49 protein-coding genes, 1 tRNA gene and 1 pseudogene (2 of these 51 cut by a window edge) are annotated in these 57,671 nt (G+C 47.5%); 20 read left to right on the top strand and 31 right to left on the bottom strand.

From position 1 onward, the window contains the following. The 3 genes from OP864_RS09705 to OP864_RS09695 all read right to left on the bottom strand — a co-directional run. On the bottom strand, window positions 1-35 hold the beginning of the coding sequence (locus tag OP864_RS09705; RefSeq protein WP_270098006.1) for a leucine-rich repeat domain-containing protein. 643 nt of this gene lie to the left of the window's left edge; 35 of the gene's 678 nt are visible here — the first part of the coding sequence; it begins with the start codon at window positions 33-35; its stop codon lies off the left edge, out of view. A 167-nt stretch (window positions 36-202) separates the two neighbouring features. Beyond that, entirely contained in the window at window positions 203-2,284 is a 2,082-nt protein-coding gene (locus OP864_RS09700) for a hypothetical protein (protein ID WP_270098005.1), read from the bottom strand. 272 nt (window positions 2,285-2,556) lie between these two features. Then, entirely contained in the window at window positions 2,557-3,120 is a 564-nt protein-coding gene (locus tag OP864_RS09695) for a hypothetical protein (protein ID WP_270098003.1), read from the bottom strand. 115 nt (window positions 3,121-3,235) lie between these two features. Between OP864_RS09695 and OP864_RS09690 the strand changes: the two genes are divergently transcribed. Continuing rightward, a complete protein-coding gene (locus tag OP864_RS09690; protein ID WP_015692764.1) occupies window positions 3,236-3,409 on the top strand; it encodes a FeoB-associated Cys-rich membrane protein in 174 nt (57 codons plus the stop codon). Between the two features lie 160 nt (window positions 3,410-3,569). Here the strand turns inward: OP864_RS09690 and OP864_RS09685 are convergent, their stop codons facing one another. From OP864_RS09685 to OP864_RS09660, 5 genes are all read right to left on the bottom strand, one after another. After that, window positions 3,570-4,925, bottom strand: a complete 1,356-nt coding sequence (locus tag OP864_RS09685) for a zinc-binding metallopeptidase family protein (RefSeq protein WP_270098001.1) — start codon at window positions 4,923-4,925, stop codon at window positions 3,570-3,572. A 21-nt stretch (window positions 4,926-4,946) separates the two neighbouring features. Next, window positions 4,947-6,608, bottom strand: coding sequence for an ABC transporter permease (locus OP864_RS09680; protein WP_270098000.1), 1,662 nt, complete (start codon window positions 6,606-6,608; stop codon window positions 4,947-4,949). Window positions 6,609-7,700: 1,092 nt separating this feature from the next. After that, on the bottom strand, window positions 7,701-8,018 hold the full coding sequence (locus tag OP864_RS09670; RefSeq protein WP_270097998.1) for an SCP2 sterol-binding domain-containing protein: 318 nt from the start codon (window positions 8,016-8,018) through the stop codon (window positions 7,701-7,703). A gap of 51 nt (window positions 8,019-8,069) precedes the next feature. Then, complete coding sequence (locus OP864_RS09665; protein WP_270097996.1) at window positions 8,070-8,903, bottom strand: alpha/beta hydrolase; 834 nt, start codon at window positions 8,901-8,903, stop codon at window positions 8,070-8,072. A gap of 76 nt (window positions 8,904-8,979) precedes the next feature. Then, window positions 8,980-9,693, bottom strand: coding sequence for a S24 family peptidase (locus OP864_RS09660; RefSeq protein WP_002658211.1), 714 nt, complete (start codon window positions 9,691-9,693; stop codon window positions 8,980-8,982). A gap of 152 nt (window positions 9,694-9,845) precedes the next feature. Between OP864_RS09660 and OP864_RS09655 the strand changes: the two genes are divergently transcribed. The 3 genes from OP864_RS09655 to OP864_RS09645 all read left to right on the top strand — a co-directional run bounded on the left by OP864_RS09655 (window position 9,846) and on the right by OP864_RS09645 (window position 11,281). Further along, complete coding sequence (locus tag OP864_RS09655) at window positions 9,846-10,163, top strand: helix-turn-helix domain-containing protein (RefSeq protein WP_015692757.1); 318 nt, start codon at window positions 9,846-9,848, stop codon at window positions 10,161-10,163. Between the two features lie 37 nt (window positions 10,164-10,200). Continuing rightward, entirely contained in the window at window positions 10,201-10,656 is a 456-nt protein-coding gene (locus OP864_RS09650) for a MarR family winged helix-turn-helix transcriptional regulator (RefSeq protein WP_270097995.1), read from the top strand. A 274-nt stretch (window positions 10,657-10,930) separates the two neighbouring features. Beyond that, entirely contained in the window at window positions 10,931-11,281 is a 351-nt protein-coding gene (locus OP864_RS09645) for a DUF3276 family protein (protein ID WP_270097994.1), read from the top strand. 220 nt (window positions 11,282-11,501) lie between these two features. Here OP864_RS09645 and uvrA read toward each other — a convergent pair. After that, window positions 11,502-14,281, bottom strand: a pseudogene (uvrA, locus tag OP864_RS16975) (excinuclease ABC subunit UvrA). A gap of 386 nt (window positions 14,282-14,667) precedes the next feature. Here uvrA and OP864_RS09630 point away from each other — a divergent pair. Continuing rightward, the gene (locus OP864_RS09630) at window positions 14,668-15,249 is read left to right on the top strand and encodes a sigma-70 family RNA polymerase sigma factor (protein WP_270097992.1); all 582 of its coding nucleotides are present in this window, start codon (window positions 14,668-14,670) and stop codon (window positions 15,247-15,249) included. Window positions 15,250-15,523: 274 nt separating this feature from the next. Here OP864_RS09630 and OP864_RS09625 read toward each other — a convergent pair whose 3' ends face one another. Next, complete coding sequence (locus OP864_RS09625) at window positions 15,524-16,141, bottom strand: Maf family protein (RefSeq protein ID WP_270097991.1); 618 nt, start codon at window positions 16,139-16,141, stop codon at window positions 15,524-15,526. 208 nt (window positions 16,142-16,349) lie between these two features. On the opposite strand from OP864_RS09625, the gene OP864_RS09620 reads away from it, so the two are divergent. The 3 genes from OP864_RS09620 (at window position 16,350) to OP864_RS09610 (ending at window position 18,747) form a co-directional block, all read left to right on the top strand. Continuing rightward, window positions 16,350-16,808 (top strand): SRPBCC family protein, encoded by a 459-nt coding sequence (locus OP864_RS09620; RefSeq protein WP_015692750.1) that lies wholly within the window; start codon window positions 16,350-16,352, stop codon window positions 16,806-16,808. A 90-nt stretch (window positions 16,809-16,898) separates the two neighbouring features. After that, entirely contained in the window at window positions 16,899-17,672 is a 774-nt protein-coding gene (locus OP864_RS09615) for a lipoprotein signal peptidase (RefSeq protein ID WP_270097990.1), read from the top strand. Window positions 17,673-17,901: 229 nt separating this feature from the next. Then, window positions 17,902-18,747, top strand: coding sequence for a carbonic anhydrase (locus OP864_RS09610; protein ID WP_270097989.1), 846 nt, complete (start codon window positions 17,902-17,904; stop codon window positions 18,745-18,747). A 53-nt stretch (window positions 18,748-18,800) separates the two neighbouring features. Here the strand turns inward: OP864_RS09610 and OP864_RS09605 are convergent, their stop codons facing one another. From OP864_RS09605 to OP864_RS09515, 19 genes are all read right to left on the bottom strand, one after another. Continuing rightward, window positions 18,801-19,715 carry a bile acid:sodium symporter family protein gene (locus OP864_RS09605; protein WP_270097988.1) on the bottom strand — a complete coding sequence of 305 codons (915 nt, stop codon included), beginning with the start codon at window positions 19,713-19,715 and terminating at the stop codon, window positions 18,801-18,803. A 3-nt stretch (window positions 19,716-19,718) separates the two neighbouring features. Beyond that, window positions 19,719-20,687, bottom strand: a complete 969-nt coding sequence (ftsY, locus tag OP864_RS09600) for a signal recognition particle-docking protein FtsY (RefSeq protein WP_015692746.1) — start codon at window positions 20,685-20,687, stop codon at window positions 19,719-19,721. A gap of 132 nt (window positions 20,688-20,819) precedes the next feature. Continuing rightward, window positions 20,820-20,996 carry a DUF4295 domain-containing protein gene (locus OP864_RS09595; RefSeq protein WP_002658232.1) on the bottom strand — a complete coding sequence of 59 codons (177 nt, stop codon included), beginning with the start codon at window positions 20,994-20,996 and terminating at the stop codon, window positions 20,820-20,822. 39 nt (window positions 20,997-21,035) lie between these two features. Then, a complete protein-coding gene (rpmG, locus tag OP864_RS09590; RefSeq protein ID WP_015692745.1) occupies window positions 21,036-21,224 on the bottom strand; it encodes a 50S ribosomal protein L33 in 189 nt (62 codons plus the stop codon). A gap of 22 nt (window positions 21,225-21,246) precedes the next feature. After that, a complete protein-coding gene (gene rpmB / locus OP864_RS16970) occupies window positions 21,247-21,645 on the bottom strand; it encodes a 50S ribosomal protein L28 (RefSeq protein ID WP_015692744.1) in 399 nt (132 codons plus the stop codon). Between the two features lie 74 nt (window positions 21,646-21,719). Continuing rightward, window positions 21,720-21,793: transfer RNA gene (locus OP864_RS09580), tRNA-Arg, on the bottom strand. 152 nt (window positions 21,794-21,945) lie between these two features. Further along, window positions 21,946-23,490, bottom strand: a complete 1,545-nt coding sequence (locus OP864_RS09575) for a S8 family serine peptidase (RefSeq protein WP_270097987.1) — start codon at window positions 23,488-23,490, stop codon at window positions 21,946-21,948. An 884-nt stretch (window positions 23,491-24,374) separates the two neighbouring features. Further along, window positions 24,375-25,973 carry a hypothetical protein gene (locus OP864_RS09570; RefSeq protein WP_270097986.1) on the bottom strand — a complete coding sequence of 533 codons (1,599 nt, stop codon included), beginning with the start codon at window positions 25,971-25,973 and terminating at the stop codon, window positions 24,375-24,377. Window positions 25,974-25,992: 19 nt separating this feature from the next. Continuing rightward, a complete protein-coding gene (locus tag OP864_RS09565; RefSeq protein ID WP_270097985.1) occupies window positions 25,993-27,012 on the bottom strand; it encodes a FecR family protein in 1,020 nt (339 codons plus the stop codon). Window positions 27,013-27,063: 51 nt separating this feature from the next. Beyond that, window positions 27,064-27,666, bottom strand: a complete 603-nt coding sequence (locus OP864_RS09560) for an RNA polymerase sigma factor (RefSeq protein ID WP_270097984.1) — start codon at window positions 27,664-27,666, stop codon at window positions 27,064-27,066. Window positions 27,667-27,689: 23 nt separating this feature from the next. Further along, a complete protein-coding gene (gene bcp / locus OP864_RS09555) occupies window positions 27,690-28,163 on the bottom strand; it encodes a thioredoxin-dependent thiol peroxidase (protein ID WP_270097983.1) in 474 nt (157 codons plus the stop codon). 41 nt (window positions 28,164-28,204) lie between these two features. Next, window positions 28,205-28,531 (bottom strand): 2Fe-2S iron-sulfur cluster-binding protein, encoded by a 327-nt coding sequence (locus tag OP864_RS09550; RefSeq protein WP_270097982.1) that lies wholly within the window; start codon window positions 28,529-28,531, stop codon window positions 28,205-28,207. A gap of 199 nt (window positions 28,532-28,730) precedes the next feature. Then, window positions 28,731-29,936, bottom strand: coding sequence for a sterol desaturase family protein (locus OP864_RS09545; protein WP_270097981.1), 1,206 nt, complete (start codon window positions 29,934-29,936; stop codon window positions 28,731-28,733). Between the two features lie 192 nt (window positions 29,937-30,128). Next, window positions 30,129-30,854, bottom strand: a complete 726-nt coding sequence (locus tag OP864_RS09540; RefSeq protein ID WP_270097980.1) for a hypothetical protein — start codon at window positions 30,852-30,854, stop codon at window positions 30,129-30,131. Window positions 30,855-30,943: 89 nt separating this feature from the next. Then, window positions 30,944-31,450, bottom strand: coding sequence for a YceI family protein (locus tag OP864_RS09535; protein WP_270097978.1), 507 nt, complete (start codon window positions 31,448-31,450; stop codon window positions 30,944-30,946). Window positions 31,451-31,479: 29 nt separating this feature from the next. Next, complete coding sequence (locus OP864_RS09530; RefSeq protein ID WP_270097977.1) at window positions 31,480-32,190, bottom strand: hypothetical protein; 711 nt, start codon at window positions 32,188-32,190, stop codon at window positions 31,480-31,482. 143 nt (window positions 32,191-32,333) lie between these two features. Then, window positions 32,334-33,590, bottom strand: a complete 1,257-nt coding sequence (hutI, locus tag OP864_RS09525; protein ID WP_270097976.1) for an imidazolonepropionase — start codon at window positions 33,588-33,590, stop codon at window positions 32,334-32,336. 256 nt (window positions 33,591-33,846) lie between these two features. Then, window positions 33,847-34,731: a thioredoxin fold domain-containing protein gene (locus OP864_RS09520; protein WP_270097975.1), complete on the bottom strand. Its 885-nt coding sequence runs from the start codon at window positions 34,729-34,731 to the stop codon at window positions 33,847-33,849. Window positions 34,732-34,797: 66 nt separating this feature from the next. Continuing rightward, window positions 34,798-35,718: a class I SAM-dependent methyltransferase gene (locus OP864_RS09515; RefSeq protein WP_270097974.1), complete on the bottom strand. Its 921-nt coding sequence runs from the start codon at window positions 35,716-35,718 to the stop codon at window positions 34,798-34,800. A 273-nt stretch (window positions 35,719-35,991) separates the two neighbouring features. On the opposite strand from OP864_RS09515, the gene OP864_RS09510 reads away from it, so the two are divergent. Continuing rightward, window positions 35,992-37,008: a T9SS type A sorting domain-containing protein gene (locus tag OP864_RS09510; RefSeq protein ID WP_270097973.1), complete on the top strand. Its 1,017-nt coding sequence runs from the start codon at window positions 35,992-35,994 to the stop codon at window positions 37,006-37,008. A 237-nt stretch (window positions 37,009-37,245) separates the two neighbouring features. Here OP864_RS09510 and OP864_RS09505 read toward each other — a convergent pair whose 3' ends face one another. Beyond that, entirely contained in the window at window positions 37,246-37,449 is a 204-nt protein-coding gene (locus OP864_RS09505) for a hypothetical protein (protein WP_270097972.1), read from the bottom strand. A gap of 366 nt (window positions 37,450-37,815) precedes the next feature. After that, window positions 37,816-40,455 carry a TonB-dependent receptor gene (locus OP864_RS09500; RefSeq protein ID WP_270097971.1) on the bottom strand — a complete coding sequence of 880 codons (2,640 nt, stop codon included), beginning with the start codon at window positions 40,453-40,455 and terminating at the stop codon, window positions 37,816-37,818. 388 nt (window positions 40,456-40,843) lie between these two features. On the opposite strand from OP864_RS09500, the gene OP864_RS09495 reads away from it, so the two are divergent. From OP864_RS09495 to OP864_RS09440, 11 genes are all read left to right on the top strand, one after another. Beyond that, on the top strand, window positions 40,844-41,866 hold the full coding sequence (locus tag OP864_RS09495) for a T9SS type A sorting domain-containing protein (protein ID WP_270097970.1): 1,023 nt from the start codon (window positions 40,844-40,846) through the stop codon (window positions 41,864-41,866). 252 nt (window positions 41,867-42,118) lie between these two features. Next, window positions 42,119-43,519 (top strand): T9SS type A sorting domain-containing protein, encoded by a 1,401-nt coding sequence (locus OP864_RS09485; RefSeq protein WP_270097968.1) that lies wholly within the window; start codon window positions 42,119-42,121, stop codon window positions 43,517-43,519. A 385-nt stretch (window positions 43,520-43,904) separates the two neighbouring features. Next, window positions 43,905-46,424 carry a hypothetical protein gene (locus OP864_RS09480; protein WP_270097966.1) on the top strand — a complete coding sequence of 840 codons (2,520 nt, stop codon included), beginning with the start codon at window positions 43,905-43,907 and terminating at the stop codon, window positions 46,422-46,424. 136 nt (window positions 46,425-46,560) lie between these two features. Next, entirely contained in the window at window positions 46,561-48,201 is a 1,641-nt protein-coding gene (locus tag OP864_RS09475) for a tetratricopeptide repeat protein (RefSeq protein ID WP_270097965.1), read from the top strand. A gap of 200 nt (window positions 48,202-48,401) precedes the next feature. Continuing rightward, a complete protein-coding gene (locus OP864_RS09470; RefSeq protein ID WP_270097964.1) occupies window positions 48,402-49,520 on the top strand; it encodes a hypothetical protein in 1,119 nt (372 codons plus the stop codon). Window positions 49,521-49,680: 160 nt separating this feature from the next. After that, a complete protein-coding gene (yidC, locus tag OP864_RS09465; RefSeq protein ID WP_270097963.1) occupies window positions 49,681-51,684 on the top strand; it encodes a membrane protein insertase YidC in 2,004 nt (667 codons plus the stop codon). Between the two features lie 283 nt (window positions 51,685-51,967). Next, complete coding sequence (locus OP864_RS09460) at window positions 51,968-53,449, top strand: LptF/LptG family permease (RefSeq protein ID WP_270097961.1); 1,482 nt, start codon at window positions 51,968-51,970, stop codon at window positions 53,447-53,449. A gap of 1 nt (window position 53,450) precedes the next feature. Continuing rightward, a complete protein-coding gene (locus OP864_RS09455) occupies window positions 53,451-54,119 on the top strand; it encodes a phosphatase PAP2 family protein (protein WP_270097960.1) in 669 nt (222 codons plus the stop codon). A 28-nt stretch (window positions 54,120-54,147) separates the two neighbouring features. Next, window positions 54,148-55,605: a pyridoxal phosphate-dependent decarboxylase family protein gene (locus OP864_RS09450; RefSeq protein WP_270097959.1), complete on the top strand. Its 1,458-nt coding sequence runs from the start codon at window positions 54,148-54,150 to the stop codon at window positions 55,603-55,605. Between the two features lie 174 nt (window positions 55,606-55,779). Next, entirely contained in the window at window positions 55,780-56,388 is a 609-nt protein-coding gene (locus tag OP864_RS09445; RefSeq protein ID WP_270097957.1) for a DUF4240 domain-containing protein, read from the top strand. 11 nt (window positions 56,389-56,399) lie between these two features. Beyond that, window positions 56,400-57,671: the 5' portion of a leucine-rich repeat domain-containing protein gene (locus OP864_RS09440; protein ID WP_270097956.1), read on the top strand. It continues 258 nt past the right edge of the window; the window shows 1,272 of its 1,530 coding nt (coding positions 1-1,272); it begins with the start codon at window positions 56,400-56,402; the stop codon falls past the right edge of the window.

The following is a 57,671-nucleotide window of genomic DNA, read 5'->3' as shown; positions in this document are numbered from 1 at the left end:
CTAAATAACTGTAAGAGTTTATCTATTGCTGACATACTTCTTTTTCTGCGTCCTACAGGGCCGAAGGCCCGCAGGCTGAGGGGCTGTAGCAGGGCCGCCGAAGGCGGCAGACCGAGGCGCTTGCGCCGATGGGCCGAGCAAACCTGCGAGCTGCGCAATGGCCCGACCCGCCCGCAGGGCGGGGCAGCCCCAAATCATTTTTCTAATAGCCACCGTGATAGCGACGCAAGAACCACTCTAAGCTCAAAAGGCCGAGGATCAAGAAAAAGATCCATTTGAGGTGGATGAGGCCCTGCGTTTTTAGGCTATCAAATAGGACGGGTTTGGCGAGGCCCTTTTGGTCAATTTCGGCCGCAAGTTGGTCCAACTGATCGCTAAAATAGAGCTTGCCACCCGTTTGCTCACTCATGGCATAAAGCAAGTCATGCCGGGCCTGGGTCTCGAAGCGCTCTAGCTGCAAGGCCTGCACACTAAATTGCCCCTCGGCTGTGAAGGACTCGCCATTGTAGCTAGTCTTGGCCTTGAAGCGGTAGTTGCCCTCGGGAAAAATACCCGCATCTAGGGCATAGGCCTCCTTCTCATTTTTGGCCAAGGTGAAGTTAAATTCCTTGCCCTCCTCATCATAAATATTTAGAAAGGCATCGGGTTCATTGACCCGCTCATAGCTGCTATTATAGAGCTCGGCGGCAAAGCGGATGCGCTCATTTTCGCCATAAACGCTTTGGGTAGCCATGGCCCGAAAACGACGCTTGTCGGCCTTGACGCTGAGATACTGAATCGTTTGACTAATCAGCTCATCAAAGAGATCAAAGTTTTTGTGCTGCACATAATCAAAGATGCGCCACTTCCAGAGGCCTTCGGCGGCCAAAACGCCCTGCCGCAGATTGCCCTCCTCGCCAACGAGCAAGAGCGGATAATCTGTGCTGACACTACCCACTCGTTGCTTGAACAAAATATCGGCATCGCCACGGGCGGTAAATTCGCCAAAGGGGGCCTGCATAGGCGGCAGTTGCGCCCCAATATCGGCCCATTTCTCATTGAGGGTGAACGCCCTAAAGTTGGGCGCTGCAATAGGCGTTACCTCATTGGCTTGTCCATTGCCCAAAGCGCGGATACTGAGTAGGTTCTGGGCCTGATTATAAGCCGCCAGATCGGTTTGTGCCCCCACGACAAAAGCATGGGGAATCTTGTCTTTTTTTAGGGCATTGAGCTGAGCCGTAATAGGATAAACCGCCGAGGGCAACTGATGCAAAAGGACCAAATCATAATCCTTGAGCTGCCCCTTGAAATCCTTGGGATAAGCCAGCTCTAACTCATAGTTTTTATTGCCCTCTACTACCCGACGAAAAGCCCCCAAATCGGGATGCGGAGAATGAGCCAACAATAAGATCTTTTGACGAGCATCCAAGACCTCGATATAAATTTTCTTGCTGTTGTTACTTTTGCTATACTCCCCTTCTACCGGACTCAAACTCAGCTCATAACTTTGTAGGCCCACTTTGTCGGCAGGCAGCTCAAACTCAATGGTCTGGAAAAAGTCTTTTTCCTTAATGTTAATGCTCTCTTGATACAAGACCCTTTGGCCCTGCCGCAATTCTAAACGGCTTAGTTGGCCCGCACAGTTATTGGCCGCCACATCTAGTTGCACACTAAATTTATCGCCCAAATAAGCAATTTGGTTATTATAGACCTCCTTGATGTAAAGGTCTTTTTTAGGCAAACTATCGCCCAAAGCAATGGTATAGATGGGCGTATTGAGTTGGCCCGCAGCATAAATGGGGTTGTTGCCTTGGTTGTAAATTCCATCCGAAGCGAGAATAACCGTGGCCAAATCCTGATTGCCGTAAAGGGCAGAAAGCTCCTGCATCAGGGCCGATAGGTTACTACTGGGGTCCGTAAATTTAAAATCAATACCCGGCCGCACCTCCTGCCCAAAGGCGTAGGTCTCCAGCTCATAATCGGCGCCCAATTTTTCTTGCAAGGCACGGATTTGGGCGGCATATTTTGCCGAATCTACCTCATCGGCCAAAGAGCTAGACTGATCTTGGGCCAATACCACAATGGGTTTCTTTTGCTCTACAACTCGGTTTCGCATGACGGGTTCTAAGAGCAACAAACAGATAATGAAAACGGCCAAAAACCGCAGTCCCATCAAGAGCGGATTGAGCCAGCGAGTCGCCTCTCCAAATCGACGGTCTTTGAGGTACAAGGCCGCAGCATAAGCCGCAGCCGTGAGCAAACAAAATAGGATAAAGTAGGTCGGATATTGAAAAACAATATTCACAGTGTTCTATATTTTAAGTGAAGCTAGGCAAGTAGATACTTTTGTATCTCTTGGGGCCTCCCGCAGCAAGCTGCGGGCGGTTACTCCCAATGGTCGTCGAACTGCGCCCTAAAGGGCTTGTTGTCGTTTCGGGGCTCGCTATTCGCTCGGCCCTGCGCGGGCTTTGCCCGCTGGGTCTGGCCCTTTGGGCCACCCCTTCACATCGGTTACTCCCGATGGTCGTCGAACTGCACCCTAAAGGGCTTGTTGTGGCCGACGGCCCTTCGGGCCTACTATTTAGCCGCTTGATTATAATCGGCAATGAGGCGCTCAAGGTCTCGCTTTTTGTATTCCTTTTGCTGAATTTTGGCCACAATTTCTGGCTGATCGGCCAAATAGGCGGCCAGTTGTTTGCGAAAACGGCGAAAAACCACTTCTTCCATTTCCCCCTTGCGCTCTAAATAGGTTTGGGTGTAGCCAATAGAGCCCTCAGTATTATAATATTCATAGAGCTTTACTTTGACCTTGCCCGGATTGAGACGACGCATAAAGACGGCATAGCCCATATCCAGCTTATGCCGCCCCTTAGGATGATAGACCTTAGACTCAAAGTAGTAGGGAGCCCCTGCGGCATGCCAAGATTTAATATCTTTGGCCTTATAGACTTTAGTTTCGCCAGTTTCGGCTTCTTTAAATTTGACCATGACCGAGCTTTTGCCTGGGGTGAAGCCCCCCATAACTTTGCCGTAGAGGGTGTCATAGCTAGTCGTAATGATAAAGTCTTGGGGAGCATCTTGGGCCCATAGCCCCAAAAAAGGAAGGACCAGAAAGAGCAAACTCAATAGGGATTTCAACATAAAATAGCAGTTTTAGCGTCTACCTTAAACGGTTTTGCGCCCTTTAAGTTAAGAGGATAGACAGGATTTTACAACCCCCTCTCTTTTTTTAAGGGTTCTATAAAAAATTTAGTGTATGGGAATACAAGATTATATTGTTTGGGCCATTGGCCTTTTGGCCTTAGCCTATTTAGTTTGGCATTTTTGGCCCAAACAGAAGGCGCCTGGCTGTGCCGGCGGCTGTAGCGACTGCTCTCAGGTAGATTGGCAGGCCCTGACCGAAAAGGCCGAAAGAGAAATGAAGGCCTAAGCCTTAGCCAAGGCCCTCGGCCCAGCGCTGCGGAGGGGTGGCGCATAGCGCCAGACCAAGGCGGCAAAGCCGCCGCAGGGCCGAGCAGACCTGCGAGCCCCGCAGCATAGCGGCGGCCAAGCTAGGCAAAGCCTAGCTGGCCGCGGGCCCCAAATCCCTATTAAAATAACAGCCTTTCGAGTAGTTGTTCGTAGAATTGTAGGCCCCGCATGAAGTTGTCTAGGCCCAAACGCTCATCTTCTTGCTTAGACAAGCGCAAACGCTCTGCCGCATCAAAGCGCCAAGGCGAAAAATGATAATATTGCTCGCAAAAAGGCTGTAAGCTAGCCCGGTAGCAGCTTGTTTTGGGCAAAACAGTGGGTAAGACTAAGGTCTTGGGAAAAATTTGGCGGACATGCGTCTGTAGTAGCTCATAGGCAAAACCTTGCGTAAGGCTGAGCGTACTATCGCCCCAACTTTTATGCTTAACTGAATCGACATATTGTTCAAGTTCGCTAAAATCAGCAGCCTGATAATGCGGGGCCAAGGGCTGTTGCAGGCGCAAATAACCCGCTTCTTCCTCCTTAATGGAGACCTCATTCTTCCAGGCCGATAATATGGGGCCTTGCCCCAAACTACTGCTGCTCCAATCGCCCAAATAGAAGCGATTGGCCCAAAGGAAACGCTTGACAAAAGGCAACTCTAGCCCTAAATAGGGATAAATAGCCTGATAGGCGGCCTGCTCCTGGCTCCAGTCGTAAGTTTGCCCCTCTAGGTAATGTAAGGCGGCCTTCAATTGACTTTCATCGGCCTGCCAAATCTTGGTTTCTAGGGTTTGTACTTCTCCAATGGCCAAGGCCGCAATAGGAGCCGCAATGCCCAGTTCGTTTTCTGTATAAATATCAGATTCTGGACCTAAAGCCAGCTCAAAACGAAGCCCTTTGCGCTTGAAGTAGCGGGCCGCTCGCTGGGCAGAAGCCCGATCTTTGGGGCCCATAAGCAAGTAAAAGCTGCGTTCGGGCCAGCTGTTTTCGGCTAGCTTCTGCTGAAAGACCTCTAAATAAGCTATGGCGTTGGCCATGCCTCTTTGACTGCCCAATCCCCAAATAAAAGCATCTTGTTGCTCCCCAGAGTAAGGGCCATGGGTCCAAGCCGGCAAGTTATCTAGCTCGGGCTCTTTAAATTGTATATAACTGATCGCCAAAAAGGGCAATAGCCGCAGGTCTCGGCCCTTCCAATGCAAAATTGTAAGGTTTTCGCCCAAAACAATGAGCTCGGTATTGGGGTGCTTAAGCAAACTAGGATAATAGCGGCGCAGAAAAGCCTCCCAGCTTAGACTGTCCAGTTGCTGCTGCTTGGGCGAAGGCCGCTTGATGGCCAAACTCAACCGCTTGGCCGCCTTTTTTAATGAAAAGGCGGCCTTTTCCGGAACGGGAGGAGCGGGCTGCATAGACCGCCAACTTAGGGTATTAAATAATAGAAGGAGGAAAAAGATACTGGCCATAAAAGCCAACAAAAGCAGCAGTAGTTTTCGCATAGGTCGTCTGTTTTTTGGGCGCTACTTAAAGCGGATGGCCTTGAGAGGGGCAATAGTCGCCACCAACCAAGAGGGAATAATCAAGACCAATAAGGTAAGCAACAAGGTCCCTAAATTGAGCAGAAAAATAGGCCAAAATTCTAATTGGACCGGAGCCACCGATACATAATAAAGGTCTTCGGGCAAGCGAATTAGGCCAAAGCTTTGCTGCAAGTAGCAAAGACCAATGCCCAAGAGGTTGCCCCAAAATAAGCCATAGATAATAATTTGGCCAGCCTTGTACAAGAAGAGTTGCCGAATGCTCCAGTTGCTGGCCCCCATAGCCTTGAGCAAACCAATCATGTTGGTCCGCTCCAAAATAAGGATCATCAAGGAGGTGGTCATATTGATGATAGAAACCAAAATCATGAGCAAAATGATAATGCGCTCGTTCATATCGGTCAAATTGAGCCAATCAAATATATTGGGCTCTACTTCCTTAATGGTATTGGCAAACTGATCTTTGCCCATAAGGGTGTTGTAGTTGATATACTCCCCAAAAGCATCAAGGTCGTCTATGTTTTCAACAAAGACCTCAAAGCCAGAAACCTGCTCGCTCAGCAAATAGTTGGGGCCTTGCAGGGCCTGCCAAGGAACAAAAATCGTTTTCTCCCAACGCAAATTGGCCGGGGCCTGATAAATGGCCCCAATGATAAAGCGATAGACGTATTTCTGCTCGCCAAAGTCAAGGTATTTTAAGCCAATGGTATCGCCTAGGGACCAGCCTCTGGCTCCCGCCAAAACCGAGGAGACAATTACAAGCTGGCTACTGCTGTCTGAAAAGTCTGGAATCTGCCCCGCTTTGAGGTAGTTCTGAATGGCGGTTCGGCTTTCTGCAAAGCTAGCATTGGTCACGCCTTTGAGGTAGAGGTTTTCTTCATGCAGCTCTAGATCTGGCCCATAGTTTCGGTAGGGCCGCCAGTTGTTGAGCTTCTGAATTTGACGCAGATCGACCAAGGCAAAACGGCGGTCGTATTCCTCTAAACCCGTCTTAAATATTCCTTTGATTTTATATTTGCGCGCCTGAGAACTTCCATTTTGTACAAAGTAAATCCGAAAATCATCGCCAACTTTGAGGCTAAGCCGCCTAGCGGTCACCTCCGAAATAAGGATGTGGTTGGCATTTCCCTCGCTTTTGGGGTCTAGCAATTCTCCTTCTAAGAGGTAGTTTTTCAGAAAGCTCCAGTCGTAGTCCTCCCCCACCCCACGCAAGATGATTCCCTCAATTTGCTGCTCGGTTTTAATGATGCCTTCTTTTTGGGCAAAGGCCTGTATATGTCGCAGCCCCCCTTGGGTTTGCCGTTCTTCTTCTTGGATCTCCCCCCGCCAATTGCTAGCCTGCTCTATATAATATATAGGTCCCCGCTGCCCCAAATCGGGGTAATAGATTTGGTCTTTGTTCATCGGTTGGGCCTCAAAGGCATAGCTAGAGGGCGAGCTGCTAGTCGTAATATGAATATGCCCCCAAAAGCCAAAGACTTTTTCTGAAATACTCGTTTTGAAGCCTCGCACGATGGCAGTGGCCAAAATCATGACGGTCACCGAGAGGGCAATGGCCAAAATGGCGATGCGCATAATGGTCTTTGAAAAAGAGGGGCCAGCCCCCAACCCTAATCGACGGGCGATAAATATGGCAATGTTCAAGGAAAAGGATATTTTTTGATGTTTTCTTTTGGGGCTGCCCCGCCCTGCGGGCGGGTCGGGCTGTGTCGCAGCTCGCAGGTCTGCTCGGCCCTGCACAAAAAAGCGCTTTGCGCTTTTTTGTTGGGTCTGGCCCTTCGGGCCACTGCTGTCCATCCCTCAGCCGCGGGCGCTTCGCGCCCTTCTGGACCAAAACGCCCTGCTTAGGGCTGTACTGCCTAAAAATACAACTTTCTACTAAAGTCAGTCTAACTCAAAGGGCCGCTCTTTAAAATTTTGTCTTTCTTATTGATAAATCAATGAATAATAATGAATGAGCAGGCCCTTTTGCTTTGGCTAGAGGGGATTCCCCCTAGCCATCTGGATCGTTACATTTAGCTGTGGGGATTCCCCCTAGCCATCTGGATCGTTACATTTAGCTGTGGGGATTCCCCACAGCCGTCTGGATCCTTACATTTAGCTCCGGGGATTCCCCAGAGCCGTCTGGATCGTTACATTTAACTCCGGGGATTCCCCAGAGCCATCTGGATCCTTACATTTAGCTCCGGGGATTCCCCAGAGCCATCTGGATCGTTACATTTAGCTCCGGGGATTCCCCAGAGCCGTCTGGATCGTTACATTTAGCTCCGGGGATTCCCCAGAGCCATCTGGATCCTTACATTTAGCTCCGGGGATTCCCCAGAGGTGTCTGGATCCTTACATTTGGCTCTGGGGGCATCTAAATGGTCCTATTGCTTTTTTCGGGTACTCCCCTACTAGCGTTGAGCGATAAGCGCTTAGGCGCTAAAATATGAAGCGAAGCCTTTTTTTCTTCTAAAATTGGGGGCCGAAGCAGCAAGCCCAGAGAAAAAAAGGCCGTTGAGCGGCCCAGCGCTGCGGAGGGGTGGCCGCAGGCCAGACCAAAGCCGCCGCAGGCGGCTGAAGGGCCGAACAGCCCTGTGAGCCCCGCAGCATAGCGGCGGCCGAACTAGCCGAAGGCTAGTCGGCCGCGGGCCCCAAAACCCAAACAAAAAGAAAAGCAGAAGGGGGGAAAATAGAAAAAGCCAGTACGCTAAAAAAGCATACTGGCTTTGGGTCCAGAGAGTGGACAATAGGCTACATAAGGCCAAGCACCTTAGCAAACTTCATCATTTCGCTGAGGTTGCTAATCTTGAGTTTGCCAGTAAAGACCGCCATTTGGGGATTCTGCTTACCAGAAAGGATCTTGCTAAAGACCGTATCAGAAGTTTTGATCACGCATTTGGGCTCATCTTCTAGACCTTCGATCACCTCTGCCTTACCATCTTTGATACGGGCAGTAAAATTGCCTCCTTCTTCTCCAGAGATGAGGAAGTGGAACAAACTTTCTTTTCCTTCGATAGCTTCGGGGCTAATCTTAGAGGGGAGATCCATTAGGAATTCACGAACATTCATAGTTATTCTATTTTTATTAGGTGTGGCTATATAATTTGGAGGGGGCGGCAACTACAGTTGGGCCTGCATCCACTGCCAAATATAAGCAAAAAGTTCATCTTGAAAAGCTTCATTGTGCAACTCATGATAGCCCGCCTCCCAAAGTTTGAGTTGGGCGATGGGATTGGCCTCTGCAAATTGGCGGCTTCCGAGGGGCGAGCAGATACGGTCGGCGCTACCATGGACCAGCAAGGCGGGCTTTTTCAGTTGGGGGGCGGTATCTAGGGCCTTTTGCCCCCATTCGATCATGCCAATGGCGGTTTCTGCGGAGATTTTGGTATGCACCAGGGGGTCATTTTGATAAGCTTGGATGACCTTGGGATCTTGGCAGAGGGCCTCTAGTTCTAGGCCATTTCCCTGCGAGAAAGCGGGATAAATCTTGCGCATCAGTTTGCCTAGAAAGAGTTGGATGGCGGGAGGCTCGAAAGCTAGGCGGAGCGCCGAAGAGGTAGCGATTACGCCCTGAATAGGCACCTTTGGGTTTTGGATCATATAATTGAGGACCAGATTGCCGCCCATAGAGTGGCCATAGAGAAAAGTGGGCAAGCTATTAAACTTGCGTTGGCTTTCGGCCAGCAATTGATCGATCTCCTTAAAGAGGTCCTCATATTTAGGCGTGTGCCCGCGTTGGCCTTCAGATTGGCCATGCCCGATGCGGTCGGAAGCCAGCAGGGCCCAGCCTCTTTGGGTAAAAAAGTGAGCGAGATGGGCATATCGGCCAATATGTTCGCCCAGTCCGTGGACCAAAAGAACCAGCCCTTTGGGGGCTTGCGTATTGGGAAGCCAGCCTTGGCCAAAGATCTTTTTGCCTTGGGCATTCTTCCAATGAAAGTTATAGGTTTGCATAGTTCAGTAAGTATAAAAAAGGACCTAAGGTGAAATTACCCTAGGTCCTTGAAAGATAAGAAAAACTAGCAGAAGATTAAGCTAGGCCGTGAGCGGTTAGGCGGGCCTTTACCTTTAAGATTTGGCGAATCTCCTCTAGATCTACTTGATAAGGGCGATAGACCTCATTATCGGAGAGCAATTCGAGGCCCACCACTTGGTTGCTATCGCTGTCTTTAATTCGGCGGATGCGTTTAGTGACGACTGTATCGGTGACTACCACATAGACCCCATTATCTCGGGGCATTTGGTTGCGTTCTAGGGCTTCGCAGATCACGAGATCGCCATTAGTAATATGGGGGAGCATACTATCTCCGCTAATTTCGAAGGCCAGCAGGGGGCCTTCTAGGCCAGGGACCGAAAAGCGTTTGAACTGCTCTAGGTACTCCTTACTATCTACAGCGAGAGCGTAGCCTGCCGAGGCCTTATCGGGCACTAGGGTAATATTATTACGGCCCTGGATAATCTTTTCGGCTAGAGAGTGAGTGGGGATTTCGTCGCTATCGCTATTATAGAGTTGCTCGCTACAGCCGAAGACAAAATTGGCGTTAATATCGAAATGCTCGACCAGCAGATTGATTTGCTTAACGGTTAGGCTGCGATCTCCTTTAAGGACATTATTGATCACATGATTATAGGTCTCCAATTTATCGGCGAGATCTGATTTTCCTTTAATTTTATTACTTTTGGTCAGCTCATCATAGATAAGGCCGAAGCGTTGGTTGACAATATTTTTACTGAAGTCAGTCATATAGCTATAGAATTCGTTTGCGCCCAGCCAACTAGCAACATAAAGTTGCAATTAATAGAACAGTGGCCAAAGGAGCAACAAAAAGTTTTAAATACTTATGTTTCAAACAATTAAGCCTTAAAATTAGTATTTTTGGCAAAAAATAAACGCATATGTTTGGATATTTTTCGATAAAAAACAATTTATATCCAATTACTTTTGGGTTTTGCCTTCTTTTTGTTGCTTGTATATCGGAGCCTGCGCCAAAGATGGATTGGCCCAACGACTTGGGAGAGCAGATTCGATTGGAGCGGCAGCGGCGGGCTTGGAGCCAGGAGGAACTGGCAGAGGGTTTGGGGATATCTTTAGAGAGTTTGCGTTTAATTGAGGCGGGGCGGGCCACGCCTATTTATGAAAAGCTAGACGAGATAGAAGCCTTTCTAGGGATCAAAATAGATAAAAGCCAGTTAGACAGTTTAGCAACTTTTTAGGCTTAAAATTGTCTAATGACTAACAACTTAAAGCAAGATGAAAATAGAGGAAGAGATCAATCAACAGCGTCCATTTAAAGATATGTATCAGAAGGTAGGAGTCAATATTTTGTTTACGGCCTCTTGGCTCAGTAAGCTACAGACCGATGTATTGAAGCCCTATGGTTTATCGGTGCAGCAGTTTAACATTTTGCGGATTTTGCGGGGGATGCGGGGCAAGCCGGCCACGGTCAAGTTATTGACAGAGCGCATGATTGACAAGACCTCTAATGCTTCTCGTTTGGTGGAGAAATTGCAGCGCAAGGGTTTGGTCTTGCGCAAATCCTGCAAGCAGGATCGTCGACGGGTAGATATTTACATTGAGGAGGAGGGCTTAAAGGTCTTGGCGGAGGCTTCGGCCAAACTAGAGGCGCAGATGACGGCCTACATGAGTCATTTGGAGCCAGAAGAAGCTGGGCAACTTAGTGATTTATTGGATCAGTTGAGAGGTTAGGATATTTTTTGGGGCTGCCCCAGCCTGCGGCTGGGTCGGGCTGTGCTGGGCTCACAGGCTTGCTCGGCCCTGCAGCCGCCTGCGGCGGCTTTGGTCTGGCCTTTGGCCACCCTATCCATCCCTCAGCCGCGTCGCTACGCTCCTTTGCGGCGGCTTCGCCGCCTGTTAATCGCAAAAAGGGCAAGAATGCTAAAGCTGGCTTTCTTTTTTTTGGGATAAAAAAATTACATTTGTTCGCAAGATTTTCTTTTTACGCAACCAAAATTTGTAGGACGTGGGATTTGACAAAAAAGACCGGCGCTTCGAGAGTGTTTTCTCGCGCAAAGTAAAAGCGGGCAAACGCCGAACGTACTTCTTTGATGTACGGCAGACCAGAGGGAATGATTATTATGTGACCATTACGGAGAGTACGCGCCGTTTTGAGGACGACAGTTACTCTAGGCACAAGATTTTCTTGTACAAAGAGGACTTCAATCGTTTTGTCGAAAGCTTAAACGAGGTGGTCGATCATGTAAAAACGGAGTTGTTGCCAGACTACGACTACGAAGAATACAGCCGTCGTTATGAAGATGATGGCGAATGGGAATTTGATCAGAACGATAGTTCTGATGGAGAGGGCTGGTAGGCCTTGCTCCCCAAGCAAAAGCCCCCTTTTCCGATTTGGAAAAGGGGGCTTTTGTTTTGCGTTTAGCAGGGCGCGAAGCGCCCGCAGGCTGAGGGATGTATAAGGGTGGCCGAAGGCCAGACCGAGCCGCTGAAAGCGGCGAAGGGCCGAGCGAACAGCGAGCCCTGACACAGCCCGACCCGAGCGAAGCGAGTGGGCAGCCCCAAAACAGCATCTTAGTTTAAGACTTCATTACTTCTTTGAGCTTTGTTCGGAGGAAATCGGCTGTATAAGAGCCTTTGATTTTGAGCATTTCCTCTGGGCTTCCTTGGAAGAGGAGTTGGCCGCCATTTTTGCCGCCTTCTAAGCCAAGGTCAATAATATAATCGGCAGATTTGATGACCTCCATATTATGCTCGATCACAATCACGCTATGGCCAGCCTCCACTAGGGCATTAAAGGCATCTAGTAGTTTTTTGATATCGTGAAAATGCAGGCCCGTGGTGGGTTCATCAAAAATGAAGAGGATATGTGGGGTTCGGCCTTCGTCCTTGCCTAAAAATGCCGCCAGTTTTACCCTTTGGGCCTCTCCGCCAGAGAGCGTACTAGAGGACTGCCCAAGGCGGATATAGCCCAGACCGACATCGGCTAGGGGTTGGAGTTTACGGACAATATCTTTTTGGTCCTCAAAAAAGAACAGCGCCTCCTCTACCGTCATTTCCAAGACATCATAGATCGACTTATCATTATACTTTACGGCTAGCACCTCTTTTTGGAAACGTTGGCCATTGCAATCTTCACAGATCAGGCGCACATCGGCGAGGAACTGCATAGACACGACTGTTTCGCCTTCGCCTTTGCAGCTTTCGCAGCGGCCCGCCTCTACATTAAAGGAGAAATGCTTGGGCTTAAAATTTTGCATTTTGGCCGTATGCTGTTTGGCAAAGAGCTTACGGATGGCATCATAGGCCTTTACATAAGTGACGGGATTGGAGCGAGAAGAGCGGCCAATTGGCGATTGATTGACCATTTCGATTTGGCCAATTTGCTCATAATCTCCTGTTAGGGCCTTAAATGCGCCAGGTTTTTTCTTACTGTCTTCGCCCAGGGCTCGCAAAAGCGCAGGATATAAAATGCCCTTGACCAGGGTTGTTTTTCCGCTACCGCTCACGCCGGTCACCACCGAAAAGCTATGTAGGGGAAAATTGACATCAATATTCTTGAGATTATGTTCAGCGGCCCCTTCTAGGCGGATAAAACTATGCGGTTTTCGGCGATTATCGGGCAGGGGAATGCTCATGCGGCCGCTCATATACTTAGCGGTAAGGCTATCGGCTGCGCTGCTATGAATTTCGGGATAGGGACCAGCAAAAACAATTTCTCCGCCATGTACGCCAGCAAAAGGGCCTACATCAATCAGGTAATCGGCTTGGGCGATAATATCCTCTTCATGTTCGACGACCACCACGGTATTGCCCAAATCGCGCAACTTGCGCAAGACCTTAATTAATCGGTCCGTATCTCTGGGGTGCAGCCCAATACTGGGTTCATCGAGGACATAGAGCGAGCTCGTTAGGTTGCTGCCTAGGGTTCGGGTGAGGTGAATACGTTGAATTTCTCCGCCAGAGAGGCTAGCCGAAAGTCGGTCGAGGCTAAGGTAGCTCAGGCCGACCTCCAGCATAATATTTAGGCGGCTTTTGATTTCTTCCAGCAGGCGATCGGCAATTTCGGCCTCCTGTGGGCTTAGTTCTAGTTCATCCAAAACCTCGACCAACTGATTGATGGGCATTTGGACCAATTGGCCGATATGGTAGCCATTGATTTTTATATAGAGGGCTTCGGGGCGGAGGCGAGTTCCGTTACAGGCGGGGCAAACTGTTTTCCCTCGGTAGCGGGCCAGCATCACTCGGTTTTGAATTTTGTAGGAATGGCTTTCAAGGTCCTCAAAAAAACCATTGATTCCAGCAAAATGCTTATTTCCCTCCCAGAGGTCCTTAAGTTGTTGGGCATTGAGTTCTCGATAGGGGCGGTGAACGGGGAAATCGAACTTATCGGCTACTTTGAGTAATTTTTTGAGCCAGCGGCTGGCCTTATCTCCACGGCATCCTCAAAAATGGATTTTTGTTTATTGGGAATTACTTTTTCCTCATCAATGCCTAGGGCTTTGCCATAGCCTTCGCAGGCGGGGCAGGCGCCCAAAGAGCTATTAAAATTAAAGAGTTGGGGGCTGGGTTCTTCAAAGCTTTGGCCGTCTAGTTCAAAGCGAGTACTAAAGCTATGCAACTGGCCATCTAGGCAGTCAATAAAGCAGCGGCCAAGGCCCTCCTGAAAGGCAGAGTCAACGGAATCCGCAATTCGTTTATTGTTTTCGGCATCGTCTTTGTTTATCACAAATCGATCAATCAGAAGATAAGGAGCGGCCTCAGTTTTGGGCAGTTCTGCTTCTAAAAGTTCTTGTATTTTACGTGTTTTGCCCTCCCATTGCAAGCGAGTATAGCCTTTTTGGAGGAGTAGATCTAGGCTTTGTTCTAGGCTTCGGCCTTGGAGCAAAACAGGAGCGAGTAAAAGGACCTTTTGGCCATTTTCTAGCTGATGTAAAAAATCTACCACATCGGTTACGGATTGCTTCTTAACTTCTTGGCCAGAAATTGGCGAAAAAGTATGCCCTACTCTAGCAAAAAGCACTCGGAGATAATCATAGACTTCGGTTAGGGTGCCTACTGTAGATCTAGCGTTTTTATTGCCCACTCTTTGCTCAATAGCAATAGCTGGACAAAGGCCGCTAATTTGGTCTACTTCGGGCTTTTTCATCCGCATCAAAAACTGTCGAGCATAAGAAGATAAACTCTCGACATAGCGGCGCTGCCCTTCTGCATAGAGGGTGTCCATGGTCAAGGATGATTTTCCCGAACCCGAAACACCAGTCACCACGACTAGCTGATGATAGGGAATCTGAACATCTACGTTTTTAAGGTTGTTGGCATTGGCCCCCTTAATGCGAATTGATTTTTTTTCTCTCATCTTGCAACCTTTCAGGCAATTGTGCGTAATCTTAAGGAAAACTAAAAAATGGGTCCTCGCTGCGGCAAAAAATAATGTCCCACAGCTAATTATTAGGCCCACAAAGATAAAAAACAAACTTGGACATAGGCCAATTCCCTAAATAATGAATTATATTTGCGCCTAGCCCCCAATACTCCAAAAAAAATAACCTTCTCCTCTAATAAGAAAAAACAAGCTTTGCCTATCGTACAAAGATTTACACCTTTAGTTCAAATTTCCTAGTTCTTAAACATGCGCCTTGGGCCACTCCTTAAATCTGTTCACTCCTTACCTTATGGGCATAGTCTGCCCAGAACAGCCTGTTCCAGGACTGCATACTCTTGTTGTACCTAAAAAATACTGCCATGACCTGTAAATCTGCTCACGATCGGGACCTTATCCGTAGCTATATGCAAGGAGACGAAAAGTCTTTTGAAAACCTATTGAACAAGCATAAAGCTAGAATTTATACCTCTATCTATATCTTTGTCAAAGATAAGGATCTAGCCAATGATCTTTTCCAAGAGACTTTCATCAAAATTATCGACACTTTTCGTTCTGGCCGCTACAATGAAGAAGGCAAATTTCTTCAATGGGCTTTGCGCATCTCTTACAATCTTTGTGTCGATCATTTCCGCAAGAATAAGCGCCGGCCTACTGTAGCCGCTAGCGATGATTTTGATATCCTCGACATCCTTAAAGTCAATGAGGATAATCAAGAAACTCGCATCATGAAGCGCCAAACCTACGATAAAGTCCGCCAACTGGTCGATTGCCTACCTAAAGAACAACGTGAGGTCATTATCCTCCGCCATTATGCCGAGCTTTCTTTCAAAGAAATTGCTCAGCTCACCAAAGTAAGCATCAATACGGCTTTGGGCCGCATGCGCTATGCTTTGATCAATATTCGCCGAATGATTGAGGAACGACAGATTTCACTCCAATAAGTCTTATCTTATGTTTTGGTTACAGTTTTTTTTGCCTTTTTTTTCAAAGGCTATAAAAAAAGCGACTTGCTGCTGAGCGAGTCGCTTTTTTGTTGTTTTTGGGGCCTCCGCTGCGGCTGCGCCTTGCGGCGCTACGTTTCAGGGCTCGCAGGTCTGCTCGGCCCTTCGTTTTTTAGCTGCGCTCAAAAACTCGGTCTGGCCTTCGGCCACCCTTTCACATCGCTAGGCCGAGGCGCTGCGCGCCTTTGCGGCGGCTTTGCCGCCTGTAGGAGCGCTATTTTTTTTGGTCCAAAATAGTTTGGTAATCGCAAAGGGCGGCAAATAATTGCTGGCTGGGTAGGCCCACAATATTAAAATAACTGCCTTGGATGCCCTTAATGCCGATTAGGCCAATCCACTCTTGGATAGCATAGCCGCCCGCCTTATCAAAGGGTTGAAAATGGCTGACGTAATACTCAATTTGTTGGTCGGTTAGTTCGGCAAATTCTACTTTAGAGCTGCCTATAATATCGTAACGTTTTTCTTGGCCCCAAAGGCAAACAGCGGTACGGACCTCATGCGTTTTTCCCGACAAAGCCCTTAAAAAGGCCTTGGCCTCTTCTGTAGATTGGGGTTTTTCGTAGCTATTTTTGGCATCAATGACGGTAGTATCTGAACAAAGGAGCAGCTGTTCGGCTTTCTCTAGTAAGTGCAACACCGAGCGGGCCTTTTTTTGGGCTAAAAAGAGGGCAATATCGGCTAGGGGGAGAGTAGGAGGATAATCCTCTTCTACATTTTGGGCAATTTGCTGAAAACGCAAACCCATATCTCGCAACAGTTGTTGTCTTCTGGGCGATTTGGAAGCTAAAAGGATTTCTATTTCTGGAAAAAACAATGGAATAGAAGCAGACATAAATATAGATATGATGGTCCAATAAAAGGTTTTGCAGGGCCGTCAGGCCCGCAGGCCTAGCGATGTGTAGCAGTGGCCCGAAGGGCCAGACCGAAGCGCCTTAGGCGCTGAAGGGCCGAGCGAACAGCGAGCTGCGAAACGTAGCGCCGACGAGCGAAGCGAGGCGGAGGCCCCAAAATAATCAACTCATCAAGCAGAAAAAAAAGAGATGCAAATTTTATTAAAAACGAAGGTAGAGCAGGCCCCCAAAGCGGTCATGGCGGCTTTTGACCGAGAACTATTTATTCAGCTCAAGCCGCCTGGAGTTGGCTTAAAATTGCTGCGTTTTGATGGTAGTGAAACGGGAGATCGGGTAGAAATGCAATTGAATTTTGGATTATTTAAGCAAAACTGGCGGGGGCGGATTACGGATCATGGCGAAGAGCGGGGCGGATATTACTTTGTGGATGAGGCCGAGGGAGAAGAGCTGCCTTTTTTCTTAAAAAAGTGGCGGCATAAGCATTGGGTACTGCCGGCGGACTCGGGGAGTTGGATTGTAGACGAGATTGACTATGAGGCTCCTTCGGGCTTAAATTTATTGCTTTATCCTTCGCTTTGGTTGCAGTTTGCCTATCGGAAGCCGATATATCGGAAATACTTTCGCTTGGCGGGGCCGGAGCGGCAATAAAGTTTAGAATTTGGGTTTCTCAAAGCTAGTTATGCAGAACTTTATTATTTTTGTTGAGATAGCATATCTGGAACAGAAAACAAATACATTTTGAAAAGAGGAATACTAGCGAGTCTGTTATTGATCATTGTCTTAGTGGCGGATCAGTGGCTCAAGATTTGGGTCAAGCTCAACATGCAGATGGGCCAACATTTTAACATTTTTGGCGAGGGGCAAGATTGGGGACAGATTTATTTTACGGAGAACCCGGGCATGGCCTTTGGCTTAGAACTGGGGGGAGAATACGGCAAACTACTACTGACTAGTTTTCGTTTGGTGGCGGTCAGCATCATGTCTGTCTACCTATATCAGATCATCAAGAAAAAGAAAGGGCGGACCTTAATCAGCAGTGTATCCTTTATTTTGGCTGGGGCCTTGGGGAACATTTTGGATAGTGTATTTTATGGGGCATTTTTCACGGAAAGTCCGATACATGGTGGCTTGGCTGAAGTTACTGCATTTGGAGAAGGCTATGCGCCCTTATTGTATGGTCGGGTAGTTGATATGTTTTACTTTCCGCTTTTGGAGGGGGATTATCCGGCTTGGATGCCCTTTGTGGGAGGCAAGCACTTCTTGTTTTTCCAGCCCATTTTCAATTTGGCCGATGCTTCGATTAGCTTAGGAGTATTTTTAATCATCTTCTGTTATCAGGACTTTATGGAAACCGTGGGCAATCCACCCAAAGAAGAAGAGAAAGCGGAAGCTATTTCGCCTGTAGTGGACCAAGAAGAGCCTACTGTTTTGGAGGAAGAAGAAAAGCCCAAGCCCTCTGTAGAGGAGCAAATTGGGTTGGAGATTGATTTGGAGGAAGAAGATGATGACTAAGCAGAAAATCATCTATTAAAATATAGAAGCCAGCTAATTAGCTGGCTTTTTTATTTGGTTACATCCTAATTAGGAGCCTGGAACACAATTTTACTTTATAAATATTCTAAAATATAACTGTACTTCATTTTTTCATGACAAAAATTTGACTTTGTGACAAAAATCATCAAAGAAGTCTAGAGTGGCCTCGACATTTGTAGTTATCCAATAGCTACAAAAAAGAAAATTTATGAAAACGCTAAGCTACTTAGCCCTATTTCTATTAGGGCTAGGCCTAACGGCCTGTTCTTCCAATGAGCAACACATTAACGAGCACCACCCAGAAACTGTAGAAAAAAGCCCCGTAAAACTAGAGGCGGCTCCAGAAGAAGGGCATGAGGGGCATCATCATGAGGACTGGAGTTATCAGGGAGAGACCGGGCCAGAGCATTGGGCTGAATTAGAAAAAACCTCTGATTGTGGGGGGATGCATCAGTCTCCAATTAACATTGTAGAGTACAAAACAGACGAGGCCCTTCCTCCATTAGACATTCAGTATGCAGATCAGACGGTATTGCATGATGTGGTCAACAATGGTCACTCTATTCAGTATGATTTTGAAGAAGGCGACTATATTGTTTTGGAGGGAGAGAAATACTACCTCAAGCAATTTCACTTTCACGAGCCTTCTGAGCACACCATTGAGGGCGTTCGTTATCCTTTAGAGATGCACTTGGTACATGCCAACAAAGATGGCGACATTGCTGTTTTGGCGGTTATGGCCAAAGAAGGTGGGCAGAGTGCTCCCTTTGACTTCTTGGAGGCTTATCTTCCTTTAGAGCCAGGAGCGAAGAAAGAAATTGGGAAGCCATTTGACATGAACCTCAACCTTCCTAAAGACAGAAGTTACTACCATTACACCGGTTCTTTGACCACACCTCCTTGTTCTGAAAATGTGCAGTGGTATATTTTCAAGACACCCATTGACATTTCTTTAAAGCAGGCCAAAGTACTAGAAGAGAACATGCCTGTTCATAATTACCGCAATGAGCAGCCAGTGAATGATCGCATTGTAAAAGCGAGCCCCAATTTCTAATTGAGGCCGTTTTAGGACCAAAGCGCAACAGCTAAAATAGCTGTTGCGCTTTTTCATTTCTTGGACCAATAAAAGGCTAGGCTCAGGCCAGAGACAATATGCCAAATGCCCCAGCAGGCCGCAATAAGGGCCATACCGCCCAGCCCACTAAAATATTGAAAACAGAGTAACAAGCCAAGGCCAGAATTCTGTATTCCCAGCTCAATGCTCAGAGTTTTCTGTTGGGGCCAAGACAGCTTGCTTCCTTTAGCCAGTGCAAAACCCAGCCCTAAGGCCAAGGCATTTTGCAAAATGACCAAGAAAATAACTGCGCCGATATAATTTAGGAAAACCTGAATATTGGAGATAAAGGCCAAGACCAGCAAAAGGCCAAAAAACAGAATAGACAACCATTTGAAAATGGGCGACATCCTACTGGCCAACTTCGGCTTAAAGTGGGCCACAACAAGGCCTAGCAAAAGGGGTAAGGCCAGCATCAGGCTAACATCTAGAAAAAGTGGAAGAAAGTCTAGCGAAAGGCTCTTTACCTCTTCTTGAGCAAAGGGCAAACGGCTCCCCCAAAACATAAAATTGAGGGGCGTAGTCAGGGCAGCCAAAAGGGTAGTACAAGCCGATAAGCTCACCGAAAGGGCCGTATCTCCTTTGGCCAGATGCGTAAAAAAGTTGGACATATTGCCGCCTGGACAAGCGGCCACCAACAGCATGCCCAAAGCAATGCTGGGCAAGGGAGCCATATTGAGAAAATAGGCCAGATACAAAAAAGCAAAAGAGAGGGCGGGTAAAAGCAGCAGCTGCCCCAACAGCCCCAAAACAATAGCTAATGGCTGTTTGAATAGGGCCATAAAATCTTGCCCCCGAAGGTCTAGGGCCACCCCAAAAATAATAAGTCCAAGTACCAGCTTTAAAAGAAGTTGGGTACTTGGACTAAAAGCCAGCTCAAGCTGGTCAATATCTGTAAGCAGCAGCATCTACTATCCTTCTTTTTGCGAGAAGAAAGAATCGACAAAGCTGCGCTTATTAAAGGCTTGGAGGTGCTCTATGCCCTCTCCTACCCCAATATATTTAATAGGAATCTTAAATTGGTCGCTAATTCCAATGACCACCCCGCCCTTGGCGGTACCGTCTAATTTGGTAATAGCGAGCGAACTTACATCTGTTGCCTTGGTAAACTCCTCGGCTTGAATGAAGGCATTTTGGCCTACAGAGCCATCGAGGACCAACATCACCTCATGAGGAGCATCCTCAATTTGTTTAGACAAAGAACGCTTAATCTTAGAGAGCTCGGCCATCAACTGCTTATTGTTGTGCAAGCGTCCAGCCGTATCAATAATAGCAATATCGCAGTTATTTTGGATAGCGTACTGGGTCGTTTCATAGGCCACTGCGGCAGGGTCTGTATTCATGCCCTTGCTATAAAAATCGCAGCCCACTCTTTCGGCCCAAATGCCTAGCTGATCAACAGCGGCAGCACGGAAAGTATCGGCTGCGCCCAAAACCACCTTATGGCCCTGATCTACAAAACGCTTGGCCAATTTGCCAATAGTGGTTGTTTTGCCCGCTCCATTTACGCCTACAATCAAAATGATATAAGGACGCTTGGCCTCCTTGGGAATAGAAAAGAAATTGGTCTCCTCCGTCGTGTTTTCGCCCAATAACTGAACAATCTCATCTCGGAGAATCTCATTGAGCTCAGAAGTAGACATATACTTATCACGAGCTACTCGCTCCTCAATCCGCTCAATAATTTTAATGGTCGTTTTTAGTCCTACATCAGACTGAATCAGTACCGACTCTAATTCATCTAGTACCTCATCATCTACCTTCGTTTTACCGGCAATAGCCCTAGACATTTTATTGAAGAAATTGGTCTTCGTTTTTTCTAGGCCTTTATCCAGGTCTTCTTTTTCTTTCTTCCCAAAAAGTTTGTTAAAAAATCCCATACGAGACTGCTTAATCTAGATGAACAATAAGGAGCGCGCCTAAAGAACGCAAAAAAAGGTCAAATAAAAAAACAGAAAGGGCTCATCCCTCAACAGGAAGAGCCACTTTCATAATTTGCCTTAATTACCTGATTATTTATTCTTGAAGAAGTCTTCCACTTGATCTTTGTGGACGATAACTTCCTTATAAGAATACTTTCCTGTGTTGGGGTCCTTTACGGACTTAACAACTCTCACGTGATCTTTACCACTGCCTGCATTCGCAGCACGTTGGGCTACACGTGCGTTTTTTGATACTTTCTTAGCCATGACGATTTATTTTTTGTCGAGCGGATAGTTCTCGAAAAATTACTTAATCTCTTTATGGATAGTGTAACGCTTCAAGATGGGATTGTATTTCTTCAACTCCATACGAGCAGGTGTGTTCTTACGGTTCTTCACAGTGATGTAACGTGAAGTGCCAGGAAGACCAGAATCTTTGTGCTCTGTGCACTCCAAAATCACCTGTACGCGATTACCTTTGCTTTTCTTAGCCATAATGTGTGATGATTTTTTCTATTTACTTAATAACAGAAGAGAGACGCACTTTGCGATTATTATCTGCAGCTTCAGGCTCAAAAGTAATGCTGTAGCTCTTGTTACCCTGAGCATCAGTGTGCTCTAGGCGACGGTAACCACGCTCATTACTCTTTTCAGCAGCCTTAGGATCTTCTACCCAAATAAAGGGATCGTATCCTTTAGCGATCTGACGCTTCAAGAAGTTATATACCCCCAATTTGTTCATCGTACGTAGAGCACGCATGCTCACCTTTACTTTGATCCAAACATTTGATTCGGGTACAAAAATACGCTTAGTTTTAATATTCGCATTGAAACGACGTCTGGTCTTGCGATTAGAGTGAGAAACATTGTTTCCCACCATAGCTTTCTTTCCGGTCAATTGACAAATTCTCGACATGACTGCTCTTTCTAATTTAAAAAGTTCCACAATTGCTTGTGGAACCTAATCAATTCTTTAAAACAATAAAGATGTGACCCTGAAGGGAGTCGAACCCCTAACCTTCTGATCCGTAGTCAGATGCTCTATCCAATTGAGCTACAGAGCCATTTTGCAAGTAGTGTATTTCCTTCGTTGCGGTTGCAAATATAAGATGGTTTTTTATATTCGCAAAACTTTTTGAAGTTTTTTTCACTATTTCTTTTCTTAAGCCGCTTGTGGGCTTCCCTTTTGGGCTTTGCAAAGGTAGAAAAGCAATTGCTAATAGACAAATTTTTCTGTCTTTATTAACCGATTTTCTTCATAGAGCGAGACAAACAAAAGCTGCCGACCCTCAAAAGGCCCTAATTCCCAAATAGTTAGTTCTTCTTCTTCCAAGGATTTTTCTGTATAAAAAACTTGCCGCCCCCCTATATCTGTTATCTTCAAACGGTAGTTTCCCGCTCTTTTGGCCCGATAACTTAAATATATTTGATCCGAAGCCCGCCGCCACAAAAAAGAATTTTCCTCCTCTTTGGGCCCATATAAGGATTTTAATAAGCGAAAGGCCGCCCCCAAATCTAAACGCCCCCCAGATTTTAATTCTTCCATATCGCCCTTTTTACTCACGCTGGCCAATAGAATATCCCGCAATAAATACATAGCCGCCTGCGGCTCGGCCTTGAGGTAGGCCTGCCAGTCTGCTGCTGGATAACTCGCCAATAGGGCGATGCCCCCCGCCAAATGAGGCGCCGCCCCAGAGGTTCCGCCAAATACATTATATGTATTGTTGGGCCGAAGCGTATAAACCGCCCCAGGCGCCGCCAAATCTAAATGCAAAGGGCCATAGGGCGCATTGCGGTCCAATGCATCATAACGATTACTCAAACTTACGGTCATTAAGGCCTCCGAGGGACAAAGACAGGGCATGTCTCCTACCTCATCTATGTTTTCTTTCCGATTCATACTAGCCGCCACACTCAATATACCCGCCTGCCCCAAGCTGTCATAAACGCCACACCAAAGCGGATGATCCTCGGGCCGCCCAAAGTCTATGCCCGCCGATAAATTGCTGACCAAGATATAGGCCCCCTGCTGCCCCCCACTTTCTTCATAGAGCTGCCGCATTTTCCAGATGTAGTAGTAGCTCGCCAAGATGTTGCTCTCCTCCAAAAGGCTGTTGGCCGACTGCCCCGAAAGCAACATTATTTTGATGTTCCAATTGATGCCCGCCATGCCGACCCCATTGTTCCCCTTGGCCCCAATAATGCCCGCTACCGAACTCGCATGGCTGTCGGGCGCATGCTCATCATCTCCACTATCCGCTCGCCAACCCCGATAATCATCTATGTAGCCGTTTTGGTCATTGTCTACCCCATCATCCGGAACTTCCCCCCAGTTTATATATATGTTTTCCGCCAAATCCTCATGCGCCCAATCGCCTCCCCCATCAATTAGGGCCACAACAAGGGTATCCGAGCCCGCCAAACCACCAGTGGTTTCTTCCCAAATTTCGGGCAAACCCAATAGGTCCATATTCCACTGCCAAAAGTCATATTCGGGGTCGTTGGGCCGAGCCCGATACTGCAGTTGATGCTCCCACTGCCAGTTTTGAGGCCCCAAGCGTTGGTCCAAATACTGCTGCACTTCTGCGCTGTCTGCTGCCGCTATGCTGTAGCGCCAAATGCCCCAATCTTTGGCCAAACAATCTTTTTTTTGCGCCAATAGGTTCAGGGATTGCCCCGACTCTAGCCGTAAAAGCAGCTTTTTTTGCCCCCATAAACTCCCCGATAAACAGATTAGGAACAGCATTATTTTTAGTCGCATATCTTTTCTTTTTTTCACTCACTAAGTTACAAAGTTTTTTGTTTTGGGGCTGCCCCGCCCTGCGGGCGGGTCGGGCTGTGTCAGGGCTCGCAGGTCTGCTCGGCCCTGCGCAAAATTTCGCTACGCTCATTTTGCTGGGTCTGCGGCTTCGCCGCCCCCTTAACCATCCCTCAGCCGGCGGCTTCGCCGCCTCTAGACGCATAAAACGAGACTCTTTCCTACGCCTAGGGATAAGCCCCTAGGCGACTATTGGCCAAATCCTAAGCCAAGCTAAGAAAAAGCTAGCTCGAGCTAATCAAACACTAAGTCGAGCTAGGAATAAGCTAGCTCAAGCTAGGCGAATGCTAAGTCGAGCTAGGAAAAAGCTAGCTCGAGCTAATCAAACGCTAAGTCGAGCTAAGAAAAAGCTAGCTCGAGCTAATCAAACGCTAAGTCGAGCTAGGAAAAAGCTAGCTTGAGCTAATCAAACGCTAAGTCGAGCTAGGAATAAGCTAGCTCGAGCTAGGAAAAAGTTAGCTCATTAGCCTTTGGGAATAAGTTCACTAAGTCAGCATCTTAACTTATTAGTAACAATTGGGCATAAAAAAGGCGCAAAACTTAGGTTTTGCGCCTTTTAGGCGGCCGAAGCAAAATGCCCAGCCCAAAGATGACCGTTGAGCGGCCTAGCGATGCGGCGGGGTGGCCGTCAGGCCAGACCAAGGAGCCGAAGGCGACGCAGGGCCGAGCAGACCTGCGAGCCCCAAAGCGTAGCGCCGACGACCGAAGGGAGGCGGAGGCCCCAAAACATCAGCGAGCCCCAAAGCGACAACAAGAACTTTAGTTCGCAGTTCGACGACCGAAGGGAGTAACCGCCGACGAGCCTAGCGAGGCGGAGGCCCCAAAACCTACCACAACTTATAGCGAACCGCCAACTGCCAGCCCCAGAACAAGCGTTGTTCCCAATCGCCTCGGCTTCTTTCCCAGAGTAGTTGTTGGCCTAGGGCTTGGCTAGCTTCTACATTTTGGTGGATAAAATTGAGCTCGGGCCCCGTGAGCAGCTCCAAACCCGCCCCCAAGGGATGAGCAAAAAGGGCTCGTAACTGAAACAAATGCCCTCGGCCATTGGTCCAATCGGGACCTTCTTGCAAGCTATAAGCAAGCAGCTCGGGATGCAAATAATAGTCTTTTTCCATGGGTAGGCGGCAGCCCAAGCCAAAGCCCAAGAGCCAAATCGGCTGATCTAGGCGCTGGCCCATTTCATATATAGTATAAAAGCGGGGGTGGCCAATTTGCAGACTTTGCTGGGCGTGCAAAGCGGCAGAGCTCCCTAGACTGATGCGGTTGTAGCCTCCTTTTTTATAGATATTGAGTAGGCCAATGCCTAGGCCCGCGGCGGCCGTATCGCAAATATTTAAGAGGCCCAACTGGCAGCCCTTCAAATGGCCCGTATAATTGATACTGCCTAGCTGCAAGCCCTGCAAACTATCCGTATCATTGAGGCCCAAAGAAAGCTGGCAGCCCTGCAATTTGGGCGCCCGATTGTAGTAGCCGCCCAACTGTACATGCGCATTGGACCGACTATAATTGAAGAGGCCCGCCAACTGCAAACTATTGGCCGCATAGCCTTGGCCCAAGGCCAAATTACCCAAAAGCGAAAACTGCGAGCCCGACAAGCTGCTATCGACTCGATTGAGGCCCAAAGAAAGCTGGCTCCCATAAAGCCTAGCCGTCTGATTGTAGAGGCCCGCAAGCTGCAAGCCCATCAGCTCGCCCTTCACCTGATTGGCCAAAAGTGCAAACTGAAAGCCCATAGCCGACTCATCGACTCGGCTAGCGCCCAAACTCAGCTGTAGGCCCAAAAGCTGTCGGCGGCGGCCCCAGCCAATATCTAGGGCTAAAACCTGCGCTTTGACGGCCTCCTCCTCGGGCGTACCAAAAAAAGAGAGCTGAAAAATGGACAACTCCTCTAAAAACTGCCGTTCTAGGGCCTCCTTCCAGAGCGCTCCCCAATCGACCAAAATGCCCTGAGCCTGAGGTTGTGCATCTAGAGAAATCAGCAGGCCCTCGCTATAAAGGGGGGGCAAAACCACCGAACTCAGGCGGACCTCAGGCGGCAGTGGGCGGCTATAAGCCAAAGGCGATTGGGGGGCTAGAGGCTGTTGTTTGGGGGCCAAAAGGGGGGCCGCCAAGCTCCATTGTTCCTTAGGCGTACTATCCTTAAGGGCCCAAAGCTGTCCCATTTTTTGGTAGGCCAAATTATTCTTCCCCAACAAATCGACTAGGGCCGTATCTAGGGGCAAATTATTGGCCCTATGAAAAATAGCTTTGGCCAAAGTCAAGCGACCTTGGCCATAGGCAAAACGCAATCCATAAGATTGCTCCAATTCAACTAAGACTTCCTTTAAAGTTTCTCCCTTAAAATCCCATTGGGCCCGCTGCCCCCAAATCAAAAGCGGCAGGCTGCCTAAGAAAAACAGCAAAAGGAAGCGGGCAAATAAACGCATGACAATAGATTGAAAAGCTTTAATCTAAAGCAGAAGTACAGGGCGCCCCAGATAGCAAATAGGTTTTATCAGTTACTTTTTTCACTGATAAATTGAGGGTAAAGCTAAGCGCTTGTAGGATCTCCTCTACCTTAGGTGACTTAAAGCTGCCATTAAAGAGACATTGTCCCAAAGCTTCATCTTCAAACTCTAGATGCACTCCATATTTTTGTTCTATATCTTGGCGCAAATCGGCTAGGGCAAAATCCTTATAATTGAGGAGACCATCTCGCCAATAAGTGGGATTGACCGGGCTTTTTAATTTGGCCCTTTTGTCTTTATAGTTGTAATAAACGGCCTCTCCTTTTTCCAAAACGTACTCCTCTCCTTCTGGGCTGCGGTAGCGGACCTTTCCTGTGCTTACCGACAGGCACATTTCGCTTTCATTTTCATAGGCTCGAACATTAAAGCTAGTGCCTAGCACCTCTAATTGTCCAGCTTTAGCAATTTGCAAAACGAAGGGATGTTCTAGATCTCGGTTAATCTCAAAAAAGGCCTCTCCGGCCAAAAGCTCCACCTCTCTACGATCTTGGAAGCGATCGGGATAGCGGAGTTTGCTTTTTTTATTGAGGAAAATGATGCTGCCATCGGGCATTTGCAAATTGCGGCTATCTTGGGCCTCTAGTTCTAGCCAGTTGAGCTCGGCCACGGCCTCTGATTTCCAATTAAAGCTACCTGTTCCATAAAGCACAAAAACCACCAGCAGCAGGCTAGCGGCTACGGCCGTCAGATTGGTATAGCGTTGCCAAAAGGTTTTTTGCGGCCTTCTTTGCTGTAGCTTTTTCTGTAGCTCCAGCCAAACCTCTGCCTGGCTGCTCGGGGGCAAATCGGCTTCTGGCAGGCTCCAAATGCGCCCTAGCTCGGCTTGTAGAGCCTGATGTTCTTCTGAAGCGGCCAGCCATTCGGCCAGGGCTTCCTCCTCCTCTTTTGCTAAGCAATTTTGGATGTCCTTGGCCAATAAGGACCATGGAATATCTTCGCCATTGTATAGTGTTGCCATATATTCTTGAATCTAATTTGGGGCTCTGCCTTTGGTTTATTGCTGGATGCCCTAAAAGAGCTTGGCCCCTATGCTAGAACAAATTTTAACAATAAAGAGCGCCAAAGGCAAGTAGGGACTCAGTAATTTGCGCATCACCTTTAGGGCTTTGCCCATTTGGTTTTCTACGGTTTTCACCGAAATATTCATGCTCTCTCCAATTTCTTTATAAGAGAGGCCATCAAATCGGCTAAGGACAAAGACAGAGCGACAGCGAGGCGGCAAACTCTTGATCGCTTTATTTAGGGCCTGCTTCAATTCTTTTTCTGCATAAACCGCTTCTGCATCGGCAGTTGGGGGCGCCGCCAGATCGTGTTGTTCCTCTATATCTTCTATAAAGTACTTTTTATGCTTGCGCAAATGGCCCAAGGCCTCATTTACCGCCATCCGACGCAAATAAGGCCCTATTGGTCCACGTATATTCAGCTTTTCTCGCTTTTCCCAAAGCTTGAGAAAGACCTCCTGAGAGAGGTCTTCGGCCGTAGCTTTATTTTGCAACATCCGATAAATAATGCGGTATATCGACTGATAATGCTGCTCAAAAATGGCCTTGAGGGCCAGTTCTTGGCCCATACTCAATTGCTCTAGTAAAAGTGTTTCGCGATCTGTATTCATGCTCGCTCCCTAAATGGTTTGGCCTAGGATAATTTCTCCATGGCCTTCAAAATCTGCTCTGTGTGTTCTGCAGTTTTGGGGCGCTTAAATACTTTCAAAATGACGCCCTCCCCATCTATGATGAAGGTGGTCCGCAATACCCCTAGTTTGATTTTGCCATACATGTTCTTCTCGCCCCAGGTCCCATAGGCTTCCATAATGACTTTTTCCTCATCGGCAATCAAAGGGAAAGGTAGGCTATATTTTTCAATAAACTTCTGATGCGAGGCTTCGCCATCGGGGCTGACGCCAACTACCGCATAGCCTTGTTCCAACAAAGCCTCATAGTTATCTCGGAGGTTGCAGGCTTCTTTGGTACAGCCGGGGGTATCATCTTTGGGATAAAAATATAAAATCAGGGTTTTACCCGAAAAATCAGCCAAGCTAATGCTTTTCCCATTCTGGTCTTTGCCCTCAAAGTTAGGGGCCTTATCTCCTGCTTTTAATGTAACAGCCATTTTGTTTCTTGTTTTTGTTTTCTAAAATAAACGTAGATTCCTTAGTCCTCTACTGCGGCCAAGCGCACCACCAAGCCCTCTAGTTCGGGCCGCAAATGGATTTGACAGCCCAAACGGCTATTATCCTCCACAAAAAAGGCCTGGTCCAGCATGTCTTCTTCATCATCAGAGGGCTCATTCAATTCATGATCGCTCTCTATATACATATGGCAGCTTGCACAAAGCGCCATCCCCCCACAGGTCCCTTCTACAGGCAATTCATAGGCCTTGCAAAGCTCCATCATGTTCATATTCATGTCGGTGGGGGCATCCAGTTCATGGGCCTGCCCATTTCGGTCAATAACCGTTACTTTGATTGTATCTGACATTTCTTTTTATTTTTTTGGGGCCTCCGCCTCGCTTCGCTCGTCGGCGCTACGCTTTGGGGCTCGCAGGTCTGCTCGGCCCTGCGCCAGCAAGCTGGCTCGGTCTGGCCTTCGGCCACCCCGCCGCATCGCTAGGCCAACAGCCGCAAAGTTAGGCTTTTGTTCGCATTCTAAAAATCTAGCTTCGGCTTTTATGCTTTTGCTAGGAGTTTGCCTTTCGCCATTGGTAGTAAAATAGCAGCCCTAAAGAGAGGATGGCCCAGGCGGCTAGTCCCCAAATATAACTCCCCAAAGGAAAGAGGAAATAAAGGGCCAAGGGAGTAGCAAGCAGCCGTAAATACTCGGAAGGTAGTCCCCATTTCTTAAGGTCCAACAAGCCCCCCAAATTGCCTAGTGCCCAAAGTATGATGACATTTAGAGCCAAAAGTTTAGGCCAATCCAACTGACTTTCAACCATCAGAAAGCCTGTGGCCCCCAAAAGGATAATGACATATTGGAGAAGTACATAAATGGGCAAAAAGGGCGGCAGGGGGGGATTATATTTCTCGGTCTTTTGTCGATCTACTGCGGGTACTTTTTGTTGCCCGCCCATCTCTTCAGGCAGCCAGCCTGGCCGCTCTACCCAAAGCCGCAGACGGTCTTTCCAGCGGGGCATTTGCCCCGCCGCCGCCCATAAGTCGGCATAATAATCTAAATTGGCCCAAATAGGATTATATGTAGCTAAGGGCTTAGTTACGCCATAGACCACCTCCGCTTTTTCGGGCTCAAAGGTACCAAACCAACGGTCAAATAAAATGAGGGTGCCCCCATGGTTTTTATCAATATATTCTGGGTTGCGGCCATGATGCGCCCGATGATGAGAAGGCGTATTAAAGACATACTCAAACCAAGCGGGCATTTTTCTAATGGCCTCCGTATGAATCCAAAATTGGTATAAGGTCTGAAAGGTCCCAATGATGAAAAAGGGAACAGGATCAAAGCCCAAAAAGGCCAAAGGCCAGTAAAAAACAGCCGAAAAAATGCCCTGAAACGCACTTTGGCGCAAAGCCACCGACAAATTATAGTCCTCACTCTGATGATGCACCACATGAGCCCCCCAAAAGCTATTGATCTCATGCGAATAGCGGTGAAACCAATAATAAAAGAAGTCAATCAAAATAAATAGCAGGATATAACTGGCCCAATGATTTGGTACCGATAATAAGCGCCAATGCTCATAAATATAAACATAGCTCCCCAAGCCAATAATTTTGATAAACACCCCCGTGACCTGCTGCCCTACCCCACAGCTAATATTGGCCACCGCATCGCCTAAGCGATACAACTGCTGCTGACTAAAATAGCCAATCAATAACTCTATTCCGATGAGCAGGAAGAAGACCGGAATTGCATAAATCATGATGTCCATAAGGCAATAGTTTAAGGATGAGGATGAAGTTCTGCGTCCTACAGGCGGCGAAGCCGCCGCAGGCCCAGCGCTGCGGAGCGGGTGGCCCAAAGGGCCAGACCCAGCGGGCGAAGCCCGCGCAGGGCCGAGCGAACAGCGAGCCCCGCAGCATAGCGGCGGCCAGCTTGCTGGCCGCGGGCCCCAAATTTTATCTTACTGCATGATAAATACAGCAGCAGAAACCTCAAAAATGAGGTTATAGACCTTTTGTTCCTGGCTCATAATGGCATTTCCGTTTTGGTCCACCGTGCCCGTGCGGTAGCCAGCGGGCACAAAAACCTGCCGACTAATATCGGGGCTAATGCTGGCCTCTAAGCGCAAGCCCAGGCCCGAGTCGGGCAAGCGCAAATCATAGCCGCCCGCTAACTTCACGCCCAAAAGCGCTCGATTAACGCCCTCTACCCCAAAGCCGACCAACTGATAATCTAGGGTATATTCGGCCCGCAAACCGAGGAGAAAATAAAGGCGATCCCGCTCTTCGGGACCAGTTAGATAATTCTTTTTGAAGGCACCTAAAAGGCTCAAATTGTGAAACTCATTGGCGGGAACACTACTGCCGCCCACAAACATATTGCGGAAACTACTGCCCTTTTTATGGTAGCCCAGAGCAAAGAGATAAGAGGTTTGTTGGCCATTTTCTGTAGCCCCCAAACTTTCGACAAAAAGGCCCGCATGATAGGCCAATAAAGCATTTCGCTGAAAGTTATTCCAATTTTGGGTGGCCACTGTTCCGCCCCCATAAAGGCCATAATAAAAGCCGCCGCTCTGCTCATCAGCCGCCTCTTCTTCTTGGGCCAAAAGCGCCGAGGAACTGCCCAAAAGGGCCAACAATAATAATAGGTATTGGGCAAAGGCTAGCCCTATAATTGATCTTCTCATTGGTTAATTTTTTTTACAAAATAAGCCTTTTTTATGGAGCGCCCAAAATAGAAAAGGCCCGAGGATGCTCCTCGGACCTTAAAGAAAACTTATTGCTCGATATGCAAAAAGAGCGTCAACTTATTGGCTAGGGTCCAACTGCTGCCCCCCACCTCAAAATCTCTGCGGTTAATCTCCAGCTCGGTATCAAAAACCGTTTTGCCATTCTTTTCGCTAACCTTCACATCAAAAACGACCTTTTTGCTCACATTCTTGATTTTCAGATTGCCCGCAATCTTTAGGCGGTTCGCCGAAACCTCGCTAACGGCTGTCGACTGAAAGCTCATTTCGGGATAAGTATCCACCTCAAAAAAGTCTTCATTGCGCAAATGCTTATCTCTAGCGTTGTTGTCGGTATCTATAGATTTGACCTGAACGCTGCCATTAAAGTAGCTTTGTCTAGGCACCTTTTTATCATATTTGATCTCGGTCTTGAAATCGGAAAAAGAGCCCGGCACCGTAAAGCCCGCATTCTTAATTTTAAATGTAATGCTCGATTGAGCAGTGAGCGAACTGAGCATCAATAATAGGCTCAAACTTAACCATAGTTGTTTCATAGTCAATTAAATTTGGAAGGGAAAAAATCTTAGAAGGGACGATAATAGAAGGCCAAAAAGCCTAAGATCGCCTTATGCCGAAAGCGGTCGTTGTCTTCAGTTAGTTTTTCATCCGACTGAAATTCGACAAAGGTCATATTGAGGCCGCCACGAACACCCAGTTTTTCAGTGATGTCATAGGCCAGATAAAACTCCGAAACCAATTGCCCAATGTCATTGTCGCCAATGAGCAAGACCGAAGGGGTGGTGGGGCGGCCAGTTTGGTTAATGGCATAGTCCCCATTATTATCACTACTTGTAAAAATGCCTGTTGTTTCTTTGCCAAAACCAAAACCGAGGGCATCAATATTAAAGCCCGCCTTGAGCTTGGGCGTAATCAAATAACCAATATGCAAAGAGGCAGCCAAAGCAGCACTAAAAGGCTGGTCGACCAACATACTATCAATCAAATCATCTTTGGTCAGTTTGTAGGGAGCCGTGGTATAAAGCAATTGATCGCTGGCCCCAAAGGCAGAAAACCGAAGGCCATAGCCCAATAACAATCGACGGTTTTTGAGCAAGGCATGCTCTCGCTGAAAAGAAAGGGCGTTAATATAAAGCGTACTCTCCGAGGCAGAACCCGCTCCTATGGCTAGATCCAAGCTGTTGTAAACCTTGGGCAGCTCTTCGGCCTGAGACCATGCTTTGGGGCCCATAAAGAAGGCCATGAATAGGCCCAGGGCCATCATGCAATTTTTCATAAGTTGTTTGTTTAGCTAAAAAATAAAATCTTTTTATATACGCCCTCCATCGCTATTTGGCTGTTTTGGGGCAAAAAAAAACCTAAGGCCCTTCATAACAAGAGCGTTAGGTCTAACAAAGCTAAAACATTTATTGTTTTTGTCTAGGCAAGCGGCTGCTTTTCCCAATGCAACTCCCCATTCAAAAAGACGGCCTCAATGAGGTCCGAACCAAAGCTATAGGGCAAATAAGCCAAGCTAGGCAGGGCTTCGGTTAGGAAGAAATTGGCCCTAGCGCCTGGACGAATACAGCCCAGCTCCTGCTCTAGGTCCATGGCATAGGCCCCATGCAAAGAAGCGGCATTAATGGCCTCTTCGGGCAACATCCGCAACTGGATACAGGCCAAGGAGCAGACAAAACTCATTCGGCCCGAAGGGGTGGTGCCCGGATTATAATCACTGGCCAAAACTACAGCGGCTCCCGCCTCAATTAATGCCCTAGCTGGCGTCCGATGCTCATCATTTAAAAAGAAGGGGGCCGTTGGCAAGAGGCAAGCCAAGGTATCGGCTTGGCCCAAGGCCTTCATTTCATCTGTATTGAGGACCTCCAGATGGTCCACCGAACGAGCCCCAGCCGCTATCGCCGCCTCAATAGCGCCCATAGAATTAAACTGATTGCAATGTATTTTGGCCGGCAAGCCATAGGCCTTGCCCGCTTCCATAATCCGCTGCGCTTCCTCCAAAGAGAAAAAGCCTTTCTCACAAAATACATCGATATAATCGGCTAGTCCTTCTTCGGCAATTTTGGGCAATAATTGCTCTATTAATAGGTCCATATAGGCGGCTCGGTCTTCTTTGTATTCGGGCGGCAAAGCATGTGCCCCCAAAAAAGTCGCCTTGATGGGAATGGGCGCCCAGGTTTTTAAGGCCTTAATGACCCGCAGCATTTTGAGCTCGGCCTCATAAGTCAATCCATATCCACTTTTGATTTCCAAGGCCCCCGTTCCCAAACGCAAAAGGGCCAGCAAACGCTTTTTGGCCTCGGCCAACAGCTGCTCCTCGGGCATGGCTTGCAAGCGCTTGGCCGAGTTGAGGATGCCGCCCCCCTTGGCCGCTATTTCATGATAGCTCAAGCCCTGAATCCGATAGACGAATTCCTCCTGCCGCGGGGCGGCAAAAACCAAATGGCTATGCGAGTCGCAAAAGCTCGGAAATAGGTCTCTCCCTTGCACATCATAAACGCTACATTCCTCTTTTTCGGGACAGTTATCCATGGGCCCAAATTCTACAATTCGGTCGCCCTCCAATAGCATATAAGCATCTTTCAAATAGGGTAATTGGGCCAATTCGGCGCCTCTGCGCAAAGCGGGTAGCTCCTGCGCCTGCTGCCAAATGCAGCCAATGTTTGTTAGTAATTGCATCTCGTTTTTATTGCTATTTATGTTGTTTCTTTTGGGGCCCGCGGCCGCCCTGTTCAGGGGGGCGGCCGCCGCTAGGCTGCGCCGCTCGCAAGTCTGCTCGGCCCTGCAGCCCTACGGGCTTTGGTCTGGCGCTTCGCGCCACGGCTGCGCAGCGCTGGGCCATTTAGGGCCTGCGGCCCTAGGCTAGGCCCCAGCTAAAAAAAACTCCCCCGCAGCTCATGGCTGCGGGGGAGAAGATATTGAACTCTGAGCGGTATTACTTAAAATATCGCAAATCTTTAATCAATCCTTTGCGGATTTTCTTTTGCTGCAAAACATTCTGAAAGCGTCTGGCGGCTGCCTGGCTCTCAAATTCACCCAACAACAGCTGATAGACCGTTTTGCCCCGCAGCTCATCGACATGCATGAGGATTTTGTGGCCAGGCAGCTGCTTTTGCAGGGCTTCCGCCTCTAGCGTCCAGTAGTTTACTTCTTTATAGACGCCCATCTGCAAAGAAAAGCCTTCTGATTTTTGCCGCTTGAGCTCTACCTCATACAAACCTTTTCCGCTGGCCTGTATGCCCTGCTCAAAAATAGAGAGGTTACCCGATAAACGAGGCGACTCATTGGTTTTGGCTGGCGATTTTGCAGGCGGCAAAATGGGTTCTTCGGCAAGGGGTTGCGGGCTTTGCTTGGGCGTTGTTGTGCTGGGCACCGAAGGGCTGCCCTTGGGGCTGCGCACTTCCTCAAAAGCCTTGAGCAAATCTGCCGAAGACTGATAGCCCACTAATCGCTTGACCAATTTGCCTTCTTCATTAAAGATGAGTAGGGTCGGCAAGGCTTCTATCTCATATTTTTGGGACCACATGACCCCATCAAAATCTTGGACATCCAAGCGCAGGCCCACTACATTTTGGCCCATATAACTGGCCAAGCGACTATCCTGATAGGTCGAGATATCCATATTGCGACAGGCGGCACAATAACTGGCGTCAAAGTCGACAAAATAGAGTTTGTTTTCTGTTTTTGCTTGTTGCTTGGCTGCCGTCCACTCCATTTCAGAAAAGCTCACTTTAAGCGATTCGGGCTTAAAGAAGGCCAACAAAGGCAGTAGGGCAAAAATAGCCAATAGACTTAAGGCAGCAAGGGTGTATCGTTTCATAAAAAAGGGTCTGTGCAGAGAAAAATTGTTCTTCCTTAAAGATACAAGTTCAAGAGAAAAAAACAACTACCGACTCCACAAATAGACATGACTGACCGCCAACTCTTCTACTGTAAACTGCGAAAAGCTCTCATCTATGGCTACTGTTTTTACTTCTTCGGGCCGGCCTGGGCGATGCTCTTCGGCCAAAAGGGCCAAGCCCAACTCTTGATAAAGGCCCAAGTATTGGGGGAGGCGCCAACGGTTCTGTGGCTGCACTTCATTGTCTATGCGGGCCCATTGTTTGGGCGTAAATTGCAAAAAATTATAGATGGTAATATTGGGGTCGGCATGCGCAAAATGGTCTGACATATCGACAAAGTGGGACATCAGGCCCTTGGGGTCCAGCAATTGCTGAAAACGCTGCAATATCTGCCGCAGGGCCGCTGGATGCACATGCTCAAAGGTGTTGTTCGAGTGAATCAGTTGTATAGACTGCTCCTTAAATTCTCTCAATTCTCGAGCATCACCCAAGAGGAAGGACAGCCGCAGTTGGGCCAAAAATGCGGCATCATCTAAATGGCTACTCTCCTTGGCCAAGGCTTGAAGAATGGCCCAGCGCTCTTCCAAAATGGGCAAACGCAGCCGGACCTCCGCTTCTTTCTCCAGAAATACTTGCAGGCAGCGCTCCCAATGCGCTCGATGCGTCAAGGGGTTAAGGTCTAGGCTGCGGACCTGCTCCGCCCCGACCAAAAACAAACTAATGGGCACCACTGGATACCAGCCCGTTCCCAACTCTAAGGTTTGTATGCCCTGCAAACTGCCCGCATACTGCTGATAGGCGGCTATATGTTTTTGCGCATGCTCTAAACGGTCTAGAAAATAGGCATCCGAGAGCTGCACGCCCTTGGTCACATATTTTTGCATGAGGTAATTGACTTTGTGATCAAAGGGGGCGGGTAAAAAGGAGATGCCTTTTTGGACCACAGCTTTTAGCTTCCAGTTCATTTTTATGGTTTTTGTTTTCATACTGAAAACAGAGACGTACAAAAAGCTATAGAAGATGGAAATTTGGTCCAGATTTAAACCTTGTTATGGGCCGAGCGTCTTTAGGCCAGATGAAGCAACTTGAGCTTGCTTTTATCTTCTTTGTTTTGGAAGCAAGGAGTTGGTTGTGGAGGCCAGCTCCTTTTTTTTGCCACTCCTTAAACCTTTCTTAGATAGCCAAGTCTCTAGGGCCGAGAACATTTTAAGGATTGTTTAACGCATTAAAGCACTGGCATGAAAAGAAAAGACTTTTTAAAGCGCATCGGACTAGGCGCTGCAGCGATCCCCTTTTTGGGATTCAAAGATGTTATGGATGAACCGAGCAACCAAGAGGTTTTAGAGAATATGAGCTGTGACCCCTTGCCCGCAGAAACTGCTGGCCCCTACCCTGCCCCCTCTTCTATTACTAGCTCTACTTTAGTGCGTTCTGATATCACCGAGGGAACCCAAACGGGAATCCCCCTTAATTTTAGCATTACGATTCAAAATATTGATAATAACTGCCTAGCAGTAGCTGGCCTAAGAGTAGATGTTTGGCATTGTAATAAAAGGGGCTACTATTCCGCCTATGATGGCCAACCTGGCATTGATGGAACGGTAAATAATGCCGGGACCACCTGGCTCAGAGGTATCCAATATACCGATAGCAATGGTACTGTAAACTTTACAAGCATCTACCCCGGCTGGTACACCCCTCGGGCTACCCATATTCACATCCAAGTTTTTGATAGCTCCAATAACCTGCTATTGACTAGCCAACTGGCCTTTCCCGATAGCATCAATAGCACTGTTGATAGCTATTATGCCACTAGCGGCACCAATAGCTTTACGAATAGTAATGATATGGTTTTTAGCGACTCTTATACGGATGAACTGATGACCATTAGTGGCGATACGACCAACGGCTATACCGCCAGCAAAACCATTGGTATCAGCCTTGGCGTTTTGGGGGTAGAAGAGCATAGCTTAGAAACAGGCGGGCAGTTTAGCCAACTCAAGGCTTTTCCCAATCCCGCCCAAGATGAAGTATTCTTTAGTTTTCAGCTTCTACAAACCGCCAATGTACAGCTCAATATTATGAGTATTTCGGGGCAACAACTGGGACAAATTATTAAGTCCGATCTTTCTGCTGGCTTGCAGCAACTGGCCTACGACTGTAGCCAGCTGCCTGCTGGACAATATGCTTTTGAATTAGTGGTCCAAAATATTAGCGGGACCTTCAGACAGCAAAAGCTATTTATCAAGAGTTAATCTTCTTTGTTTGTTTATTTATTTTTGGAAGCAAGGAGTTGGTTGTGGAGGCCAGCTCCTTTTTTTGGGGGACTGTTTAACGTTTTGCGTTTACTTTTTACTGCTCCTAGAGACAAGCCCCTAGGCGACTATTGGCCAAATCCTAAGAAGCTAAAGACCCAAATTTTATTAGGATACACAAAATCCTGAACAGTCCCTGATGTACGCTTTTACAAATTGCAAATAGCTTCCCCAAGTTTACAACTGCCATTTCACAAATTCAGAATAGCTTGCCGCAACTGTAAGATGCCGTTTGGCATCTGCAGAATAGCTTGCCGCAACTGTAAGATGCCGTTTGGCATCTGCAGAATAGCTTGCCGCAACTGTAAGATGCCATTTGGCATCTGCAGAATAGGACATAAAGGTTTTGATGAGCTGTTCTGCATCTGCAGAATAGGGCATAAAAGTTTTGATGGGCTGTTTGATCTTTGGCCATGGCGGCTTAAAAGCCCCTGCTTCATTGAAGAAAGGCGAAGGTATTCAATTTTCAGGACCTGCAGCTTTTAAGCTGCAGGCCAAGGGGTGGTCAAAATCTAGCTTAGTGGTTCCGAAATTGGCTGCGGGTTTCAACCTGCAGCTATGGCCGAAGGCCAAACGGCCTAGCGATGTGCAGCAGTGCGGCGCAGCCGCAGACCAAGGCCGTCAGGCCGCAGGGCCGAGCGAACAGCGAGCTGCGCAACGTAGCGCCGCAGCTTTGCTGTGGAGGCCCCAAAAAAAAGCCCCTATTCTTAGGCAGAATAGAGGCTATACAATATATGTATCAGGAGGCTAGAAATCGAAATCTAGGCGTAGCGTATAATTGGCGGGAGCGGCTACTAGAGCGGGGCGTAGAGTATACTCTTGGTTGAGCAAGTTTTTGCCTACGACAGAGATCTTAGCGCCCCATTTTTCTTCACCTTCAGCATTTTTGAAAGCGTAGCGGTAGCCGATACGGGCGCTGAGGTTTACATATTCGCCACTATTGACGTGTTGGCGGTAGCGGCCGATACCGAAAGCATCAGCAGGACCAAAAGGGAGGTCAGCATCGGAGAAAACGAGATCTTGGAACACCTTATCGATAGCGAGCATACGGCTACTAGCGTTAACAGAGAGTCCGACCGAGAGGTTATTTTCTTTGAGGAAAAAGGCTTCGGCATCAAACTTAATAGTATGGCGGGCGCGATACTTCAGGATATTGGTAGTATCGTTAGAGCTGAGAAGTTGTTGGCGCTCGTCAAAATCTTGGAAGCGGGGATCGAGGAACGTATAGCCAGCGAGGAGGTTCATATCTACGCCAGCGATTTTTCCGGTACCCATTACGCTAAACTCAGCACCACGGATATTTGTATTTCCGATATTAGCTGATTGGAAGAAAATGGGAGTGGTACCATTTTGCACACCAGCAAGCTCGATAGCATTGATAGCGGCAGTATCTCCGCCACCAAAAGAGAACTCCATCATATTCTGGTATTGGGTCCAGAAGAAAGAGACATCAACAAATCCCTTCCAGTTAGAAGTAATCATGAAACCTTGTTTGATACCGATTTCGGCAGACCAACCAGTTTCTGATTCTAGTTCGGGATTTGCTCGGATTTCGAGGCCAACTCCGGCGGGGTCGCCTACGAAAGTAGTGATATATCGTTCGGCGATTGTGGGATAGCGATAACCTTGGCCCCAAGAGGCGCGAAGGAAAGTAAAGGGTGTCAGCTCATAATTTACTCCGGCGCGGAAAACGGGTTTAGCTTCAACAGAGCGGGGTTCGGGGTTCTCAATTTTGGGTTGAGAGACAGAAACCTGCACAGAATCGGGGCTAATAATGGCGTTACGTTCGATACGGGCGCCGAAAGAGAAATTGAGTTTACTATCGCCAAACTCATCGGTAAGGAAGCCCTTATCGAGTTGGACATAGGCGGCATAATTAGAGATATCGTATTCAGCATCTCCATAGAGTTGAGATTGGGCGGCAGAATACTGGCCTACTAGGCCGGCCACCATTTTGAGGCCTTGCAATTGTTTGAACTCTCTTTGGAGCTGGTACTCGCCATAGTAGAGCGTAGAGCTATTACTTTGGTTATTGCCATTATCGTTGCTAATATAATAGATACGAGTTTGTAGGCGGTGGCGATTCCCTTTTTTATCGAAATAAGTGAGGTAGGGATCGACATTGATCCGAGAAGTCACCGATTGGGTAACAGAGGCGGGATAAGTAAAATGCGTTAGGCTATCGACCGCTTCTCGTGAAAGCGAGACAAAGGCCAAGTTATTCCAGAGGAAGAAAGAAGAAGAATTTCCGAAATTCACATTGATATTTGCACCAACATTGAGGCTGTCGGTAAAGCGGTAGCGGACATTAGCGTTGGCTCTGAGTTTACGTTCGTACTCTCCGCCTAGGTAAGAATCCTTATAGAAACCGTTAGCTCCTAGGGTAAGATCGAGTTTACCGATTTTGCGGCGGTGGGCCAAAGAGGCGCCAAACTCGATGGGTTTGCGATAGCCACGGGGGCCGGCTAGCCATTGGGGAGCAAAAGTACTATCATAATAAGTAGCGCCTTCATCATTGGTGAGGCGGGCAGAGATAGAATCTTGGGCCCACCAAGCTTGTCCAGTTACATTTACTGTACTATCGGGATCGAGGAAATAGGGAATCGTACGATTTCGTGGCTTGGCAAAAGAAGTTTGGAAAAGCGAGAACTTTGTAACGGGTTTAGCTTTGGCGTAGGCTGTGCGGATATTGATAATTCCGTTTAGGGCCGAAGAGCCATAGAGAGCAGAGGCGGCCCCTTTGAGGACCTCGATTTGCTCAATATTTTCTACGGGGATATCTCTCCAGTTGGCAAAGCCGGCATCGGCAGACATGAAGGGGAGATCATCTACAAGGATAAGCACGCGGCTACCGGCTCCATAAGAATAGCCAGAGCCCCCACGGATATTGGCTTGGCCGTCTACTACCGTAACGCCAGGCACCTTATCGACCACCTCATCTACCTTTGTAGCGTTGGTATTATCGACCAAAGTGGGTTTTACCACATCAATAGAGACCGTATTTTTGGCCAGTTGCGTACCGGCCTTAGAGCCCGTTACGGTCACTGTTTTCATGAGGTTATCCTCCTCTTTCATTTCCACATTGATCTCTTTGGTTTCGCCAGCGGCTAATTCCAGATCAAAAGATTGATCGGCTAGGCCGATATAAGAGACCGTCATTTTATAGGTTCCGGCATCTACAGAGATCATATATTCTCCAGAAAGCACATCGGCCCCGGCGCCAGTCACTAACTTGCCCTCCGTATTAAGGATACGGAGGGTAGCGGGAAGGGGTTCTTTAGAGTTAGCGTCGGTCACGACACCCTTTACCGTGGCTTTTTGCCCATAGGCCCAGCTAGTCAGCAAACTGAGTAGCAGGCAAAGGCCCAATACGTTAAAGTTTTTCATTTCATCAAGTTTTAAAGTATATTTTGGATGTTCTGCGTTGGACTCATTGAGCAAAACGCCGACAAATTTAAGGCAAATAAACTAATTTCTAGGTAGATGTATAATTTTCTTCCATTTGGCGCTTCTCTTCTTATTTATTTTGGATAGGCAGAGGCTAGCCAAACAAAAGTAGGGGAAGCAAGCTAAAAGCCTTTGCTTCTAAAATTAGATGGGCAAAAAAGGGGGGAACTTCTACCAAAACGGGCCATTTAGCCTCATTTTCCTTAGCTTGCTCTAGTTGCGGGCTTAAAAAAACTAAGGAAAAAGATTTTGTTTGCCGATAATCTTTAACTTTGTAAGCCTAACAAGCAGCTCACAATAAAATTATGAACCTTTAAATTTATATCTGATGAAAGGACTACGACTAACCCTTTTCTTGGCCCTATCACTTTTTGTTGGCCAACAACTTTTTGCTCAAGCCACTACAGCTTGTAATAACAAAACAGCTCCCGAAGTACAAACTGGCATAAATAGCTATGATGTAGGGGGGACTGTTTGGACGCCTGCACCTCCTATGAGTGTACAGGCTGTTGGTTTTGCCAATGTAGAATACCTCATCGTTAAGAAGGGGACTTGTGCTCTAGATAGCGCTCGTACGGCCTGTGACACCACTAATGGCGGTGGCGATGTGATTATTGGCGCCGATGATGATGGGATCCTTGACCCCGCTACCCTTGGCCGTTATGGCGTAACGGTAATGCCTGGCGATACCTTTGGTATGATTGCCTTGGGCTATGACCTCAATCAGGTGAAAACCTTGTTGGATGCTATTTTGACCAACACGATTCCTATTACCAACCTACCTTGCTGCAACATCTTTGAGCTAGATGCCAACACGGCCGGTTTCTGCGATACCCTTGCTGTTTTGGGTATCTCTAGCTCTAATGATATCAATGGCCTAGCTGATGTATTGACTGTTTTTGATGCCTTTACCGATGCGCAGCTTTCTGCTCCTGCTTTGGTTTCTTATATGGACCTTGTAAACAGCTACACTAGCACGGTTTCTAATGCTAACTGTGGTGATGAGACCGACAACGTACTCATCTGCTATGGCGTTAACCCTTCTCAGGCGCACTACTACCGCACCTCTGCTACTGTAGCCACTACGCATATCGATGGCCTCAATGCCTTTAGCGTATTCCCCAACCCTGCCGCTGGCGATGTACAATTGTTCCTCGATCTTCAGGAGGAGCAGGATCTACAGATCAACATCTATAACAGCTTGGGCCAACGTCTACACAGCCAAAACCTAGGCAAGCAAATGGGCCAACAGCAATTCCAGTTGCCTACTGCTCAGTTTACTGCGGGTATCTACCTCATCGAGATCAACAATGGCAGCGCTTCTAGCACACAGAAAGTTATCTTGCGCTAATTTGCCGCTATTAGGAATATTATCATAAAAGACTATTTGAGAACGCTAGCTAATTAGCTTCTTTAATAGTCTTTTTTTTTGGGGCCTCAGCTGCGGCTGCGCCTTGCTGCGCTATGTTTTGGGGCTCGCAGGTCTGCTCGGCCCTGCGGCGGCTTTGCCGCCTGGGTCTGGCCTACGGCCACCCCGTCACAGCGCTAGGCCGATTAGCGCTCGGCCCATACATTTTAGCTAATCAATTAAACTATTATAATTATGCGTCAATTTTCTTTTTTCGCAGTTTTGCTACTGCTTTGTAGCCAGTACAGCTGGGCCCAATGCCCCAACTGCACCGTCAATCTTCCGCAAATGCCTGCCGATACGATTTATCTCGACAGCATTCCCAACGCTATGCAAAATAGCTACTATGAGGAAGAAATTAGCTTCCGTTTACCTTATACCACTACGCCATTAGTGGCCCTAGATTCTACGATTCCTTCTGGAATTAACCTGTCTGGTTTTCAGATTGTGGGGGTTTCTGGCCTTCCTTTGGGCATGAATTTCTTGTTTGACCGCCCACTTCCGGCCGTTTATGATGAGGATAGCCCCGATACTCGTGATGGTTGTGTTACGCTTTGTGGTACGCCCCTACAAGCCGATACCTTTATTGTGGTCATTTCTGTTTTGGCCGAAACGGGCATTTTGCCTCCTCAGCCTGCAGATATTCCCCTTACTTTTGTGGTATCTCCCGATACTTCTGCAGGCTTTACGCTTACGCCTAATTCGGGTTGTGCCCCTCTAGAGGTCAATTTTACTAATAGTATTCAGGTAGACCCCAACTTTAATCAGGCGGCTACCTATAGCTGGGACTTTGGCAATGGCCAAAGCAGCACAGATGAAAACCCTGCGGCAGTCACTTATGCCGATAGTGGTACTTATGCCATTACTCAAGAGGCTATTATTAGCACAACAGAGTACTTTACCTACCTTAGCGGAATTACAATTACGGCTGCTAGTTGTCAAGATGCAATTGGCGATCCTGAAATCTTCCTAACTGTACAAGGCAGCCAATCGGGTATTGATACCATTACGGGCGGTGGAGCGACCAATGTTCCCACTAGTCAATTGCCTTTGGCTTTTAGCTTTGCGCAAGATATTCCCTTAATTTCTGGAACTCGCTATACCATTGATGTAGATGAGGATGACTCTTTTAGTTCTCAGTTTCCTTCTATTCAGGACTGTGGAGTAGTTGACTTTGCGGCAGATACTGCGGCTAGTGTATTCAGCCTAACGGATGGCGCTCTTGAATTGACCGTTAACTTGAGCTACGACACCTTAGTAACTTATGATACGGTAAGCACCACAGAATACGTAGTGGTTCAGAACTGTACTTCTATAGAGGAGGTAGAGCAAATTTTGGCTAGCTTTAAGGTCTATCCCAACCCCAGCCAAGGTCTACTTCATGTAGCCTTTGAGGTACCTGGCCAAGAGCAGGCGAGCAGCAGCCTTCGTTTGGTTGATCTATTGGGCCGTGAGCTCTTGTTCTTGCCCTTGGGCCAAAGAACTGGCGCACAAACGCAAAGCCTAGACCTTTCTGCTTATCCAGCGGGCATCTATAACCTACAATTGCAAATTGGTGATCGTCAGGTATATCGCAAAATCCAGTTGATGGACTAAGCGATAGCAGGATGTAAAAAGAGAAGGCCCAAACTACTTAGTCTAGTTTGGGCCTTTTTGCGTTGGGCAGGCGGCGAAGCCGCCGCAAAGGAGCGCAGCGACGCGGCTGAGGGGCTGTAGCAGGGCCGCCGAAGGCGGCAGACCGAGGCGCTGAAAGCGCCGAAGGGCCGAGCGAACAGCGAGCTGCGCAATGGCCCGACCCGAGCGAAGCGAGTGGGCAGCCCCAAAACAGTTCTATAAGAAGCATTTTAAAAAAAATGTACCTAAATGTTGGATTTTCTTTGCGGTCCTGAAAACTTATCCTTATAATTGTATAAATAACAGTTATAAAACTACGCATTTTAGCTTAAAACAGGCTAGACTGCATTAAAGTCATCAGCCAATTATGAATCCAAAAGAAAGAAAGCGGCTTATTGCCAAGCTAAAGCAGCTGCTGGATCATTTTAAGGAATATCCATTTTTAGCGCTTATGTATCCTGGCTTAAAGGAGCAAATCAAGGAATTGGAGCAGGAGCTAGTCTATAGCCAAGTAGAGAAAAAGGACAAAGGAGGATTGTTTAACGGCAAAGCCTTGGCTCGTTTTCGGGAGTATGTCTCTGCGATTGAGGGTTTAGTTTTGAGTTTTAAGGAAGTGGGCACGGATTTCAGCTCCGAAGATTTTTTGCCCGCCAGATCTTGGGAAGAGGGAAAAAGCAAGCTAGCGGAACATCTTCCCGCTGATATAGACAGGGCATTTCAGCCTGCGCGGGAGGCCATTCAGCAGACCGTTGATCGTTTATCGGGGCCGGTTAATTTGGCAGATCTTAGCTCATCGATAAAGCAGGCGGTAGAAGCGGCTTATTCGGAGCTAGATTTTTCGAACCTTAAGAATACGACAAGCTTGAAAGCGGTTCGCAAATTGGATATTCCGGTCTTAACTCATTTTCTAGACAACAAGAGTCGTTATAAGGTAGCGCCTAGCTGCGGCTTAAATGCCAAAGCGCTATTTGGTAGCCTTGAAGCTTTGCTTAAGGATAATAATGCCATGACGGTTACGGAACTGCATGCAGACTTGGGTAAAGTAGTTCGAGGCTGGTGGGGAGAGCTAACAAATTTGAAGTCTTCTCAATATGCCAAAGTCCCTGTAGATGGGCCAAAGATCATTACTAACCTATGTACTGCGGTGACCTCCTTGGGGAATCACCCTATAGCAAACAATTTTGCAGAGGACTTGGGCAGCCTACTTCAGGCTGCTAATCAGCAATCGCCTTTAATTTTGGAGGACTTCATTGCTGCGATTCTCTCTTCTTCTACAGATGAGTTGGTGTATCAAATGGCCAGTCCAGAGGAACTGCAAGATATCCAACAAACTACCTTTTTTAGTGACCGATTGGGCAGCCTGCAAGTAGCAGATATTTTTAAGCAGGCCATAGATAAGAGCTCGCCTTATTATACGGCTGCACAGTCTGGTTTTGACTCCGGCTTAAGTACAAAATTAAATCATTGGAAAAGTACTTTACAACTAGCCTTGGGAAGTAGTGCAGATACGGTCTTGCTATTGGATGGGGCTGATTTCAGCGCAAATTTATTCAAAACCTTTATTGCAAACAAGGTCGATAAGCGTTTTGAGGCTATTCGGCAGCAAATCATGGCTATCCCTATTGAGGACATTGTATTGAGTGGGCATAAGGATCTGGGGATTTTTAATGCGCAATGGATAAGCGTTTGGAGCAACAGCATTGGCCAATTGGACCTAAGCAGCATTACTCATTTGGAGGACATCCCCAAGAAAGTGGAGCTTTTTGAAAACTGGCAGCAATTTTTGCCCAATGATCAGGTTGTGGCCACGGCTTTATACTCGGCTATTTCGAACAAGCAAGATCTGGCTTTAGAGGCGGTAGCTAAGGTGAACCAAAAGGTGAACCATCTGCAGCAGAACCAGCAGCAAATGAAGGCCAAGCAAGATGCAATTTTGCAAAAGCAAGAAGACATTGCGGCACAACAGCGGCAAACGGCCGAAGATATTCAGAGCATCAAGAAAGAGATCAAGGAAATCAAGGGGAGCATTAAGGAAATGCAAGCTCAGATTGGCAGCCTACTCGATCAATCGATTGAAGCGGCCAAGGCCGAGAGAGTTGATATTGACAAACTGGTAAATCCGGAAGAGCTATTTAAGAACATAGCGCGGCCAGACTCGGCGATAGAAGCCAAACTCAAGGAGGTGGTCAATGAATACCTTGCGACAAAAACAGCAGATTTAGCCTACAAGCAAAATCTGGGAAAAGTGGGCACGCCTCCTATTAGCTACATGGGGCTTGTTACGGGAAACATCAGCGTTACGGGATGCTTTTCGGCCAAGCTGAAGGCTGCCATGGCCAAAAACAGTCCATTAAACATAACACTTTCGGGCCAGGCTGAATCTGAGCTCAGTCTTAACCTCAATCTGAATGTGGCCCAAATACCACTTACCAAATACAGTCTGGCAAAAGCTACACTCTCTGGCCATTTAAATCTAGCGGGCAAAATCATTGCGGGCTTAACGATCACGGAAATGACCAAAATGGTTGGGCGCGTACAAGCGGGTTTGGTCTTATCGACCAATGCGACCTTGACCTTTTCCATTGCCGACAAGTGGCAGGTTTATGAATATACCAGCAGCAGTTTGAATCTACTGGTAGCTCGTACCCCTGTTTATCAGGCTAGTTTTGACATCAAAAATCTGAAGTTCAGCTGTAGCAGCCCTGAAGGGGGCTACAAGCTTGAGATGCACCCTGATTTAAAAGTCGCACTCAGCACAGCGGCCAATGCCCTTAAGCAAGCATCTACCTATGTCGGACATAGCGCGCTTAATTTTGCCAAAAAGAAAATTAAGGCCTATGGGGATCTCATTGTAAGGGCTTGGAACGAGCTCCCTTCTTTTAGCTAAGCATAAAATTTAATCAAGAGTTAGGGCTTGGCCCCTTAGTATTAGTTTTCAATCTCCTATTTGGGTTATTGACTAGCGGACTAATGTCGGTGGCCAGGCTACTTCCTCCTTTCTTATCAATATTTAAACCTTACCCATGACAAAAGTAGAATTAGAATTGGCCTTGGCCCAAGCCATGATGAGCCAACCGCCTCAGTTATCTTTGGCGGAAGAGCTGGCCCAACAGGCCCTTAACGACTTCCCCAATGAGCCCTTTGGCTATCAGTATCTTATTGAGCTGGGGCAAAATCGCAAATATCCGCCTTATCAGATGTTGGAAGACTGTCGGATTAAGCTATATCAGTTGGAGCTAGAGCCTTTGGAGCAGCTCTTTCAGTTGGCTGCGCTCAAATGGCAGCAATCGGACTTTGATGCGGCCCTCTTGATTTACCAGCAAATTTTGGAAAAAGACCCTCAGTATGTTGCGGCTCTATTGGGAGCGGGACAATACTTTTTGCAGATTAAGGAAGAGGCTCAAAAGTCCCTACACTTCTTTTATTTGGCCCTAGAAATAGAACTGAGCTACGAGGCTATACGGTCCACGGCTCAGGCTCACTTTGCTTTAGAGGAATATCAACGAGTGATTTTCTTTTTAGAAAAACTCCCACTTCGAGAAGAAGTAGATGCGGAAGTCCTGCGCCTACTCGCAGAGAGTTATGAGGCTTTGTCTCAATTTGATCAGGCCCTAGAACAATGGAAAGCGCTCTGCTTGGCTTTTCCGGAAGATGGACGCTACTATCAGAGTGCTGCTTGTTTATTGATTCAGGAAAAGCGATATGTCTCTGCCCTACAGCATAGTCAGCGGGCGATAGACTTGCTTGGAAAAGACAAGCTAAGCGATACTTTTCTGGAGGCTGCTTATCGACTTTATATGACTACGGGACTGCCTGCCAAGGCCATTGAGGTCATGCAGCAACTTTTGCTGCGTTTTGAGGGGGCCCTGATTTATGAGCTGCAGTTATTGCAAGCCGAGCGAGCCGATAATCATGCTCGTTTTCCTAGCCATTTGGCAAAGCTCAAGCAGCTAGACAACCCTTGGATTTTTAACAACTGCTTGTTAGAAGAGGCACTTTACCTCTTACAGCAGGGCAAAATGGCCGAAGCCGAAGCGCAGCTGTTTGGCATGCTAGAGCAAGAAGGGCAGGGCAGTTTGGCCAGTTATGGATTGGGCATTTTGGAGCAAAAGCGAGAAAACTGGGATGCCGCTTTTTATTATTTGTATCAGGCGCAGGAGCATGAAGAAGAGCGGGCAACAGAGCAGATTGCCTACTACTTTGGCGGCTACTTAAAAGAAAAAGCCCAAAAGATTATGGCCGAAAGAGCAGAAGAGATGAAAGCACTTTTGTCTTTAGATGACTTTGCGGGCGTTCCCCGAAAAGCTTGGCAATTTAGCCGATTGAAGGAGGAGCCCCAAGAAGAGGGACATCCCACAGAAGAGTGGCTTGAACGTTTGAAAAAGCAACACATCTATTTTGGTCCAAAGGCTGGTATCTGGAGAAATGAACAGGGCCATTACATTCGCTTTGCCTATGCTTTGGTGGCGCAGCAAGCGCCCGATGTTTTGGATATTCAGCTTTATCCATTAAATGGCTTGACGCCCCTAAACTGCCGCCTAGCCTTGAGAGAGGGCGAACTACTTTGCTGTATAGAGCGGCAACCCATTATGGTGTATCGGGAAGAAGAGTCTCTAAAACCTGAGCTAATTGATGCTTTGAGCCAAATTGGCTCGGCGAATTAGTTCTTTTTGGAGGTAGAAGGCGCAAAGCGCCTTGGCTGAGGGATGGTAGGGGGTGGCCGCAGGCCAGACCGAGCTTTTTTGAGCAAAGCGAAAAAAAGCGATGGGCCGAGCAGACCTGCGAGCCCCCGCACAGCCCGACCCGGCCAAAGGCCGGGGCAGCCCCAAACTAATAAATTCACCTACAATCAAAATAACTCAAGATGAATAAGATTTTTTTGTTTAGCCTATTGATCAGTTTACTATTTACGCAAGCTGCAGAGGCCCAATTGCTCAATCGGGTAAAGCGGGGCGAAAAGGCGGCTGTTGTTCCTGATGCGCCCACTGTAGCAGAAGCTCGATTGATGAACAAGGAAGAGCGCTCGGATTTATATGCCAAAATATACCCTTTGCGGACAGATAGTGCGGCCTACTTTATCGAAGGGCTGGATTTGGGGGTACATATGGCAGATGGAAGCAAATTAAAGTTAGCAGCGGCTGTGGCTAGCGGCAATCGTTTTGTCCTGCCCTTAGAAGGCTTTCCGATCTTTCATTTGACCGAAATTGGGTCGATAAAAGGCGATGAATATGTAGAAAAGTATAGTCAGGCCAAGGATATTATTCCAGAAGGCAGCCTCCTTTTAGCTGTAGAATGTCCAAAAACCAGTGTGTATAAAAATGGGCAAGAAGCCTACAACTTATATGATGAAAAAGTGGAGCGTCGGATGTTGCAACTGGCCGATGGGCAATATATTTTATTCAGTTTTAAGGAAGATGAGCAGGATTATAGCCAGGCGTTAAATCTGCTGGCGGTATTGGGCAAAGACAAGGCGGCGGCTCGGCAATTTTATGCTGATGGTCGGGCCGAGGCCATTATCAAAGAGATTCTGGAAAAGAGAGACCAAAAAGTAAAGGCCTATCATGATGAAGTGGCGGCTCGGCATGCAGCGGCCAAAAAAGAGCGTTTTGAGCGGGCCAGTTCGGTTCGTTTTCCGGCCAAAGGAAAAAGCCAACTACCAAAATCGATTCGAGAGAAATGCCTGAACGAACTAATTGCTATTAGCAATAATGGTGGCTATGATATTGGTCCCCTACTCTACTTTAATATTACCTCCGACGATTTTAGTGTTCAGCGACATAAAAACGGCTACATTCTCTATCGATATTGGCGGGGGGCTATGGCTACCGATGAAAAAGAGGAAGGTCTGGCTCGAATTATCCAGTTTGAGCTTAGACAGCAGTATTTGGGGGATGGAAATTATAGTGAAGAAGTGGGTATAGCCCTAATTCGTTACTATGAGCGCAACTATATGCTAGAGAAAAACGTCCCCTTTGGGCAGTAATCTGTAGCTAAAAAAGCCCAATTGACCAAATAAGATTCTCCTAAAAAGGAAGCAGCCTCCTGAATTACGTATAGAATTCCCTATCTTTGCAGCCGATTTATAGTCTGAAAGAACGTATAGGCCCTATTGGCCTACAATTGAATAACTTACAATTAAAATAATGGGAAATTCTAGGAGTACAGTCATTGGTTTTGCGCTGCTCTTTCTACTTTGGATGGGTTATGTTTGGGTAAACAGCCCCTCTCAGGCCGAGATAGAAGCGGCTGCACAGGAGAAGAAACGCCTTGATGATAGCACCGCCCTGGCTGACAGTCTACAATTGGTACAGGCACAAGCTATGCAAGCCGCCAAAGCGCAAGCTAGCAGCAAAAAGGATGAAATTCTAGCCGATAGCAGCCTAAGCCAAACGGAAAAGGATAGCTTAATTGCTCAACTACCAACAGCCCCTCAGGCTAGCTCTTTGGAAAAAGAGCTATTTGGTCCTTTTGCCGCTGCAGCCAGCTGCCAAGGCGAATTGCAAACCCTTGAAAATGACAAAATCAAAGTTACTTTCAATACCAAAGGGGGACGCATTGTAGATGTAGAACTAAAAGAGTTTAAGGGCTACGACCATGAAACAGCCGATAGCCGCGATAAAAAAGCCCTACACCTACTCAATAATGCCAAAGATCGCTTTAGCTATTTTATTCCCTTGGCCAATGTAGGCAAAGGCGGTATTGAAACCCAAGACCTCTGCTTTCAGGCAGAAGCAAAAGGGAATGTACTCGTTTTTAGAGCCTATGCCGCCAACGATAAAGAGTTTATTGAACAGCGCTACGAGATTGGCGAATCAGGCTATCTGCTCAATTATGATTTTGCCCTACAGGGACTCGATCGCTATATTCCTAAAACAGCTAATAGCATCCCCTTTAGCTGGCAAAGTAACCTCAATAAAATTGAGAAAAATCCTAGCTATGAGCGCCGTATGTCTTCTATCCATTTTAAGGAGGTAGAAAGCAGCCCAAGCTACTGTACCTGCGGTTCTGATGCCGAAGAAACCCTCGAAAAAGAGGTACAGTGGGTCAGCCATGCTCAGCAGTTCTTTAATAGCTCACTCATTATTGATGGTAGCAACAAACCCAAAAGTGGCCAATTGCAAACCTTCATGATGCCCGATGATTCGGCGCATTTGAAAAGCTTGACCACCCGCCTCAATTTCCCCCTCGCCAATGCCAATAATCTGGTCTATAACATGCGCATCTATCTTGGCCCCAACGATTATGACGGCCTAAGCAGCATTGATGTAGGATTGGAGCGGATTATTCCTTTTGGTTGGAGCATCTTCGGCTTTATTAGCCGACATGTGATCCGCCCCCTATTTAACTTCCTCGCCTCTTTTATTCCTAGCTACGGACTCATTATTATCATCCTGACGCTGCTCATCAGAGGCCTGATGTTCCCTCTTCAATACAAAATGCTCAAGTCGAGCGTGAAAATGAGTATCCTCCGCCCTCAACTGAGCAAGCTCAAAGAGAAGTATAAGGATGATGCCCAAGGCATGCAGATGGAGCAAATGAAAATCTATCAGCAATATGGCGTTAGCCCCTTGGGCGGCTGCCTGCCGATGGTCCTCACTATGCCAATCTGGATTGCCCTCTACCGCTTTTTCCCGGCCTCTATCGAGTTCCGCCAAAAAAGCTTCCTCTGGGCCGATGACCTCGTTAGCTACGACTCGATTTTTGACTTTGGCTATATCCCCGTCATCTATGACTTTTATGGCGATCACGTGAGTTTGTTCACCCTCCTTTGGTGTGTGTCTATGTTTGCTTACCTCACCTACAACGGCCGCCAACAAATGGACATGATGGCAGATAATCCCAATGCCAAAATGATGAAGTATATGCAGTATGCCTTCCCCGTCATCTTCTTCTTTGCCCTCAATAGCTGGGCGGCGGGCCTTACTTGCTACATGCTCTTCTCTAACCTCTTTAACATTGGCCAAACCTTCTTGGTAAAGTCGGTCCTTCTCGATAAGGATAAGCTAGCCGCCGAAATGGAACAGCAACGCCAAGATCGCGAAGCTAACCCCAAAAAGAAATCTGGCTGGCAAGCTCGCTACCAAGATATGATGGAGCAACAACGCCAAATGCTCGAAGAACAAAAGAAGAATAAAAAGAAGAAATAATTTATTTTTGCCCCTGAAGCTTTTTTCAGGGGCTTTTTTTGTCCCTTTCTCTCCTCTTTTTCGTCTAGTTAGATAATGAGCTGCTGTATTTTGGGGCCTCCGCTGCGGCTTCGCCTTGCGGCGCTACGCTACAGGGCTCGCAGGTCTGCTCGGCCCTTCGCAGGCTTCGCCTGCTCGGTCTGGCCTGACGGCCACCCCTCCGCATCGCTAGGCCTGCGGCCCTATCGGGCCTGTAGATCGCAAAAAGAGGATTAGTTTTCGTCTGCCGTTTAACTTTGCTACTGTGAAAAAACTCGATAAACTCTTAGTCATTAGCTTTCTCCCCCCTCTAATCATCTGGTTTTTGGTGGCGGTCTTTATCTTCAATATGCAGTTCCTCTGGAAGTATGTCGATGATATTGTGGGCAAGGGACTAGAAGTACATATTATTCTCGAATTGCTCTTTTATCAAGCCCTGGCTATGGTCCCTCAAGCCCTGGTCTTTGGGGTGGTCATTGCCTCGGTCATGACCCTGGGCAACCTCTCTGAACACTATGAGCTGGCTAGCATGAAATCCGCAGGAATTTCACTTATTCGCATTTTGCGCCCACTCTTTTTCTTTGTGCTGCTGCTCGGAGGCGCCTCCTACTTTTTCTCCAATGTAATTATTCCCGTTACGGCCCTGCAATTTAAAACTCGGCTCTACGATATCCGAAAACAACGACCCGCCCTCGATCTGCAAGTGGGCCAATTCAATAATGATTTTCGGAATATGACGATTTATATTGGCGGAAAAAATGGCAACCAGCTCGAAAATATGCGCATCTACGATCATAGCGAGCAAAGAGGCAATAGCAGCCAAACTAACGCCCACTTTGGCCAACTTAGCCTCTCTAAAGATAAACGCTACCTTCTGCTAGAACTAGAAGACGGCAAACGCTTTGAAGAAATGCAACAGGGTCTCGATAAAAAGACCAGCTTCTATCCCTTTATGCGGATGAATTTTAAAAGCTATCGCTCTGTTTTTGACCTCTCCGAATTTGATTTTTCTGAAACCGATAAGGACCTTTTTAAAAATCATTATTCTCTGCTCAATAGTAAGCAGCTCCTCAATGGAATTGACTCTATTTTGAGTAAAAGAGCCCGACGCCTACAAGAATTACAACGCAATACCGATAACTTCTTTTACTTCCGAAAAATGGGCGGCTCAACAGTGGATAGCCTGGGCAAACGGCCCGATAAACAATATATTCCCTTTGCTCATTTGGCCCAAGCGCAGCCCTTGGCGGGCTCCAAAAACTGGAAAAGCATTGTGGAGCAAATTCCCAAAATGGACCGACACGCCATTTACCAAAGAGCTCAAAGTTTTGCCCGAAATATTAAAACACAGGCCCAAAATGTTAATCGTGGCCTCCCCCACTATGAAGAAGATGTAGCCGAGCATGAAAATGAACTGCATAAAAAAATCATTTTTGCCCTAGCCTGTGTACTTTTTCTCTTTGTAGGCGCTCCAATGGGGGCTATTATCAAAAAAGGAGGCTTTGGTTGGCCCATTTTTGTGGCCTTTGTCTTTTTCATGACCTTTTTTGTCCTCCATCTTACCGGAGAACGCTTGGCCAAAAAACTCGTTTGGCCCTGTTGGGCAGGCTCTTGGCTCCCTATTTTAGTTTTACTTCCCATGGCCATTCTGCTTTCTAGAGCAGCCCTAAAAGATGCTCAACTGATTAGCTTCTCTAGCATTTGGAGCAAGATTAAAAGTATTTTACCACAAAAGAAAAAGGCCTAAGATGCAAGGATTTTGGACCTTTTGGCAAAAGCATCAGCTCTATTTTCATCTGATGCTTTGGCCCATTTTATTGGGCTGGATTCCGGCCCTACTCTTTGATAAAGGGGATGGCGTTCACTTTTTTTTAGACTTTAGAGGGCCAAAACTCAACCTCTTTTTTAGGCTGTTCACACAGGCCACTGAAGGCTTTGCTCTGCTCTTTTGTTTTGGCGCTCTACTGTTTATTCGTCTGCGCTACAGCCTACTTTTTGTATTCGGGACGGGCCTAAGTTTGGTCCTGAGTCAGGGACTTAAACTCTTTTTTCAGTTTCCTCGACCGCAGCCCTATTTTCTACATTTTAGAGGAGAAGTTTTAGCCGCTATAGAACATCTACCACAAAAAACGAGTTGGGTATCGAGCTTTCCCTCTGGCCACAGCATGGTTTCGGCCTGCTTGTTTGGCTTATTGGCCCTTTGGAGCCCTCGGCCTAGTTTGCAGGTATTTTTTGCCCTAATTGCCTTAGGGGTAGCCTTTTCTAGAGTATATTTGGGCCAGCATTTTTTGCAAGATATATTAAGCGGTTGTGCTTGGGGGAGTTTACTAGCGGGCCTGATTCACTACTTTAGCCAAGATTGGGCAAAAACAGGAGGCCCAATGATCCAAGTCCGACTTCCTTTTGGAAAAAGCTAGGCGACAACCTTTGGTAAAAATATGATTCATGGACCTTTTAACAGAAATTAAAGCGCTAGAGCAAAAAGCTCGGCAGCTAGAACCCGACACCCAAGAGCGGCAGAAATACTGGACCGCCGTACAAGATTATGCAGAAGATTTCTTGGGGCAAATCGAGGAGATTCCAGCCTATGTAGAAAGCGAAAAAAAGGGCCGAGAGCTGCTTGACGCAGAGATTGGTCCAGCCCGTTCGTTAAATGAACTCTTGGCCCTTATGGGGCAAGCCCTAGATAAGCCAGGACTAAATCCAGCTTCTGGTGGGCACCTAGGCTATATTCCTGGAGGCGGGCTCTACCCTTCGGCCCTAGGCGACTTTCTGGCTGCGGTTTTCAACCGTTATGCGGGGGTGTTCTATGGCTCGCCGGGGGCGGTACGCATGGAAAACCAGCTGCTAAAATGGTTAGCTAAAAGCCTTAACTTTCCCGATACCGCCGCTGGAAACCTCTGTTCGGGAGGGTCTATTGCCAACCAAATTGCCATTGGTTGTGCTCGGGATGCGGCCCAACTAAAAGCGAGAGACTTTGAGCGGGCCGTTATTTACAGCAGCAAGCAGGTGCATCATTGCGTGCATAAATCTATCAATATGGTGGGTTTGCGAGAGGCGCAAATCCGTTATATTCCGATGGATGAGCGTTTTCGGATGCGGGCCGATATTTTGGTCCAACAAATTGCGAAAGATAGAGCGGAGGGTCTCCTTCCCTTTATGGTGATTTGTTCGGCGGGGACCACCGACAGCGGAGCAATAGACCCATTGGAGCAAATTGCCGACTGCTGTGCGGCCGAAAACATCTGGATGCATGTAGATGCCGCCTATGGTGGTTTTTTCTACTTAGTCGATGAGCTTCGCCCTAGTTTTAAGGGCTTGGAGCGGGCCGATTCTTTAGCTATTGATCCACATAAAGGACTATTTTTGCCTTATGGCACGGGGGCCGTCTTGGTTCGGGATGGGCAACAACTCTTCGAGTCGCAGCATTTAGAGGCCAGTTATTTACAGGATGCCTATTTAGACACCGAAGAAGTATCGCCTGCGGATTTATCGCCAGAGCTAACCAAACACTTTAGGGGCTTGCGGATGTGGTTGCCCTTACAACTTTTTGGCCTTGAACCTTTTGTTGCGGCCTTGACAGAAAAGCGGCGATTGACCCAATATTTTTATCAAAAAATACAAGAACTGGGCTTTGAGGTGGGTCCTCCGCCCCAGCTCAGCGTTATGTTATACCGTTATTGCCCCAAAAGCGGAGGGCAGAACAGCTTTAATTTAGCTTTGGTCAAAAAAGTGCGGCAAGATGGTCGAGTTTTCTTATCTTCCACAACAATAGAGGGGCAAGTATACCTTCGTTTGGCGGTCCTTTCCTTTAGGACCCATTTGCAGACCATAGACAACTGCCTGCAAGTACTAGCAGAGGCCAAGGCGGCCTTATTGGCTAGTGGCGAATGGTCCGATTAGGCGGCGAAGCCGCCCTGGCCCGAAGGGGCAGAACGGCCTAGCGATGTGCAGGGGTGGCCGCAGGCCAGACCGAGCTGGCAAAGCCAGCGAAGGGCCGAGCGAAGAGCGAGCCCCGAAACGTAGCGCCCGCCGAAGGCGGAGGCCCCAAAAAAACAACAGCATAAAACAACAGCTATGATAGAAAGAGATTTTTGGCTCCTGATAGATGCCGTCAAGCAGGCAGCGGGAGATGATCAGCAGAAGTATGTCGCTTTATTGGAAAAGCGTTTGGAGGCGATGACCTCGGATAGTATTCGGCGGCATGCCGTTTATTTGATGCAGCTTTTGCAACAGAGCAGCACCGAAGAAGTTTGGGCTGCGCATTATTTAATCAATGGAGGATATGAAGAGTGGGGATTTGAGGACTTTCGGTATTGGTTAGTGGCCCAAGGCAAGCAATTTTTTTATGATTGTTTGGCCAATCCTGCGGAATTTCTTTGCGAGCAGGTCAATATTGAGGAAGGCGACAACCCCGAGCTCAGTTTTTATGAATTTTGGTCGGCCTTTAAGACCGCCTATGAGCGGAAGAGTCAGCGCAACCTCTGCCATACCTATGACTGGCTTAGCGAGTATGAAAAAGTGCAGCAAGCTGAATTTAGCTTAGAAGAGAAGATGCGTCCATTGGCGCAAGAATATAAACTACGGAAGCGTTACCCCGCTTTATTTCAGAAGTTTTTTCAGAACTTCTACTATCGTTTACAGAAATACCAAGAGCAGCAATCTCCATCTACAGAACCCGCTTAATTGTTCCATTTATGCTTAGTCGATACGAACTTCAGTTGGCCGAACTCCTGGCCCAAAAGAGCCTTAAGAAACTAGATGCCAGCCGAAAAGGCTTGCAAGAGCTCCCCCAAGAAATTGGGCGTTCTAAGGGCATGAAACAGCTCAATATAGAAGACAACCGCTTGAGCGACCTTCCTGACAGCCTGGCTAATTTGGGGCAATTGGAGTGGTTAGACATTTCGGACAATCGTCTATCGCCCTTACCCAAAGTGCTATTTCAGCTTCGGAAACTGCGTTGGCTGGACCTATCGAACAATGGCTTGAGCGAATTGGGAGAAGAATTGGCGGCTTGGGAAGAGCTCATGCGTTTGGATTTAAAGAACAACCAATTGCAAGCACTGCCTAATCACTTTGGGCAACTCAAGGCCCTGCGCAAACTGCTATTGGAGCGCAACCAACTATCGGCCCTGCCAGCTAGTTTTGGGCAATTGCAGCAACTACAGCAGCTTGATTTATCGGAAAATGCCTTCACTCAACTGCCAGAAGAAATTGGGCAGCTCAAAGCCTTAAAACAGCTCAGCCTTAGTGCCAACCCCATGCCTCAGTTGACTAAGGTACTGGGCCAGCTCTCCAATTTGGAGGAACTACAGGCCGAAGGCTTGGGACTGGAAGAAGTTCCGAAAGAAATTGGCCAACTCAAGAATTTGCAGAGCCTATTTTTGGGCTACAATCGCTTAAAAAGCTTAGCCGCCGAACTAGGCAATTGTTCGGCTTTGGAGCAGCTTGATTTGGGGAACAATCGCTTAGAAAGGCTACCCCTAAACTTGGCCCGTTGTCAGCAGCTCAAGGTCTTGAACTTAGAAGACAACCCCTTGGGAGAGCTGCCCTTATTGTTGCAAGAAATTCAGGTCCTAGAGGAATTGGACATGAGCAACTGTAATCTAGTAGATTTAGGGGCAGGTTTAAGCTTGCCCGCCCTACATTGGTTAGATCTATCGGCTAATCAGCTGCGGGATTTGCCTAGCAACTTTGGGCAACTGACGGCCTTGAGTTGGTTAGACCTTAGAGACAACCAACTGCAAAAATGGCCCAAGGCCTTAGAAGGGCTCAGTCAGATTCGACAGCTTCTTTTGGCGGGGAACTTCCTTCGTCAGATTAACCTCAGCGACTTAGACTGGCCAGAACTGGAGGAATTGGACCTCAGTAAAAATGAATTGACGGAATTATCTGGGCAATGGGATAAACTGCCTCAACTGCGTCAGCTCAATCTAGAAAAGAACCAACTGGCCCAACTGCCAGAAGAC

Source organism: Saprospira grandis, from assembly GCF_027594745.1.
Taxonomy (GTDB): Bacteria; Bacteroidota; Bacteroidia; order Chitinophagales; family Saprospiraceae; genus Saprospira; species Saprospira grandis.
Note: the sequence above shows the minus strand (reverse complement) of the source record. Positions and strands in the feature narration are given on the sequence as shown.

What these genes read in the sequence shown, in the direction of transcription:
- OP864_RS09695 (WP_270098003.1), bottom strand. Translation starts at nt 3,120, where the DNA reads ATGTTGAAATCCCTATTGAGTTTGCTCTTTCTGGTCCTTCCTTTTTTG.
- OP864_RS09690 (WP_015692764.1), top strand. Translation starts at nt 3,236, where the DNA reads ATGGGAATACAAGATTATATTGTTTGGGCCATTGGCCTTTTGGCCTTA.
- OP864_RS09685 (WP_270098001.1), bottom strand. Translation starts at nt 4,925, where the DNA reads ATGCGAAAACTACTGCTGCTTTTGTTGGCTTTTATGGCCAGTATCTTT.
- OP864_RS09670 (WP_270097998.1), bottom strand. Translation starts at nt 8,018, where the DNA reads ATGAATGTTCGTGAATTCCTAATGGATCTCCCCTCTAAGATTAGCCCC.
- OP864_RS09665 (WP_270097996.1), bottom strand. Translation starts at nt 8,903, where the DNA reads ATGCAAACCTATAACTTTCATTGGAAGAATGCCCAAGGCAAAAAGATC.
- OP864_RS09660 (WP_002658211.1), bottom strand. Translation starts at nt 9,693, where the DNA reads ATGACTGACTTCAGTAAAAATATTGTCAACCAACGCTTCGGCCTTATC.
- OP864_RS09655 (WP_015692757.1), top strand. Translation starts at nt 9,846, where the DNA reads ATGTTTGGATATTTTTCGATAAAAAACAATTTATATCCAATTACTTTT.
- OP864_RS09650 (WP_270097995.1), top strand. Translation starts at nt 10,201, where the DNA reads ATGAAAATAGAGGAAGAGATCAATCAACAGCGTCCATTTAAAGATATG.
- OP864_RS09630 (WP_270097992.1), top strand. Translation starts at nt 14,668, where the DNA reads ATGACCTGTAAATCTGCTCACGATCGGGACCTTATCCGTAGCTATATG.
- OP864_RS09625 (WP_270097991.1), bottom strand. Translation starts at nt 16,141, where the DNA reads ATGTCTGCTTCTATTCCATTGTTTTTTCCAGAAATAGAAATCCTTTTA.
- OP864_RS09620 (WP_015692750.1), top strand. Translation starts at nt 16,350, where the DNA reads ATGCAAATTTTATTAAAAACGAAGGTAGAGCAGGCCCCCAAAGCGGTC.
- OP864_RS09610 (WP_270097989.1), top strand. Translation starts at nt 17,902, where the DNA reads ATGAAAACGCTAAGCTACTTAGCCCTATTTCTATTAGGGCTAGGCCTA.
- OP864_RS09605 (WP_270097988.1), bottom strand. Translation starts at nt 19,715, where the DNA reads ATGCTGCTGCTTACAGATATTGACCAGCTTGAGCTGGCTTTTAGTCCA.
- ftsY (WP_015692746.1), bottom strand. Translation starts at nt 20,687, where the DNA reads ATGGGATTTTTTAACAAACTTTTTGGGAAGAAAGAAAAAGAAGACCTG.
- OP864_RS09595 (WP_002658232.1), bottom strand. Translation starts at nt 20,996, where the DNA reads ATGGCTAAGAAAGTATCAAAAAACGCACGTGTAGCCCAACGTGCTGCG.
- rpmG (WP_015692745.1), bottom strand. Translation starts at nt 21,224, where the DNA reads ATGGCTAAGAAAAGCAAAGGTAATCGCGTACAGGTGATTTTGGAGTGC.
- rpmB (WP_015692744.1), bottom strand. Translation starts at nt 21,645, where the DNA reads ATGTCGAGAATTTGTCAATTGACCGGAAAGAAAGCTATGGTGGGAAAC.
- OP864_RS09575 (WP_270097987.1), bottom strand. Translation starts at nt 23,490, where the DNA reads ATGCGACTAAAAATAATGCTGTTCCTAATCTGTTTATCGGGGAGTTTA.
- OP864_RS09570 (WP_270097986.1), bottom strand. Translation starts at nt 25,973, where the DNA reads ATGCGTTTATTTGCCCGCTTCCTTTTGCTGTTTTTCTTAGGCAGCCTG.
- OP864_RS09565 (WP_270097985.1), bottom strand. Translation starts at nt 27,012, where the DNA reads ATGGCAACACTATACAATGGCGAAGATATTCCATGGTCCTTATTGGCC.
- OP864_RS09560 (WP_270097984.1), bottom strand. Translation starts at nt 27,666, where the DNA reads ATGAATACAGATCGCGAAACACTTTTACTAGAGCAATTGAGTATGGGC.
- bcp (WP_270097983.1), bottom strand. Translation starts at nt 28,163, where the DNA reads ATGGCTGTTACATTAAAAGCAGGAGATAAGGCCCCTAACTTTGAGGGC.
- OP864_RS09550 (WP_270097982.1), bottom strand. Translation starts at nt 28,531, where the DNA reads ATGTCAGATACAATCAAAGTAACGGTTATTGACCGAAATGGGCAGGCC.
- OP864_RS09545 (WP_270097981.1), bottom strand. Translation starts at nt 29,936, where the DNA reads ATGGACATCATGATTTATGCAATTCCGGTCTTCTTCCTGCTCATCGGA.
- OP864_RS09540 (WP_270097980.1), bottom strand. Translation starts at nt 30,854, where the DNA reads ATGAGAAGATCAATTATAGGGCTAGCCTTTGCCCAATACCTATTATTA.
- OP864_RS09535 (WP_270097978.1), bottom strand. Translation starts at nt 31,450, where the DNA reads ATGAAACAACTATGGTTAAGTTTGAGCCTATTATTGATGCTCAGTTCG.
- OP864_RS09530 (WP_270097977.1), bottom strand. Translation starts at nt 32,190, where the DNA reads ATGAAAAATTGCATGATGGCCCTGGGCCTATTCATGGCCTTCTTTATG.
- hutI (WP_270097976.1), bottom strand. Translation starts at nt 33,590, where the DNA reads ATGCAATTACTAACAAACATTGGCTGCATTTGGCAGCAGGCGCAGGAG.
- OP864_RS09520 (WP_270097975.1), bottom strand. Translation starts at nt 34,731, where the DNA reads ATGAAACGATACACCCTTGCTGCCTTAAGTCTATTGGCTATTTTTGCC.
- OP864_RS09515 (WP_270097974.1), bottom strand. Translation starts at nt 35,718, where the DNA reads ATGAACTGGAAGCTAAAAGCTGTGGTCCAAAAAGGCATCTCCTTTTTA.
- OP864_RS09510 (WP_270097973.1), top strand. Translation starts at nt 35,992, where the DNA reads ATGAAAAGAAAAGACTTTTTAAAGCGCATCGGACTAGGCGCTGCAGCG.
- OP864_RS09505 (WP_270097972.1), bottom strand. Translation starts at nt 37,449, where the DNA reads ATGCCCTATTCTGCAGATGCAGAACAGCTCATCAAAACCTTTATGTCC.
- OP864_RS09500 (WP_270097971.1), bottom strand. Translation starts at nt 40,455, where the DNA reads ATGAAAAACTTTAACGTATTGGGCCTTTGCCTGCTACTCAGTTTGCTG.
- OP864_RS09495 (WP_270097970.1), top strand. Translation starts at nt 40,844, where the DNA reads ATGAAAGGACTACGACTAACCCTTTTCTTGGCCCTATCACTTTTTGTT.
- OP864_RS09485 (WP_270097968.1), top strand. Translation starts at nt 42,119, where the DNA reads ATGCGTCAATTTTCTTTTTTCGCAGTTTTGCTACTGCTTTGTAGCCAG.
- OP864_RS09480 (WP_270097966.1), top strand. Translation starts at nt 43,905, where the DNA reads ATGAATCCAAAAGAAAGAAAGCGGCTTATTGCCAAGCTAAAGCAGCTG.
- OP864_RS09475 (WP_270097965.1), top strand. Translation starts at nt 46,561, where the DNA reads ATGACAAAAGTAGAATTAGAATTGGCCTTGGCCCAAGCCATGATGAGC.
- OP864_RS09470 (WP_270097964.1), top strand. Translation starts at nt 48,402, where the DNA reads ATGAATAAGATTTTTTTGTTTAGCCTATTGATCAGTTTACTATTTACG.
- yidC (WP_270097963.1), top strand. Translation starts at nt 49,681, where the DNA reads ATGGGAAATTCTAGGAGTACAGTCATTGGTTTTGCGCTGCTCTTTCTA.
- OP864_RS09455 (WP_270097960.1), top strand. Translation starts at nt 53,451, where the DNA reads ATGCAAGGATTTTGGACCTTTTGGCAAAAGCATCAGCTCTATTTTCAT.
- OP864_RS09450 (WP_270097959.1), top strand. Translation starts at nt 54,148, where the DNA reads ATGGACCTTTTAACAGAAATTAAAGCGCTAGAGCAAAAAGCTCGGCAG.
- OP864_RS09445 (WP_270097957.1), top strand. Translation starts at nt 55,780, where the DNA reads ATGATAGAAAGAGATTTTTGGCTCCTGATAGATGCCGTCAAGCAGGCA.